We start from the raw sequence: 57,671 nt of genomic DNA on the forward strand, positions 1-57,671 counted from the left end.
GTTGAATGAGCTGATACCTGAATTCTGCTGCAGATAATTGATATTTATTTATGATAGGTTTATTTAAAATAGACTGATGCAAAGAGCTAATCCATTTCGTAGAAATATGACTAGCTATATATGTCTGTATGCGCTCAATATTCTTAATATCATTACTGGATACCTCTAGTATAAATTTGTCTAGACTCGAGACTATTTGCTGAACGTTCATGGCAACCTGGAATATTGCTAGTTCAGTTTGAAATGCTATTTCACATAATTTCAACATAGCTGTATTCATAGAATAACTGTCGGTTAATAGGACGCCTGCGATGTATATATTATTTAATGCGGCCAGGCAGGTTGCTAATAGCATATCCAATCGATGAGAGGGGATTATTAGTAATGCGCCTGGTTGAAATATCTCAAGCATATCCTCTAAAGGATTTATACAAAAAACTACTGATGTGACGCGCCTAATCTTACCTTGATGAATTGGCGAGGCATGTAAATAACGAAAGAGATCAATAGAAGGGGGAGCGATGATTTCCAAGCTCCATGGTATATATCCTAGCAGTGGAAGTAATGTTTCATCGATAAGATTTTGGGTGTCGAGATTAAACAGAAAGGGTTCGTGAACATTATTAATTGTCGTTAATTTTGTAGAAGATGGATCGTTAATACTTATTTGATTATTATCAATACTATTTAAAATAATGCCTATAATATTTTTATTTTTATTACTATTAAAGCTATTTGATATTAGCGTTAGGCGTTCTGTTAGTTGCGAAAAAGAATTATTATTTGCCGTGCCAACAAAGATAATTTCAGCATTTAATATTTGAGCAATTTTAGTGTTTAACATGAAAATATATGGGTTTTTTTGTGATGGCGTTAGACCTTGTACTAAAATAACATCATATTTATTTATATTTTTTTTATAGTTGATAAAGATTTCTTCCATCAAAATATCAACTTGACTTGACAGAATGCGCTTAAGAGCATGGTGTGCAGATATAGCAGAATCTACTAGATCAATGCTGACTAGATTAGTATTGATATCAATCTTAGTAGTAGTTGGATTCTTATGATCACATGTTTGAGCAATGGGTGTAAAAAGACCGCTACGTATTTTGGAATGTTTTACAGCCAACAAAACACCCCTAAGAATATTACTAAAATCCATGCATGTATCTATAGGAATAAACATAATAGTACGTGCCATAATAGTTTCCCCCTTTAGTTCTCTGGATAACGTATCGATATATATAGTAATTTATATTGTTATATTATTTGTGATAGAGAGCATTCTTTTGGTTGATTGCTTTACAAATAGGCTGTAACTAAAAATGACCATTATTTCTGTATTTTGTAAATGAGATATTTAAGTTTGTGGTTCTTTTATCGTGTGATAATAATATATTATACTGGATATAATGAGTGAATATTTCACTATTTGCTTATAATGTTTATTATATAATATAATGTATTATTTATACTATTTTAATAGTATAAATATATTTAACTTTTAATCTTAATAGTAAAATCATGTTGTTAACAATATTGCATCTCTAGCAATCATTAATTCTTCTTTGGTTGGTAAAACAAGAACTAAAAGACTATCATTTTTATTAATAAACCCAGATCGACCGAAACGAGTGACTAAATTACGATCACGGTCTACCCTAACACCTAATAGATGTAATTTATTTAGTGTTAATTCACGAACCAGATAAGAATTTTCTCCGATACCGCCAGTAAAAATAATCGCATCTAATCGTCCATCCATCACTGCGGTATAAGATGCAATATATTTTGCAAGTCTATGACAGTAAACATCCATAGCACGTTTTGCATTGGTTTTAGATGAATAGTTATCCTCTAGATAACGGCAATCATTAGTAACTTCGGTAAGACCTAACAAGCCAGATTGGTGGGTTAGCATGTGATTAATGGCATCTATGCTCATGCCTAGCTTTTTATGTAAAAAAAATATGATAGCAGGATCAATATCACCACTACGACTCCCCATAACTAGACCTTCAAGTGGAGTGAGCCCCATGGAAGTATCTACACATTGACCTTTAAGAATAGCCGCAATGGAGCTACCATTACCTAGATGACACGTAATAATATGCAGTTCTTTCACTGATTTTTTTAAAAATTTAGCCGCTTCTTGCATTACATAATCATGACTAGTGCCATGCGCCCCATAACGACGTATACCATATTTTTCGTATAACTTATAAGGTAATGCATAGAGATAAGATGATTCTGGCATTGTTTGATGGAATGCAGTATCAAATACAGCAACATTTTTATGAGATAAGTTTGGGAAGTTTTTTAGCATTTCAGTAATACCAAGTATGTTTGCTGGGTTATGTAGTGGCGCAAACGATGATAATTGCTGAAGTTCTCGAAGAAATTGTTCATCAATAATTACGGAACGTGTAAATTTTGGGCCACCGTGTACAACACGGTGGCCAATAGTATAAATTCGCTCTACGAGTTGAGACTGTGATTTTAAAATAGTATTTATTAGAAAGTGCAAGACTTCCTTATGTTCTTTTTTGTTTCCTAGATGTTGTGTTTTTGTAACATTATTTAATGTCCAGTGAATGCATGTATCCGACAGGTATAAGCATTCAGCTAAACCATATAAGTGCTTATCGCCATTTTTAGGGTCAATAATAGAAAATTTTAAGGAAGAACTCCCGCAATTAAGAACTAGAACTAATTTGTTAGGCATGCTGAGGCCTTTATAATTATAAGTAACATGATCTAAGAAAATTACTATATTTTGTTGTAAATTGATATATTTATTTATTTTTAATCCAAAGATTATTGACCTTATGGTTTTGGATGGGTGATGTCATGGTAATGTTATTTATTAGTTGATTTTTATATGTTATTAATAGAGACATTATAGATAGATATAAGCAGGAGTAGAAAATTAATGATTTTTACAAAATGTATATAGTAATATATGATATGTGATCAGAAATGTTCTTATTTTTAAGAACAATCGAGATATTTATACTTAATAATCCAAGAAAAGTATATAAACTAGGTGCTTATTTTTCTTTAGTAAAAGTATAGAATAGCTATAGAAAATCTTGATGATTGTCATTGCTTGACTGACCTTTATCACCGCTTGAGTGTTTTCAAAAAAAAGATAAAAACAAGCTTTATAATATATGTTATTTTTATAAATCGTTATAAGTTATTAGTAAGCAATGTATTGTTTGGATAAGTTTTAATAAACTTGACAATGTTGAGTACTGAAGAAAGATATTTTTTATAATAATTGATAACTAACTAATTAGGAGAGAGAATACACGTAAATTTTATGAGGGCGCGATCTTGATATAAGGCTTTTCATGGTTAAGTGATTATCGTGAAAATAAAAATATTAAGAATAAAATTATTGAAAGTTTTATAAAATTATTTTTAATTTTACCTTAAATTCGTTTTTACTGTATGTAAAAATATTAAATATGGTTAAAGTTATGTGCCTATAGTTAAGTCTACTGGAGAGATTATCTAATTAAATAAGATTGAGTGTATGACGTAAAGCATAAGATTTTAATATTTATCATTACTAAGTGTAGATCTTAATTAATCTTGGTACATTCAATAGCGATATATTTATATCTTTATTTAGTGTTGTTGCTTAATATAAAATGCGATAGAGATAGATATAATGATGCAGGCATCGTTTTTTGCACAACGAGTTCTAAATTGGTACTATGACCACGGTCGTCATAACTTGCCATGGCAGATAGATACAACGCCTTATACAGTTTGGTTGTCTGAGGTTATGTTACAGCAGACTTCAGTAACTGCGGTTATACCTTATTTTAAACGCTTTAGAGTTCGCTTTCCTACTATAAACGATTTAGCAAATGGGTCATTAGATGAGGTTTTATACTTTTGGTCTGGTCTTGGCTATTATGCACGTGCGCGTAATTTATATAAAACAGCTACAATAATAGCTGAACAGTACGCTGGTATTTTTCCAACTACTATTGTAGAGATAATGGCTTTACCTGGTATTGGGCGTTCTACTGCTGGCGCTATTCTTTCCCTAGCATTAGGACAGCGCGCTTGCATTTTAGATGGAAACGTTAAGAGAGTTCTCTGTCGTTATTATGGTATATCTCGTGGCTCTTTAAAAGCAAAATTAAATAAATATTTGTGGCGCATAAGTGAAATAGTAACTCCAGTACAAAATTTTGGACAATTTAATCAGGGTATGATGGATCTTGGGGCGGTTATTTGCACTCCATCTAATCCAAAGTGTGCAATGTGTCCCTTACATGCTGATTGCTACGCTAAAAAATATAATGGTTCGGAATCTTTTCCTGGTAAGGAACTTAGGAAGACAATGACTAAACGTACTAATTGGTTATTACTTATACAACACGGGGAGGAGATATGGTTAGATAAGAGGCCAATACATGGTTTATGGGGTGGGTTATTTTCATTTCCTCAGTATAAATCTATAGCTACACTTAATCTAGCCATTAATTATAAGAAGCTAGATATATATCCAATGCACCAGATGGATACGACTCGACATATTTTTAGTCATTTTTATCTTGACGCCATACCTATATGGATTAAATTGCCTTCTTCTTATACGCCAGTAAATTATGGAAAAGGTTGCTGGTATAACTTATATAAGCCTCCTTGTGTGGGTCTTCCCTCATTGGTGATTTGTTTACTAAATAAATTACGTTTGATACAGAATCTATACAATAGCAAGAAGATTATAAGTAAGGATCAATTATGAGTCGCATGATTTTTTGTACATTTTTGCAGCGTAACGCCTTAGGTCAGGATTATCAGTTGTATCCTGGTAATATAGGTTGGCGCATTTTTAATGAGATATCTGTAGAAGCATGGAGGCAATGGATGGATAGACAAACCATAATTATTAATGAAAGAAAATTGAGCATGCTCGACATAAAACACCGACAAGTCATCGAAAAAGAAATGATTGCATTTTTATTCAAAACACGCAAGATTAATATCGCTGCAGAGTATGGTTCTCGAACAGAAGAATCGTAGGCGTTTCATACGAAAAATGTTTTATATATGGATAGATCCTTGTATTTTAAAAAAAATTTTTTTTATATTGGTGTTTTTTCATTATCAATATTATTGATATCTTGCTCACAGAAAACAGATCAGGATTTATATAGGGGGTTAATTAAGGATACTAATGGTTTCGATATTTTAATGGAACAATTTTCCAATAATATTGAAATCCTTTGGGGAAGAAGTGAGGTAGTTATTCCTGGGCCGAAGGATTATATAAAGTATAGTGATCAAAACCACACTCGAAGTTATATTAACTTTGAGGCCGGTAGAATTACTTTATCAACTATTGTACATCGTAACCCTATCTCTTGTTTGCGGAGAGCTATTGTTAATCTTCTCCTCATGAGTAAAGATTCTTGTGATGTCAATCTTTCTTTCATAGGAAAGACATCGAAAGAGCATCAAGAGCCACTTCTTTATGGGCAAGTTTTAGATAATACCGGAAAACCAATCAATAACCAAAAAATAGCAACGATGTATGCTGATTATTTGATACAAACTAAACGAGAGCATCGATATTCTAATTTGCATGTGATTTGGTCGGTGACCATTCCTATGGTATCCAATCATATCGATCAACGAGCACATAAATATTTACCTATGGTGCAAAAAATGGCACAACGTTATGGTGTGTCTAAATCCCTAATTTTAGCTATTATTAATATTGAATCTAGTTTTAATCCATATGCTGTTAGTCATTCGAATGCATTAGGTTTAATGCAAATTGTGCAGAATACAGCAGGGTTAGATGTTTTTCGAATGCACGGAAAAACTGGTCAACCAAGTCGGAGATATCTATTAGATCCAGAAAATAACATCGATACTGGAGCGGCTTATCTATCTTTATTACAGAAAAATTATCTGTCTGCTATTAAAAATCCTATCTCGAGATTGTATGCAGTAATCACTGCATATCACAGTGGTTCTGGGAGTGTTCTTCGAGTTTTTTCTAGCAACAAAAATCGTGCGATTTATATTATAAATGCACTTCCTCCATCTGAAGTGTATCACATACTTATCAACAAACATCCTACAGCTGAATCACGACGATATTTGTATAAGGTATATCATGCACAAAAATCTTATAATCTTTATTAATTCCAGTTGTTTATTCATTATTATGAATATATTATATAAATAATTGATATTATCAACTATGTTAATCAATTGTATTGAATATAAATATTTAATATTTATTTAACTTTAACTTGAATAGACATAAGTTTTAATATTTTAAGTTTGATAATAAATTGCTTTTTATGTAATTTTTAAATTTTATTCGAATGAAATCGAATGATATTATAATAATAATTTATTAAATCTTGTGTTATTATTATTAGTATTGTTATATTAGTAATAATTTTTTAACTTTATCTGCGTAATATAGAGATAAATAAATAATTACTAATATTTTATTAAATAAGATTTATATATCTAGAATTAATATTCTAGATATATAAATCTTATAAAACTATATACTATCATAGTCTAAAAAGACTAAACAGATTTGATATAAATAAAACTAATATTTATTACATACATTTATAGTATGGAGGGTATTCTATTAAAAAATATATTTAATGTTAGCTATATTGGGTTAAATGTAGTTTAAGCTACGAATAAAAATTAATTAGAACACATACTTATGTTACTGTAATTTCTAGACAAGTTTACTAGAATCTACAGGATAAAATTTTTAGTAATCATAGATTATAAAAGTATTTACATTTTATTTTTAATTAATGTATCTTTATTATCAGCTCTAAGTAAAATCTGGCGTATAATATTAAATTATAGGTTTAGTCTTTAATTGAATCTAATAAAAACTAAATGTACTGAAAAACTTTGTTAATATAAATATATGTATAGACTTATTTAGATGTATCATAGGTATCATCAAATAGTATGTCAAGATTTTTGAAGATCGTTTAATCTATTTATTAGGATACGACACATAGAGGCATATGATCTATAATATTGGTATCATAAATCACAGTAAAATAGCACTTGATTTGCTAAGTGTATAATAAGATTATATCTTATATTTAAAAAAATAGTGATTTTTGCTGCTATCTTTAGTTAAAAATATCTTAATGTAAGCTTTAGATTTAATATTATTATTATAATTACAGCGCATCACTTGTTTTTATATTATCACAATAAACTCACAGGGTTTGCGTAATAAACTAAAATTAGATGTTAGATGTAATTTGTATTATTGAATTTATATTAGACAAGGTACTTTGAGCTATATAAAATATAACGATATAAAATAGTAAAGCTTCTATAATTCTCACTGATTTTTTGTAAATGAGATAACCAATGCATGATTTAAATGCGCCACATGCTATGTTAAGTAGTCGTTTCCGTGGTTTTTATCCAGTAGTTATTGATGTAGAGACTGCAGGTTTTGATCCCAGGACTAACGCTTTATTAGAAATCGCCGTGATTACACTCAAAATGGATCATTATGGCTGGCTTGGAAAGGATGATATATTGCATTTTCATGTTAAACCATTTCCAGGGTTAACGATTCATCCTGAAGCGTTAGTATTTAATGGTATTGATCCAGAAAATCCTCTGCGTGGTGCAGTTCCTGAATCAGAGGCATTGCATGCTATTTTTAAACTTGTTCGAAAAGGAATGGCAAAGAGTGGCTGCAATCGAGCCGTGGTTGTAGCTCATAATGCTATATTTGATTTAAATTTTATAAATGCTGCAATCCAACGCGCTAGTTTAAAACGAAATCCTTTTCATCCTTTTGTGACCTTTGATACTGCAGCTTTAAGCGGGTTAGTTCTTGGTCAAACTGTTCTAGCAAAAGCGTGTAATATAGCTGGTATACCATTTGATAATGCACAAGCACATTCAGCGTTATATGATACGATGCAGACTGCAAATTTATTTTGTGAGCTTGTAAATCGCTGGAAGCGTCTTGGCGGTTGGCCGATTACGTCAGTGATAGCATTGTAAATCTTACTTTATAATTTTTTGTCGCTTTTATAGTACTGCTTAGGTTGTTATTGTTATTAATTTTCCTATAAGTAATTATATTTTTTGAAAAACATTCACAAAAATAAAGTATATCTTTTTATAATCTACTATTTTAAAGTATTTAGAGCTTATGCCAGAGATAAGTGAAAAGAATCTTTAAATAAATTATAGAAAATTTTCTGTTAAAAATAATCGAATATCTGGTTAAGATATTTACTACTAGATCATTATATGCATTTTCGAAATGCAGATTTTTATTTTTAATAGTGTGCTCTTATTTATAGAAGCGTTCTCTCATTTGATAAAGATAATTTTTGTTTTATGCTGATCATTAAGAAATTGTTATATTTTTAGATGATTATATATAAGTAAAAAATAGAAAATAATATAAATCTTAGATGTTATCTATGTCAAAAATAGTGTTTAGTGATTAGTTTTTTATTGGTCTTGAAATTATCAAAATGGACTGATAAATACTTATGTAATATCTTTTCTTATATGAAGAATTCTTATTATTCTCGTATAAATATTATCAAAATGTTTCTATGTTAGGTTCGCGCGATGTAATTTAAAATTAATTAGACGTTCTATTTTTTTAATGTTTTGAATGTTTACAATACTTGAATATTATTATAAAGTTTATTTAATATGAAGAAAATAATAACTTATTATGAAAACAGTAAGTGTTATTATGTTAGCCATTTAAGGATTTATTGTGTATTGATACTAATATATTCATGTCGTTTAACTATGTAATTCAGGTTTAAATTATTGTAAGTTTATGCCAAAAAATTATTTTTTAGTTAAATTTTCATAAATTTTCATAAGTTAAATTTATTATATATGCTATAATGATATATTATATATACAACTTTAAATACTATACAGATAGTATATTTTTATCCTAAAGTTAGGAATATAACTATTTATATTAAGCAATCATGAATCTTTTTTAATATAAAATATAAATAGTTGTAATGTTAGTTATTTATAATAATATGGCAATATTAATCACTCTATTTATAATGGTTAATATCAGATTAAGCCTTATTAAAATATTTTTTAACATTTTTTGCAAGAGCGTTCTAAAAATTATTCAGTTAGAAAATTTTTTGTTTTAATAGGTTTGTTTTTTATTTTGCAAAATTCTTATAATTTCTATTGATGTTGAAAAAAATATGGCAAAATAAATATAATTTTTATCAAAATAAATTTCAAAACCTTCTAATATCAACGTAATGCCAATTAGAATGAGAGAAGTAAGTGCTAAAATTTTTATTGAGGGATTATCCTGAATATACTGGCTAATTATCTTTGAAAATAACATCATTATTATAGCAGAAATAACTACAGCTATCATCATTATTATTAGATCATTAGATAAACCAATTGCAGTTATAATTGAGTCTAAGCTAAAAATCATATCTAGAAGGATAATTTGTATTATTGTCCATGTGAGGTGAGATGCATAAGTTTTTTTCGATAATATTAAATTTTTCATGTTTTTGTAAAGTTCAACACTAGAGTTAAAGACTAGAAAACACCCTCCGAATAATAATATAATTGCATGTATCGAAAAATGATGATCCATTACGGTACATGCTTGATTGGTTAGGTGTATTGTCCAAGTCATAGACGCTAGTAGTGCGAGCCTTGTCAGCATAGCTATAGACATGCCTATGCAACGAGCGGTGTGTTGCTGATTTTCAGGTAATTTTTCAACTATTAGCAATAGAAACAGAATATTATCAATCCCAAGAATAATTTCAAGGAGCGTTAACGTAGCAAGAGTTAACCATGTGTTAGGATCAGTAATCCAGTCATACATTGTTTAGGTTTCCTAAAACTAGAGCGTTAAATTTAACATACATGTGATAGAGAGTTGCTCTATAATAATAGGAATAAAAATATACCCTAATATAGTGCACATTAATTATAGAAGCTTAATTAAATAATACGATATAAGATGCAGATCTTATATAACTAATGGTTTAAATTCAGGTAATAAATAAAAGCTTGGATAAAATTTTAATTAAATCGATTTTATCTTACCTATAGAATAAGGTCATGGTATTAATACTAATTAATACAGAATAAATAATTTTAGAATAAAAACTGTCTTGAGGTAAGTCTGGCAATAGTTCTCTTTTTCTAGAGAGACTCTCTTTATAAAAATGTCACTGATAAAATCATTTTTGAAAAATAATTTTTAGGTAGTGCATTCATGACATAAATATGTAAATATATAATATTTCAGTTAATAAGACTGCTTATTTAGTTTTTAAGCAAGATAAAAATATGTTATAGATACAATATATCGTTATCGGTACGTGATATGTAATATATTGTTGATAATATAATGTTTGGTTTTTTAATATTATTATTTTATCAGATTTTCCTGGGTATCTGTAGTGTTATGAGTTTTTAAGATGATATCTAAAATATGTAGTATAAATTTGGATTATAATTTGATGCTATATTATAAGATAGTCGATCATATAAAGGAATTTTCGTGTTATCTAATTGACTTTATAGTTCACGCTTAGAGTAAAAATTATGACAAATCATCTTGTTGCACAAGAGCACTATAAAAAATATTATCCTACGCATCGGGTACTTAGTTTTGTTAGCAGAAACAGGCATTACACTAAGGGTCAAAAACTAGCTTTAGAGCAATTATTGCCACAGATAGGTGTTGAATATCAGTTAAAACCAGTGGAATTTTACGATATATTTGGATGTGATGCGCCAGTAGTATTGGAGATTGGTTTTGGTATGGGTTCTTCTCTGATAGATATGGCTAAAAGTAACTCTAAAAAAAATTTTTTAGGTATTGAGGTTTATAGACCAGGCGTTGGAGCTTGTTTAATAAGAGCTCGCGCAGAGTGTGTTACCAATCTTCGTTTGATATGTCATGATGCCGTAGCGGTTCTCGAGACCATGGTATCCTCAAAGACTTTGGATACGGTGCAGCTCTTTTTTCCAGACCCATGGCAAAAAAGACGCCATAATAAGCGGCGCATTGTTCAGATTTCTTTTGCTAAATTAGTACTCACAAAGTTGAAATTGGGTGGTGTATTTCATATAGCAACTGACTGTAAATCTTACGCTGATCATATGTTGATGGTTATTAATAGTATATATGGTTATAAAAATCGGTCTGATAATGGGGATTGGATACAGCGCCCAGCATTTAGGCCATATACTAAATTTGAGAAAAAAGGGGAACAATTGGGACATAAGGTATGGGACTTAATGTTTGAACGAGTCATTTAATGGCCATATCGTAGATTGCGTTACCTTTAGTTTTGAGACAATCAGCATAGTTTCACAAAGTTGTGGATATGCGCGGAAAATAAAGAGATTAAGATATAACTTGGCAACTGAGTTCTTATAGAAGATCGGCGTTGCGTATCTATAATATTATCTCATGAGACAAATAAAATCGCCAAAATATTATGAGTATGATCATTAAAAATGATTTTGATTGTATCTTAATCAGATGAAGACTAATAAAATCTGTCGCAGTCGCATTATATTTATTGTATTTATTAGTAGAAAAACTATAGTGGGTCACTATAATAATTATCTAACGTTAATATCTAATAGTTGTGATTTGTGATATTGTAATCAATAGTGACATTATGATTTAATTAAGGATGTTTCATGCCTTTTATTACTATTTCTAACGGAAAAAAAAACCTATTTAATACACCTGTTAGATTAATAGATATCGTTGAGGCTATGCAGCCAGAATTAGCCAAAGAATGTATTGCTGGACGTGTCAATAATAATATGATTGATATGTTTGATCATGTTTCATCAGATTCATCAATAATTTTTATTACAGAAAAAGATCCGGATGGTCTTAAAATTATTCGTCATTCTTGCTCGCATTTATTAGGGCATGCACTAAAACAACTTTGGCCAAGCGCTAAAATGGCTATTGGACCAGTTATTGAAAATGGCTTCTATTATGATGTAGATGTTGATCATCGATTGACAGAGGAAGACATGAGGCGTCTTGAAGAACGCATGCATCAGCTAGCTGAAACAAATTATGATGTAATAAAGAAAAGTGTTTGTTGGCAAGAAGCGTATAATATTTTTAGTAAACGCAATGAAAGCTATAAAATATCTATTTTAGATGAGAACATTAGCCAAGAAGCGAATTTGAATTTATATTATCATCAAGAATATATTGATATGTGTCGTGGTCCGCATGTTCCTAATATACGATTTTGTCATCATTTTGCGTTACAGAAAATTTCTGGTGCATATTGGAGAAGTAATAGTGATAATAAAATGCTACAACGTATTTATGGTACTGCATGGGTCAATAAAACACAACTAATAACTTATCTTATTTCTTTAAAAGATGCAGAAAAACGAGATCATCGTAAAATTGGTAAACAACTGAATTTATATCACATTCAAGAAGAGTCGCCAGGTATGGTGTTTTGGCATCATGATGGTTGGGTAATTTTTCGTGAATTAGAAAAATTTGTACGCAGTAGGTTAAAAAAGTATGATTATCAAGAAGTAAAAGGTCCTGTGGTGATGGATCGGGAGTTATGGGAGAAAACGGGTCATTGGGATAATTACAGAGACTTAATGTTTACTACATCTTCTGAGAATCGTGAATACTGCATTAAGCCAATGAATTGTCCTGGGCATGTTCAGATCTTTAAGCAGGGTTTAAAATCTTATCGAGATCTACCTTTGCGCATGGCCGAATTTGGCGGTTGTCATCGTAATGAGCCATCCGGTTCTTTACATGGATTAATGCGAGTGCGTGGTTTTACGCAGGATGATGCTCATATTTTTTGTATGGAAGAGCAGGTTCGTAGTGAGGTTAGTGATTGTATAGAAATGCTATATGATATGTATAGTATTTTTGGTTTTAAAAAAATTTCAGTAAAATTATCAACACGACCAGAAAAATTAATTGGCAGTTACTCTTTATGGGATCGATCTGAGTTTGATTTAGTATCTGTGTTAAAAGAAAAAAAAATTGCATTTGAGTATCAACCAGGAGAAGGTGCTTTTTATGGCCCTAAAATTGAATTTACATTGCATGATTGTCTAGACAGGTCATGGCAATGTGGTACTATTCAATTAGATTTTGCATTGCCAACACGTCTCAATGCATCATATATAGGAAAGAACAATGAACGTCGGGCTCCAGTCATGATTCATCGCGCGATACTAGGGTCTATAGAGCGATTTATAGGAATATTAACTGAAGAATATTCTGGATTTTTTCCTGTATGGTTGGCGCCATTACAAGTTGTAATTATGAGTATCACTCGAGATCAATCTAAATATGTCACAGAACTAACAGGTAGATTGAAAGATATTGATATTCGAGTTAAATCAGATTTAAGAAACGAGAAAATTAGTTTAAAAATTCGTGAACATACTTTGCGTCGCGTCCCTTATCTTTTAATTTGTGGCGATAAAGAGGCAAAAGAAGGAACAATATCTGTTCGTACTCGACGTGGAAAGAATTTAGGTTGTTTGGATTTTCATAGTTGGGCCTTACAACTAAAAGATAATATTCGCAGACAAAATAATCTGCATTAAAATTGGAGGAGCATAGTATTAAAGGTGGAAAACGCGTTCAACCAGTGCGCCCGAATCGTATTAACTGGGATATTCGTGCTACTTCAGTCCGGCTGACAGGTATCGATGGTGAGCAGATTGGTATTATTAGCTTAAGCGAAGCTTTAGAGAAAGCGCAATTAGCTGGTGTAGATCTTGTTGAAATTAGTCCTAATGCTGAACCGCCAGTCTGTCGTATTATGAACTATGGAAAGTTTCTTTATGAAAAGAACAAATCGTATAAGGAACAGAAGAAAAAGCAGAAAGTTATCCAAATTAAGGAAATAAAATTCCGTCCTGGTACTGATGATGGAGACTATCAAGTTAAACTGCGTAGTTTAATTCGATTCTTAGAAGATGGGAATAAAACTAAAATTACCCTTTGTTTTCGTGGTCGTGAAATGGCACATCAGCAACTTGGAATGGCAGTTATCCATCGTGTCAGAAAAGATTTGTGTGAAGACATAAATCTAGCTACTGTTGAATCTTTTCCTGTAAAGATAGAGGGTAGACAAATGATTATGGTTCTTTCTCCCAAGAAAAAATAATAGGATAATAGAAAGATAAGCTGTTATACTAAGTATTTTTATGTATATGATGCTTAGTGCTCTATTTAATTGCCTCGGGAATCAAATGAAATGGAAATTGTGGATGCCTAAGATAAAGACAATACGTAGCGCAGCTAAGCGCTTTAAAAAGACCGCCTCTGGTAGATTTAAGCATAAACATGCTAATTTGCGTCATATTTTGACTAAAAAATCTACTAAGCGTAAGCGTCACTTACGCCCCATAACAATGGTTTCGAAAAATGATCTTAACTTAGTTATTGCTTGCTTGCCGTACTCTTAAATATTAAATAACTTTTAGGTCATTTTTCTTAATTATTTTATGTGCAGGAGAATGGAATAAAATAAAATAGATACTTCACAGGAGAGCTAAATGGCTCGTGTAAAACGTGGTGTAATTTCTCGCGCGCGTCACAAGAAAATCTTAAATCAAGCTAAAGGCTACTATGGTGCGCGTTCACGGGTTTATCGTGTCGCATGTCAAGCTGTTATTAAATCTGGGCAATATGCTTACCGTGATCGTCGTCAACGCAAACGTCAGTTTCGTCGATTATGGATTGCACGTATTAATGCTGCGGCTCGTATTAATGGTATGTCGTATAGTTTTTTTGTTCAGGGCTTAAAAAAAGCTTCCATTGCTATTGATCGAAAGATGTTAGCTGATATAGCTGTATTTGACAAAGTAATATTTTCTCAGTTGGTAGAAAAAGCAAAAGAATCTATAACATCATCTTAAGATTAAAGTAAAAATATATTACACAGCGCTCAAAGTCTTATTTTAAAAGATTTAATCATTAAAAGATAATGTGATATAGGCAGAGTTATTTTAAAAGACGAGTAGCATTTGAGCGCGAATGATCTATATAGGTTTTGTGTAAAGTATATTAGAGGCAGTACATATTTATATTATAGTTCTATCTAATATTTTTTTATTTATATTTTAAAGAGACTTTGCTATGAAATAGATTATTTTTAATATGTCAAAGTTTAGAAAGATATTTATGTCTAGTATATTTGATATTAGAGTTTGGCAATGGTTTTTATGGCGTCATCAGAGAAAATAAATTTCCAAATTAAATTTGAATCATCGCGTTAGTCGCCTCTCACAATATATATAACATTTAATTTTAATAGGTTCTGAATGTTACTATGATTTTATGAAGAACTATTATTGTTTATGACTCTTCTCTCTTATTTTTTATTCTTTTATCAACACCTAATTATTGGTTTGTTACTGTACACTTTCGATTTATAATGCATTATTTATAACATCAGGATAATTTATATTTTTATATTTAATTTACAGGCATTGTGTAATTTATTTAAATCAATAAAGTAGCTTGATGTACTTATATTAATGTGTACTTATATTAATGTGTACTTATATTTCCTTTATGCTAAGTAGAATGGAGAAGATATAGGAAAATTTTTAACCTATATGCGTATTACTTTTAGACAGTCTAGATTATAGGTGTATATCTTAAGCCTTGATATATCAAAATTTTCTCACATGGGTTTACGATGCTTAAAAAAATTAAATAATTTGTTTCTTTTATTTTTTAGAAGATTGAAATGCTTTGATAGAAGATAACAAATAATAATTATTATTATAAACCAGGATGGCTCAGATAGCAATGACATATTATTTAGTATGCTGATATAAAAGTAATGACTATATTATTAGGTTTGAGAATATCATGATGTGTTTTGGTTTAAGGATGTAGCATAGAATACCTGAGAATTAGATATCCTATATTAGATCTGTTCGTTGTTATTTTTCCTATATAACCCAGATATATTTTCATAATATTAAAAGTACATTAGTGATTATGACCATAAGAAATGCATTAAAATAACATATTTTATTATTTTTGCTCTAAAATGAGAAAATTGATCTTTTAGTGTAGAGCATCTATTATGACTAATTTAGAAGGGTGGCATGACATATATTTCAGATCTAGTGATAAAGGCAGAAATAGAAATAAGTAATGCTAAAGATTTTTCTTCACTAGATAATGTACGAGTTAAATATTTAGGCAAGCATGGATATCTTACGCTTAAAGCCGCAACTTTGCGTGAGCTTCTTATAGAAGAGCGATTATCATTGGGCCTAGAAATAAATGATGCTAAACAGTTTGTGCAACATGCATTAAATATTCGGAAAAAAACTCTAGAATCTCAAATGCTTAATGCACGTCTAGCAAAAGAAATTATTGATATTTCATTACCTGGTCGAAGAAGAGAGCAAGGTTGTTTGCATCCTATCATGCGTACTATAAATCGTATGGAAGATTTTTTTTGTAAAATGGGGTTTTCAGTGGTTACAGGGCCAGAAATTGAAGATGAATATCATAATTTTGATGCATTGAATATACCCAAGCATCATCCAGCACGAAATGATCATGATACCTTTTGGTTTGATGCGACGCGATTATTACGCACTCAGACCTCTGTAGTTCAAGTGCGGGCTATGAAAAATCAACAACCACCAATTCGTATTATTGCACCGGGCCGTGTATATCGCAATGATCATGATCAAACACACTCTCCTATGTTTCATCAGATGGAAGGTTTTCTTATTGATCGTGAGATTAGTTTTGCTAATCTGAAAGGAACTCTATTAGATTTTCTCAAAAATTTTTTTCAATATGATATACAAATACGTTTTCGCCCATCTTATTTCCCCTTTACAGAGCCATCTGCTGAAATTGACGTGATGACTCAAGATGGAAAATGGCTAGAAGTTCTAGGATGTGGAATGATCCACCCTAATGTTATGATCACTATGGATGTTGACCCTCTAATTTACTCTGGATTTGCATTTGGTATAGGAATCGAGCGTTTAGCTATGTTGTGTTACAGTATTAGTGATATTCGTGTTTTTTTTGAAAATGACTTGCGTTTTCTTAAACAATTTAAATAAAGAGAGAACAATAAATGAAAATTAGCGAGCTCTGGTTGAGAGAGTGGGTAAATCCTGCCATAAATAGCCTAGAACTTTGCAATAAACTGGCTATGGCTGGCTTAGAGGTAAATAATATAGAGCCAGTTGCTCCTGATTTTCATAGTGTTTTAATCGGTGAGGTGACTAAATGTGTGCAGCATCCACGATCTAATAAATTATATATAACAACGGTAAGCATAGGTGCTAAGAGTTTATTAAGCATTATTTGTAGTGCCAGTAACTGTCGTCAAGGGTTAAAGGTCGCTGTTGCACCAGTAGGTGCAGTTTTACCTGGTAATGATATTGTTCAAAAAATTAAATTACAAGGAGAGACCTCGGAAGGTATATTATGCTCCTTCCCTAATTTAGGTATACCTATCAAAAAAGAGGGTATTATAGAGTTACCTTTAAACGCCACTGTTGGAACAGATCTACGTCAGTACCTTCAATTAGAAGATAATATTCTGGATATTGCTATCACACCGAATCGTGCAGATTGCTTGAGTATCATTGGGATCGCACGTGATATTTCTGTTGCGAGTAGAACGCCGTTATATGAATTGAAGGTTGCGCCAACATTTTCTACCGTTTCAGATGTAATTTCAATTCATGTTAATACACCTGAAGATTGTCCGCGTTATCTTGCTAGGATAATAAAAGAAGTAAATATCCAGACTAATACGCCTTTGTGGATGCAGGAAAAATTACGTCGCTGTGGTCTGAATTCTTTAAATCCAGTTCTTGATATTACTAATTATGTATTACTCGAACTTGGTCAACCGGTTAACGTTTTTGATCTTCACGCAATTAACGGTGGTCTTAATGTGCGTTATGCTAAAGAAGAGGACTGTTCAGTTTTTCTTGAAAAGAAAAAAGTTAGATTAGATAGTAATACTTTGGTTATAGCAGATGAAGACAAGATAATAGCCATGGCAGGTATTACTATTAGTAAAGATGCTAGTGTTACAATAAGAACAAAGAGCATAATTCTTGAATCTGCGTTTTTTAGGCCATTATCTATCGTTGGGCGTGCACGTCGTTATGGATTGCATAGTGATACTGCCTATCGTTTTGAGCGAGGTGTGGATTTTAATCTGCAATATAAAGCTATTGAACGCGCAACAAATTTGTTATTAAAAATATGTGGTGGCTCTGCTGGTCCAGTAATTAATATTACTCATTATTCCGCATTACCTTCATCTAAAATTATTACGCTATATCGTAAAAATTTAGATCGTTTAATTGGTTATTGCATACCTAATGAAACAGTTACCGATATTTTAGAACGATTAGGATTTAAAATACTGACTAGAAAAGATTACAGTCAGTGGAAAGTTGTTGTTCCAAGCTGGCGTTTTGATATTAGTATTGAGGTTGATTTAGTAAGAGAGGTTATACGAATTTATGGATACAGTCAAATCCCTAATATACCAGTTCAAGCAAATTTAATGATTGATACGTATTGCAAAAGAGATTTTCCGTTACAACGAGTCAAAGCGTTACTTATTGATAAGGGGTATCAGGAAGCAATTACTTATAGTTTTGTTGATCCAAAAATTCAATCAATACTTCACCCACATCAAGAAAGTTTAAGATTGCTCCGGCCAGTGTCAAGGGACATGTCGGTAATGCGATTATCGTTATTGAGTGGTTTATTGGGGGCAGTATTGTATAATCAGAATCGTCAACAGTTACGCATCAGACTATTTGAAAGCGGCCTTCGCTTTGTTCCGGACATAAGCTCGCCATATGGTATTCGTCAAGAGTTAATGTTGTCAGCTGTTATTAGTGGCAATCGATATAGCGAACACTGGGATTTAGTGAGATCCGAGGTTGATTTTTATGATTTAAAGGGGGACTTAGAGTCTATTTTTGATATGCTGCATAAGCTACATCAGATAAAGTTTATTAGAGAACCTTATCCTGCATTTCATCCTGGTCAATGCGCGACGATGTATATTAATGTGGATTATATTGGATGCATTGGAGTTTTGCATCCAGAAATAGAGCGCAATCTGGGTATTAAAGGTCGAACAATAGTTTTTGAGTTGATATGGAATAAAATTTCTGATTATACTGTACCGCGTGTTTTGCCTGTATCTCGTTTTCCAGCCAATCGTCGAGATATTTCCGTAATTGTAGCAGAATATATATCAGCAGGAGATGTGCTTGAAGAATGCAAGAAAGTTAGAGATAAATATATCACAGGTGTTCATTTATTTGATGTATATCGTGGAAACAATGTTGCTTCGGGTTGTAAAAGTCTTACAATTAGTATTACTGTGCAGGCATTTACCAGAACTCTTGAAGATCATGAAATTTCTAATGCTATTGAAAAATGCACGGAAGCCCTAAAAAATCGATTTTGTGCAAAATTGAGGATGTAATATTATAGTTGAGTGAAAATTTATAATTTAGTGTTATCATTTCTTATTAATGCAGATAGCAATAAAAAAAGATTGTAGTATATGATGTTTTGAGAAAAATATGTAATTATGTGTCATATGTTAGATAAGTGAATCAATTTATTTTGCGAATTTTATATTAGTTAGCAATGCTAGAAATTTAAAAATGAAAAAATTATCAAGCATGTTTCTGCTGTAGCTTAATGAATTTTTTTTATTTAGCAGGGCAGAAATATAAAGATATATCAAAATTATATAAAATACACATAGGTAACTAATCTTGTGAAAATGAGTATGACGCAATAATTTATTACTTAGGTATAATGTTTATTATTATTTTTAGTGATCTAAATAGCATTTTTTCGCATTTTTAAAGATGAAGTAGCATTTTTTAAGTAAATTTTATTTTTAAAGTGTTTTCATGTATAGATTATATCTAGTGATGGTCATAATAGTGATGTTAAGCTCTAGAATTTAGCGAATAAAAATAACTTAGCACTGGTTTTGTGATTTATCAGAATTAAAGCCTATAAGAAAGATAAAATCTCTTAACATAATTAATCATGAGCGCAACTTATCTCGCATAGATAATATTGAATTTTAAGTTATTCATAAATAAAAATAATATTTTCGTAGAATCGATAAATATTTTTATGCACATACTTTATAAAGATTTATGTTTCTGGATGTATGATAATGCTTCATCAATACGCAATACACAGAGTTTTTGACCAATAGTGTAAAGAGTAATATCTAGCGCAGGAGATTCTGGTGATCCAGTGATTGCAATACGTACTGGCATCCCTATAGTACGTATACCACCAATGAGTTTATTAGACGCTCTATTAATAGCATTTCGTACTTCTATGGGTGTCCAATAGATTATTGAAGCTAATTCAGTACGCATAACTTCTAGTGATTTTTGAGATATGCTCGCTTGATTATGAAAATATTTTTTAGCTGCACCTGCGTGATATTCTTTTAATGTTTCATAGAAATAACGACAAGTAGATGCCATTTCTTTTAATGTATTACAGCGATTACCGAATAATGTTACTATCTCTTCTAGTTTTGGTCCGTGTTTTGTATTAATGTTTTCAGATTGCATCTGCCATTGAAGATGAGTTGTGATATATTTTTTAGGGAGATTATTAATGTAGTGTTGATTAAGCCACTGTAATTTTGTAATATTCATAGTACTAGGAGATTTGCTTAATCCGTCTAATGTAAATAGCTTTTTCATCTCATTTAGGTTTAATATTTCACGGTTCCCGAAAGACCATCCAAGGCGAACTAAATAATTTAGTAATGCTTCAGGTAAATATCCTTCATTGCGATACTGCATTATTTTTAAAGCGCCATTTCTCTTAGATAATTTTTTACCATTAACGTCTAATATCATGGATACATGTGCATAGATAGGAATAGTGGCACCAATGGCTTTAAAGATGTTTATTTGACGTGGTGTATTATTTATGTGCTCTACCCCACGAATAATATGAGTGATATTCATGTCTGAGTCATCAATTACTACACAAAAATTATAGGTTGGAGAGCCATCACTTCGACAAATAATAAGATCATCTAGTTCTTGATTTTTGAATTCGATACGACCATAAATTCTATCATCAAAGATTACAGAGCCTTCTTTTGGGTTCTTAAAACGTACTACATATTTCTTATGATCTATGGGTTTTTTGTTATTATCGCGACAACAACCATCGTACTGTGGTTTTTTTCCAATGGCCATCTGATTCTCACGTAGTGCGTCTAGTCGTTCTCTTGAGCAATAACATTTATATGCGGTACGATCTTTTAACATTTGATTAATAATTTCATGATAACGATTTAAGCGTTTTGTTTGATAATATGGCCCTTCATCCCAATCAAGATTAAGCCAACGCAAATCTTCTATGATAGCAGCGCTACTACTTTTATTAGATCTTTGCAAGTCAGTATCTTCCATACGCAATACGAATTTACCTTTGTGGGAACGAGCAAATAACCATGAATATAGAGCAGTACGAGCACCACCAAGATGCAGGTCCCCTGTTGGGCTAGGAGAAAATCGAGTTTTAATCTTCATGAATTGATACCTGCTATAATTAAAATATATTGTTAATAAAATAGAATTTATAAAGAGATGCTATCACATCTTTGCATTAGTACTTAGGTAGTTTTGGTGTAATATAGTTAATTTTATTTTAAATTATGATATTGAAGATGTATTGCCTATATTTTATTGAGGTTAAAATTTTTTTACAAATGATATGTTCTATACTAATACATCATAAGATTTATTAGTATAACGCTGATTATTCGTCTATACCTAATATGATATACTGCACTATCTTTGTATAAGGAATTAACATAGAAAGGAAAGTTTGTCCATGAATGACTTTGCCCATGAAATTAGATTGGTTAATATCGCAGAAGAATTAAAAAACTCTTATTTAGATTATGCTATGTCAGTTATTATTGGTCGTGCTTTACCAGATGTGCGTGATGGTTTAAAACCAGTTCACCGTCGTGTTTTATATGCTATGCATATTCTTGGTAATGATTGGAATAGAGCTTATAAAAAATCCGCACGTATTGTTGGTGATGTGATTGGTAAATATCACCCACATGGTGATTCTGCTGTATATGATGCAATTGTCCGCATGGCCCAGTCTTTTTCGTTACGATATATTTTGATTGATGGTCAAGGTAATTTTGGTTCCATTGATGGGGATCCAGCTGCAGCGATGCGTTATACAGAAGTCCGAATGTCTAAAATAGCGCATGAAATTTTAGCAGATCTTGAAAAAGAAACTGTAAATTTTATGTCAAATTATGACAACACAGAAGAAATACCAGAAGTAATGCCAACCCGCATTCCAAACTTATTAATTAATGGCTCTTCAGGAATTGCAGTTGGTATGGCAACAAACATTCCACCGCATAATTTAACTGAAGTAATTAACGGTTGTCTTGCATATCTAGACTCTGAGCATATTACTATTGAAAATTTAATGCAGTATATTCCTGGTCCAGATTTCCCTACTTCTGCTATTATTTATGGACAAAATGGGCTCCGTGAAGCTTATCATACAGGACGTGGCAAAATTCATATACGGGCTCGCACTAGAATTGAACTCAATTCTAAAAGCAAACGAGAAACTATTATTATATATGAACTTCCATATCAAGTAAATAAAGCACATCTTATTGAAAAAATTGCTGAATTAGTTAAAGAAAAACGCCTAGAGGGCATAAGTGCTTTACGTGATGAATCTGACCAAGAAGGTATGCGTATCGTAATAGAGGTGAAACGTGATGCATTGAGTGAGGTGGTTTTAAATAACTTGTATGCACTAACACAGATGCAAACGTCTTTCTGTATTAATATGGTTGCGCTACACCAAGGTCAACCCAAGCTTATGTCACTAAAAGATATTGTTGGGGCTTTTATTTCTCATCGCCGAGAGGTAATCACACGTCGAACCATTTTTGATTTACAAAAAGCACGTCATCGTGCTCATGTTCTTGAGGCTTTGGCATTAGCCTTGGCAAATATTGATTCTATGATTCAATTGATTCGTGGCTCAAATACACCAGAAGAAGCCAAAGACAAGCTTATGGCTAATACTTGGAATATTGGACGTGTTTCTCAAATGTTAGCATCTGTAGATGCTAATACAAATCATCCAGAATGGCGAGAAAAAAAGAAATATCTTGCTTCTGGAAGATATTCTTTAACTGCCGATCAAGTTCAAGCAATATTAGATTTACGACTTCAAAAAATAACCAACTTAGAGCATGAAAAATTGTTCGACGAGTACATCAGTCTATCAGATCACATTAATAAATTGATGTGTATTCTAAAGAATCCAAGAAGATTAATAGCCGTCATTCGTGAAGAATTAGAATTAATTCGAGATAAATTTGGAGATCAACGTCATACTGAAATTGCTATGCATAGTGCCAGTATAAATCTTGAAGATCTAATCCATCAGGAAGATGTAGTGGTGACTTTGTCATATCAGGGATATATTAAGTATCAACCACTAGCTTCTTATGAAGCTCAGCGCCGAGGCGGAAAAGGGAAGTCAGCGGCTTGCATTAAAGAAGAAGATTTTATTGATCGTCTTTTAGTGGCAAATACACATGATACTATCTTGTGTTTTTCTAGTCGAGGTCGCCTATATTGGATAAGAGTTTATCAATTGCCAGAAGCTAGCCGTGGTGCGCGTGGTCGTCCAATTGTTAACTTATTACCTTTAGCAGTGAATGAACGAATTACTGCTCTTTTACCTATACATACGTATACCAAAGAATGGAATATCTTCATGGCAACCGCGAGTGGAACTGTAAAAAAATCAGCATTAACTGAGTTTAGTCGGCCTCGTAGTGCAGGTATTTTTGCTGTAAATCTTCGTGATGATGATGAACTTATTGGTGTGTCGCTCACTAATGGTCATGATGAGGTTATGTTATTCTCCTCTGGAGGAAAGGTGGTTCGTTTTTCTGAAACTGAAGTCCGTACTATGGGAAGAGCTGCTGCTGGAGTTCGAGGTATCAAGTTAATCGATAAAGATAGGGTGGTGTCTTTAATTATTCCACGAGATAATGGTGCAATTATGACTGTAACCCAACATGGTTATGGAAAACGTACAAGAAATATTCAGTACCCCACTAAGTCACGTGCTACACAAGGGGTAATATCTATCAAGGTATCTAAAAGAAATGGGTTAGTTATTGGTGCCGTACAAGTTATGGATGGAGATCAGATAATGATGATTACTGATGCAGGCACCCTAGTGCGTACACGAGTATCTGAAGTAAGCATGATCGGTCGCAATACTCAAGGTGTAATTTTGATTCGTACTGCTATAGATGAAAATGTAGTAGCCTTGCAACGGGTAGCTGAAACAATTACAACAGAATCATTATCTATGCATGAGGACAGATCTTTGTTGGGTGATAAGGCTGTGCTTGCCCATAATATAAACTAACACAAAAATTATATTAATTGTGGCGGTTAAAAGGTAACTGGAGATTATAGTATGTGCTAAGCATTATTTATAAAAAGTGTATAATTTCAGAAGAATGATGCTACAGTTTTATATTGTGAATTTAAGAATTTCTCTATATTATGTCTGATCGTTAGTTTTTAAAAAAATGGTAGTGATGTTTAAATTGGTCTAATGAAAAAGTAAAAATATTAATATATTATAAAATAATTTTCATCTAGTCTATAGATTGATCTAAAAATATAAAACATCATGCGTATATAGATTTTATGAATCTTTTTTGCGGTCTATATAAATTTACAATTTACATTATTTTTAAGAACTAATGATATTGGCAGATACTACTAAATATACTACGTAGCTTCTCATAGAATAAAAGGTCTATGAATGTATAAATTAGGTGGTTTATAAATGATTTTTTGCATTATAAGAGGAGAATGTGCTTTCAATGGTGAGATTATATAATCTGCAGAGTGTGCCAAAAAATACGATCGCTATTTTAGCGATTGATTTTTCTGTTTTGGAATATATCTGCGGGTTCTTGAGAAAGATGGCAATAAATTTTAGATATTATATTATATATTGCTACGTGTATTTTGATATAGATAATAGAATTGATTTTTGAGTAGATCCTATCTTGCATCTACGTAGTGCTTGAAAATTAGATAAAAAGGTACATTGTCTCGAATAGTATATATAATGTTCACCTCACTTTAGTATTCTATTTTAAATATAAAACTTATATTATAAGGTGTATGATATTCACGTAAACTTTGTCAGCCTATGAATTAATAAAGATGGCATACATTTAAGCATTTTTGAGTGTTTGATCAATACTCTATAGTGTATAGGTTTATTATTCCCATTCGATTGTTGCAGGTGGTTTGCTAGAGATATCATAAACGACGCGGGAGATACTTTGAATTTCATTTATAATGCGATTAGAGACGGTGCTAAGAAACTCATGTGGTAAATTTATCCACTGCGCAGTCATAAAATCGGTTGTTTCAATAGCTCTAATAGCTATCACCCAATCGTATTTTCGATTATCACCTATAATGCTAACAGAGCGAATTGGAAGAAACACAGTGAATGCTTGGCTTACTGTGTCATACAAATTTGCTTTATGTAACTCCTCAATTAATATAGCGTCAGCAGATCTCAAAAGGTTGCAGTATTCTTTTTTAACCTCGCCTAATATACGGATACTCAAACCAGGACCTGGAAATGGGTGTCGATATAGGATTGAGCTAGATAATCCTAGTTTGAGTCCGATTTTTCGAACTTCATCTTTAAAAAGTGTTTTTAATGGCTCGAGTAGTTTTAGTCTCATTTCTTTTGGAAGTCCTCCAACGTTATGATGTGACTTAATGATGTGTGCTTGAGAAGTTGAAGTTATACCAGATTCAATTACATCAGAGTATATAGTTCCTTGCGCTAACCATTGTATATTGCCAAGCTTAACCGCTTCTTCTTCAAATATCTCAATAAATATACGACCAATAATTTTACGTTTAGTTTCTGGTTCTTGAACACCAACTAAAGCGTCTAGAAAACGTTTCTCTGCTTCTATATGGATAATATCTATGCCAAAGCAATTAGAAAACATATTTATTATTTGAGTAGCTTCACCAAGGCGCAGAAGACCATTATCAATAAAGACGCATTTTAAGCGATCACCAATAGCATGGTGTAACAATAATGAAGTTACTAAAGAATCTACACCCCCAGAAAGTCCTAGCATCACTCTTTCATTTTTTATCTGTTTTCTTATGTATCTAATGCTATCATCTATAATATTTTCTGCAGTCCATAGCGCTTTGCATTGGCAAATAATTTGCACAAATTGTTTTAGTAAGCTCAGTCCTTGTGGTGTATGTGTGACTTCTGGATGGAATTGCACACCATAAAAATGTTTTTTTTCATTTATCATAATGACAACTGGACACTTTTTGGTATTAGCTATAGTAATAAAATTAGATGGGATCTGGCTAACATGATCGGAGTGACTCATCCAGACATCCATCACTCTTGTTTCATCTATTATGGTAGTATGCAAAATCGGAGGAAGTAATTGGCTATTTCCCGTTATTGTTATCTGTGCATAACCGAACTCACGTTGGCTAGCACTTTGCACTGTTCCGCCTAACTGAACAGCCATTACTTGCATACCGTAACATATACCAAGAATCGGAACTCCAGCATGAAATATATAATTTACTGCACGTGGGCTATCATCGCTTATGCTGCTGTCAGGTCCTCCTGAAAGAATTATACCATTTGGATTAAATTCTCTAATCTCTTTTTCTGATGCATGCCATGCTAATAATTTACAATATACTCCAATACTCCTTATGCGCCTAACAAGTAGTTGAGTGTATTGCGAGCCAAAATCAAGTATAAGGATACGACTGGTATAAATTTTTTGTGATAGCATTGAAGAGGGTTCCAGAAAAAATAATATTGTCAATTATAAGTCAGATGATACTATAAGTCACATTATACATTATTGTAGTTCAAGCTCATAGGATAGTTGCATTATATTAATAGATCACTATATATCTATATTAGGAAATCCTTTAGATGCAAAATTAAGAATCTATGTAGTAATTTGGAGGCTCTTTTGTCATGGAGATATTATGTGCGTGACTTTCTGAAATACCCGCTGTGCTAATGCGGACAAAAACTGCTTTAGTGCGTAATTGTTCGATAGTAGCGCAACCAGTAAGACCCATGCAAGATCTCAGGCCGCCCATTTGCTGATAGATGATATCTTTAAGGCGACCTCTGTATGCCACGCGTCCTTCGATACCTTCCGGTACTAATTTATTTCCTGTATTATTTATTTGAAAATAACGATCAGCAGATCCCTTAGTCATGGCTCCGAGTGAACCCATTCCACGGTAAGCTTTAAATGAACGACCCTTGTATAACTCAATTTCACCTGGTGACTCTTCGCTGCCTGCTAGCATGGATCCCAGCATGACCACTGCTGCCCCAGCGGCAATAGCTTTAGCGATATCCCCAGAGAATCGAATGCCTCCATCAGCAATAATTGGAATACCAGAACCTTCTAGGGCAGCTGCAGCATCTGAAATTGCTGTGATTTGAGGTATGCCTACACCGGTAACAATACGGGTGGTACAAATTGAACCAGGACCAAGGCCAACTTTAACTGCATTTACGCCTGCTTCAGCTAGAGCTAGCGCGCCAGAAGCGGTTACTATATTACCGCCAATAATTTGAAGCTCAGGATATTTTTCACGAGTTTTTCTAATGCATTGTAGAACGCTTTCAGAGTGACCGTGTGAAGAGTCAATTAATAGAACATCAACACCAGCAGAGACTAGAGCGTCAATTCGTTCTATGTTGCCTAAGCTAGCACCTACAGCTGCCCCCACACGTAGTCGGCCATGTTCATCTTTACAGGCATAAGGTTTTCTTTCTGCTTTCTGAAAATCTTTAACAGTGATCATTCCTTTTAACTGAAAGTATCTATCTACTACTAATACTTTTTCTACACGTTTTTCATGCATTTTTTGCAGTATAACTATGCGAGACTCGCCTTCTTTAACAGTAACTAGATGTTCTTTAGAAGTCATAACTGCAGAAACAGGTAGATCAAGATTAGTAACAAATCGTACATCGCGGCCTGTAATAATACCATCTAATTGATTTTGACTATTGACTACCGGATAACCTGCAAAACCATTACGTTTAGTTAAGGTCTGTACTGTTCTTAATGATGTATTGGGCAATACAGTTTGCGGATTAATTACTACTCCACTCTCGTATTTTTTAACCTTACGAACTTCTATTGCTTGATCTTCAATGGACATGCTTTTATGAATAAACCCTAAACCACCTTCTTGTGCTATAGCAATTGCTAGGCTAGACTCAGTTACAGTGTCCATGGCAGCAGATATCACGGGAATGTTTAAATGGATATTTTTGGTAAGTGAAGTACTCAAGCTAGCTGTTTCTGGGAGAACGGAAGAGTGAGCTGGAACAATAAGAACATCGTCAAATGTCAGGGTTTCTTTATCGATTCTGAGCATGGCAATATCTCAATCTAAAAGTTAATAAAACGTATATAATCTTACTACAGAATTTTTACAGGTTACCGTCTATCTGTCCCAGTATTTTACGTAAAACGCTAGATTTTTTCAGGGACATCCGCGATGTATATAGTCCTGTCAAGTTTTACTTGTAGCATATATTCAGCTATAAACTATAAAGTTTAGCTATTGAGTTTAGAATAACAGTGTTTAGTTTAATAGTATAGGTGTAGAATACATAGTTTCGCCTTGATATTCTAGGTTTTCTAAAATATTTAATTACATGCGATTATTTTAAATTCATGTGATTATTGTTTAGTGTTGAGGTTTTTCTATAACAACTTTTAATTATAATTTAAAGTTGTTATATTTGAATAATGGCATTGTTATAAAAAAGATCATATTGTTTTATAAGTTCATATTATCAAAATTTGTAGTATAATTTTGTTATTATTTTTTAATTTTTATCATGCAACATTGGTTGGATAAATTTTAGAAAATATATATAAAATATTATTTTAATAGTCAGATATCTTTAATAATATGTCTAAGAAATAAAAGTATGCTGTGCGCATGATAGTTGTAGTTTTTATAGCTGTAGTTTTATATAATAATCATTATTAAGCTAGTTAGTTTAAATTAGTAAAATATATCTTAATTTAGTTAATATAGTTAATAAGTTTTTGTTAAAAAATATATTATTTTATTTTAAAATAAGAGAATATAAATAAATTTTTATTTTTTACAAGATCTAGAATTTTTAGCTAAATATATCTATATATAATGCATTTCCTTAATATTTTTATAATAATTAAATGTTTAACAGTTTAACAATAATTAAAATTGAGGATATAATATCCACTGAAAATATAAAAATATTTTGAATTCTAGTTAAAAGTATATCTTAAATATTCGCTGATAGCGAAAGTTTTCTCTTATAAAATGCATTCACAACAAAGATTTTTATAAGGCCTTAATATAAAATATGTATTGCGTTTGTTATGTGTCATCGAGAATTGTACTAATACGATAGTAATAATTATATGTGTTCTATAACATCACATTGAATTAGAAATGTGAATTTATCTATTTATTGTGTTTATGCCCCATGTGTTTAGAGTGACATTCTGTTTTATATTTTTATTTTTTTAATTTTTTTATTTTCTCTACCAATGAAAATAGAATACTCTTTGGCATATATAACTAATCGTAGTTAGTCAGAATAATTTTTTAATTGGTAATGCATTATAATAAATTTTTTCGTTTGAGTATGCTCTAAAATTTTATTTTTGATTCTCAGATCAAAAGTGTTGCTATTTTTAGATATTTAGATGTTAAAAATAAATCGCATTATGGATTAAGATAGATGAAAATAAATGTGATGACATGTTATAATTATTGATGGAACTAGTTTTATAGAAAAAATTTTTCTATCGTTAGAAAACGATATATTCACAGAATGTAATTATTAATCATTCTATGAAGCCATATTATCTGATGAATCTATGAAAGATATAATATCTTATAATACATATGAAAAGAATTATTATTAATATAATGAACCTTTCTTGTCAATTTATTTAGAAATAGACAGTTCACATTTTATCACATTTTTTGTGACATTAATTTTTCTTTAATGGAATTTTATCTACGATATTGTAGATTTATTTTTATTTTATGAGTTAATACAATTTTCAAACTATAATTAACTTGAACAATTAATAGTTTTATTTTGATTAAAAGAGAAATATCTTACCGTAAGAAGATTGATATGAAATACTATGCATTATAATTTATGTTGATCAAATAGAAAAATAGTGATGTGCATTTTATAGTAATAGCATTTAAAAAATCCGTAAGAAAATATGTCTGAATTAATTTTAAGTATACTCTATGTGCCTAATAGATGATTTTATTAATAATAATTATTTTGATTTTAGAACACTACATAAAATTCATTGTATAATTATGTTATATTTTCTAATTTTATCTGAAATAATTATCAAATGCAGTATTTATCAGCGATAGTTTTAATTTTTTACGTATTAGATTAAGTATGTGTAAATAATAACGTTATAGAATCATTTTTTAAGTATTGAGATGATTAATCACTTTTCTAAACATATAAAGTGTCCTAAAGATTCGATTAACGTTTGTTTTTTAAAATGTGAAATCTTATGATCTAACAATGTATTAGTAACTCACTTCAGTTAAATGTATTGAATTGAATGTATACTGAACAGTATCCACACTCTACCATAAATGATTAAGGTGTTATGAGTTATCAAGTATTAGCACGAAAATGGCGCCCACAAGTATTTACCGATGTCGTTGGTCAAGAGCATGTACTAACTACATTACAAAATTCACTAGCTTTAGAGCGCATTCATCATGCTTATTTATTTTCAGGTGCTAGTGGTATTGGTAAGACTACGATTGCTCGGTTATTAGCCAAGGGTTTAAATTGTGAAGCTGGTATTACTTCTAATCCTTGCAGGGCGTGTGATCAGTGTCGTGATATTGCTGCGGGTTTTTGTTTAGATCTTATTGAGATTGATGCGGCTTCACGTACAAAGGTGGAGGATATTAGAGATGTTCTAGAGAATGTTCAGTACACTCCATCTAGGAGTCGCTTTAAGATTTATTTAATTGATGAAGTGCATATGTTATCTCGTCATAGTTTTAACGCTTTACTAAAAACTCTAGAAGAACCACCATCACATGTAAAGTTCATCTTAGCTACAACAGATCCGCAAAAAATACCAATGACTATCTTATCACGTTGTTTGCACTTGCATTTAGCAGTATTAAAGTTAGATCAAATTTTTATGCAATTAAAACATGTATTAAAAACTGAAAATATTTATGCAGAGCTTGGAGCAATAAAGTTAATAGCACAAGCAGCAAATGGCAGTATGCGTAACTCACTAAGTTTAGCTGACCAGGCTATTGTCATGGGCAGGGGATCGATTACTACTAATTCTGTCAGTAATATGCTTAGTATATTAGATGATCAATATGCAATGTCTCTTATTGAGTATATGGTCCGTGCTGATGGTGTAAAAGTGATGGAGTTATTAGAGAATGTAGCGATACGTGGTGGTGATTGGGATGGTTTATTAATAGTAATGCTCGGATTTTTGCATCGTATGGCAATTATACAGCTTTTGCCTTCCTCAATCGGTAAAGAGCACACAACTATTGATGATCGATTACAAGCACTAGCAAGAACACTGCCTCCAACTGACCTGCAATTATATTATCAGATTCTTCTAGTAGGACGTAAAGAGTTACAGTTTGCACCTAATCAACGTATGGGCGTCGAAATGACCCTATTGCGCGCGTTGGCGTTCAAACCAGAAGACTTTAAAGAAGAAGAAAGAACGAATAATTCGACGGAGCAGGATCAGTTATCTTGTGAACAGCCTATAAGCAAACTTGTTCAAGTATCGGTCGATTTAGAAAAAAAAAATCTAAAAAAATCAGTCTCTAAAAACTTTAAGGATAGTGATAATGCAAATCTATATAATAACAAGGATGTTAGCAATTATCAGCAAGATACGAAGGTTTCTGGGAACAATAATCTATTGATAAAAATAGATGAGTTAGTAAATGCGGAGCAAAATTTAAAGATGGAGGATTTTAAACATATCACGAAGCTTAATGAAGAGATGACACCTATAGTGAATTTGAAAAAAAAAACACTGTCACTTCAATTGAATGATTTAACGAGCGATATCGATAGGCATGTAAGAAATCAAGATATTGAAGCAAAAATAGTCAAAGAGTCATGGAGTTTAGATTCTTGGTCATCTGATTTGGATAAATTACATATACCAGAGGTAGGTTATCAACTAGCTTTGCATTCTTGGAGGGAGGTTATTAAGCAAGGATTTTGTTTACATATTCGTTCTAGTCATAGTCATTTAAATACACCTAAAGCATACCAAGAATTATATGATAGTCTCATAAAGGTGAATTCAGAATCTTTGAAGTTAATCATTTTGGAAGATGATAATCATTCTGTGTTAACTCCTTTAGAGTGGCGATATAAAATATATCAAGAAAAAATAGTAGCAGCACGGAAGTCTATTATAAACGATAGTAATATTCAATCTTTTTGCTATATCTTTCATGCTGTAGTACAAGAAAATAGTATTCAGCTTATTTAATTTTAGATTAGATAAGCGCTTGTAATACTTTTTATAATTACTAATTGATATGACTTTCTTATCAAGTATTAGTATTTTTCTTCTATTGGAGCAAAGCAAGAAAATATAGTTAAAAAACTAAACTTTTACAAAAAATATAAACAGAACAGTTATTATAGATAGAGATGGTAAGGTTAAGGAGTTGATTTCGTTAAATCGTAAACCTAGATTAAGTGCAATGCAAGGTTAGTTTTACCTAATAATTTTCAATTATATCTATCTGTAAATTCAGTCATTAAGGTTGAGATTGTTTTAATTATTACCTAATCAATATTTTCTCCTGAAGATTAATGTAGTAATATTTAAAGGATTTTTCTTCAAAAGAATATAAATCAACCATAAATAGATAGTTGAAGTTTTTTATGTTCCATAACAGGAACTTATGCTAAAAGGTTTGCTCATTTAGTCAAATATTTTGTATGATTATTACCGTTAAATTACAAAAAATTCTTGCTTTAATGACAGGAATCAAGATAGGAAATGTATTTATTTTTATTAGGTGTAATATAAAAGGATTGAATAATATTCAAATGGATTTTGGATTTACAGCATTTTAATCAAAAACTTTCTAAAAGAAAGTTTTTGATTAAAATGCAACAGAAGTTCTTTGAACAAAGTATTATAATTAGTATGTTACTATATCAGTATTACAGTATGTAGTAGAAAGACTACTATAATCCATTCTGCGATTATACAGATCTTATGTTAATATATATAAAATAGTTAATAATTTTTAGATTTTTTTAGTGGTAATCTTTTATATTTTAAAGCATTTGAAAGTTTTTTTTTATTTATTTTTATAATAAGCACGCACTTCACATATAGTGCGTGCTTATGTTGTAAAATGCTTTTATATACAAGTAATTATTTCTATTTGGTATCTATTTATTCACAATAATTACATTTTCTGTTGATTGACTGGATTTTAAAAGCATACGATTAATTCTTTGGATAAACTGATTTGGATCTTCGAGTGTGCCGGTAGCAGCAAACAAGGCCTGAGCTAAAAATAATTCAATCCACTCTACAAAATGTGCTTCATTTTGTGTTTTAGCTGCTCGTTTTACTAATGCATGTTCAGGGTTCATCTCGAATAGATATTTTACTGGTGGAGCATCTTGACCTGTAGAGGAAAGTAATTTTGCCATCTGAGTAGATATATCATTTGCGTCTGTTGTTACGATTGCCGGCGTATCAAATAAGCGGTGTGTCAGACTAACACCTTTAACTCGATCACCCAGTAAGCTTTTTACCCGATTAATAAATGGTTCTAATGATTGTTCGGTTTGTTTTTGGGCTTCACTTGTTATATCAGCTAATTTGTTTAATTCAGAGTCAGCCGTGCTAACTGATTGGAATTTTTTCCCTTCAAATTCAGTAAGATGACTCATCATCCACTCATCAATTCGGTCAGAAAGTAGAAGAACTTCAATGGATTTTTTATGGAACATTTCAAGATAAGGGCTATTTTTTGCTGCAAGATGGCTATCGGCGGCGATAAAATAAATTTTTTCCTGTTCTTTTTTCATTCGATTGATATAATCATCTAGTGATACAGTTTGCGCTGAACTTGGATAGCAAGTGGAAGAAAAACGTAGTAGTTTAGAAATATTTGTTACATTACTTCTATCTTCTGCCGGTCCTTCTTTAAGAACTCGTCCAAATTGTTGCCAAAATGTTTGATATTTTTCTTTGTGATTTTTTGCCATGGCGCTGAGCATTTGGAGAGAGCGTTTAATTAAGGCTAGACGTAGGGTTTGTGTAATATGATTACTTTGTAAGATTTCGCGCGAAATATTTAATGGTAGATCATTAGAATCAATTATCCCTTTTATAAAGCGCAAATAATTTGGCATAAACTGTTCCGCATCATCCATAATAAATACACGCTGCACATATAGCTTGAGACCATGTTTATGATCACGATTCCACATATCCCATGGAGCCTGAGTTGGTATATATAAAAGGCTGGTGTATTCTTGTTTTCCTTCTACTCTATTATGGCTCCAGATCAAAGGTTCACTATTGTCATGAGATAAATGTTTATAAAATTCTTTATATTCCTCATCTGTTATATCAGACTTATTGCGCGTCCATAGCGCTTGAGCTTTATTAATTTGCTCCCAGATGACAGCATCGTCATCTTTAGGGCTGGTTTGAATTTCTACCGGTAGAGAAATATGTTCGGAATATTTACTAACAATGCTCCGAATATGCCATACATCTAGGAACATATCTTCTTCTTTACGGAGATGAAGAATAATTTCAGTGCCTTGATCAATTTTTTCAATATCAGAAATAGTATAATCACCCTCTCCGGAAGATTCCCATAATGCCCCTGTATTTTCGGAGGACTCGGCAGAACGAGTACGAACTGATACTTTATCTGCTACAATAAATGCAGAGTAAAAACCAACACCAAACTGACCAATTAACTGACTGTTTTTGGCATTATCTGATCCAAGTGATGCTATAAATGATTTAGTACCTGATTTTGCAATAGTACCTAAATTTTCAATAACCTCCTCTCGTCTCATTCCGATGCCGTTATCACTAATAATAAGAATTCGTTTATCCTTGTTAACTTCTATCCTTACACGAAGGTTACTACAATTCAGATCCGAGTTCGATAACGCTTTAAAGCGCAATTTTTCAGCAGCATCGGAAGCGTTAGATATTAACTCACGTAAAAAAATTTCTTTATTGGAGTACATGGAATGTATCATTAATTTTAATAATTGCTTGACTTCTGACTGGAAGTGGAGTGTTTCTTGTTTGTTCATAATTTTTTTTACCTTATAACAGTTATAGTTTTTAAGAATTATTTTTAAAACATAACATTTATTATGATGTTCTAAAATTATATTTTAAAATACTAAAAAGTTAATAGTATTTTTATTTGCAAAGGCCCTGGATTCTAAATTTTTTTCGAAAGCGTGATAGCAACACATTGCTAAGTAATGGAATTTTAAATGTTTTTCTTCAAGCTTTATGATTTAAGCTTTATGATTTATTTTTCATTTATGAATTAATATAATTCCTCATGTTATATTAATTCATAGTAGCATGGAAAGATAATAACTTTATTTTAACGCATTAGATATAGTATATTTCTGTTTTTAAATAACCTAAAGCGTACATAAGTCAGTTGCTATCATAAATATAGTGATTTATTATATAATTTAGATATAATTAGATACATAAAAATATTTAATGATTATTAATTATAAAGTTATTAAGCATTATAGAATGATATTACAAATATTTTTCATGTTAATAATGTCTTAATACTACCCTAAGAGAAAGAATAATAAATTTATTTTTTAGAGATAATATATTTGAAATTCATATAACGTTATTTAGCTCATCGATTTTTTTAGTGATTAATGTTATAGAAATTATTAATAATCTTGATTAATCATAATAATATTTTGTGGATAGATATAAATAATAAAATTGAAATACTTGTAATATTGCAAGGAGAATCAAACTATTTCTTAATAGATATTTCTAGTAAATTTTAGATCTTGAACTCTCTCTAACTATTATATCATGGTTCTTTTTTACAATCATCAACATAACATTTCGCCATTTATTTACTGAATGTAATAAATATATTACATTTTTATAAAATTTTGATCTGTTTTATTGCTTTTTCTTTTACTTTTCTTATGTTTTTGATCAATCTTACTTTGAAGCGATGTTTAATGCTTCAAAGTAATGTTTTCGGCATACAGATATATATTTTTCATTACCTCCTATTTGTATTTGGTTTCCTGCAGTAACAGGTTTTCCAATAGAATCAATACGTAAGACCATCCCTGCTTTTCTTCCGCAGTGACAAACTGTTTTCAATTCAATCAACTTATCTGACCATGCCAATAGATATTGACTACCAGAAAATAACTCACCACGGAAATCGGTACGCAGGCCATAACAGAGTACCGGAATTTTTAATTTATCTACAACTTCAGACAAGTCTTTAACCTGTCTTCGTATCAAAAATTGACTTTCATCAACCAAAACACAGTGCACTGTTTTATAATCTTTTTCTATTTCAATTTCTTGAAAAAATTTCGTTTTAACATCAAATAACATAGCAGAAGATGAGATTCCGATGCGTGAGCTTACCTTGGCTTCATGAAAACGATTATCGATTTTTGCAGTATAAACTAAAGTTCTCATGCCCCTTTCATTATAATTATAAGAGGATTGTAATAATGCTGTTGATTTTCCGGCATTCATTGCTGAATAATAAAAATAGAGTTGTGCCATTCGCTTTTCTCCTGGGTATAATAAAAATTATGAAGTGGAATAGCATCATTATGGTTTTTATATATATATTTTATATTAAGATTACAGTTTATACTGTATAAGAATTTATTAAAATGAGATAAAGATTTCATAAACTTGCCTTGATAGTTTATAATATTAAGCTACTAATATAGTAAATTGTATTTGATTTATATAACAAATTTAATTTTATATTTATTATAATCTTATTATTTGTAAATACATTATATGCAAAAGATTTTTAGAAATTTATAATTAATGAAGAGTATGTTGTGTAAATAATTCTAATATAGAATGTATTTAATTAACTATATAGATAAAATTATAGGCTCTGTAAACTTTAAATAATGAGAATATATTTAAGAATAATTATTCAGACAGGAAATCTAGTCACAATATTACCAAAACCAAATATTATCTTGATTCAAGCAGTTTATCGTATCCAGTAAATATATAAATAAAATTTATATGTAGTTATCCAATGCATTTTGTTAGATTTTTTAAAAATTTTAATCGAGAAGTAAAGATATGATCGTTGATTTATATCTATAGTTTGAGCTAGTATATATGTATATTTCTTTGACTTTAAATTGTACTTAAGTTTATATTAGTTTTTTAATTTTTATTAAAGATTCAGATAACTTTTAAAATAAAATTTTAAAATATATATTAACATTTTTAGTATTTTTACAAAAAAATCTTTAGATGCTAAAATTATTATCTCAATTTTATTAGGAAAGCGATATCAACACTGCATGAGTTAATAAGTTTTATAGTATCAATATATATACAGTTTTTATACTAAACATTATGCATTTATTATCTTCAATAAATTGAAGATAATAAAAATTGTAGGAATGTATTTTGGTGCATATTTATTATTTTTTTGCATATTTTTATATGGCATTGATTTTATTTTAGTTAAACTAACTATAAATTTTATTGATTTTAGTATAATTAGTCTAATGATAATAATGATTATTATTATCATGTCCTAGTTTATAGAGGTGATATTAGTATAATGATATGAATACTATCCAATATAAAGTAATGATTAATCGTATATCAGGCTTGAATTATTGCCTGTAGATTTTTTTTATTTTTTATTTTTGAAGAACTTAACATAGAAATTATTTATCATTTAATATATCGGTGAGTATTTATACAGAAAAAAACTTATGTTATATTCTGATGAATATTTTATATATTACTTTATAAATAGTTTAAAATAAGTTGAGTAATATACTCAACTTATAAGCTGCGTAGAGAATCTCAAAATATATTTTGAAATAGTTTTGTTTCTATAGTGCTTCTATTTATATGAAATAAATAACATAAGATAAAAATTTTAGGCACTATTTTAAATAGAGAATCTCTGTACAGAGTACAAGGAAGAATTTTTCTTTTAATTTTTTTATTTTTATTTTAATCAACTATAATAATTTTAATTATTAATAAAATTATTTCAAGATTGTATTAAGATACAGGTATTATTTATAATAAAGTAATATTTTACTGCTTTATACTTAGTATAAAGTATTTATTACAGCGCCGATATATGATGGTATAGTTCAAATCATTATGTAGATTATGATATGTTAGATTGTGACTTATCAATAAAAATCATATTAATGATTTTTATTTTTACAACTAGATTTTACATACTAGGTTAAAGTATTTGAGCTATTGTAAATAGAATACATTCATTTTTTATCTATTTAGAATATTTGACCTTTCGTTAACTTTTTAGATTTAAATATATTTAAGAAATTAACTATTGCAGTTCTTGATAAGCATAACTATTATTATATTATAGTACTAGCCCAATAAATATAATGTAGAGAATTAAAACTATGAGCGCGGCCCTTAAAATTCTGAATAATATTCGCACATTACGTGCACAAACAAGAGAATGTACTTTAGACATTCTCGAAGAGATGCTAATTAAATTTGAGACTGTAGTAACTGAACGGCGTACAGAAGAAAGAAAAGCGCAGGCAGAAGTAGAGGCGCGTTACCATAAACTTCAGAAGTACCGTGATATGCTCATAACTGATGGTATCGATCCTAATGAATTATTGATAAAATCGGTTAAAATAAAATCGACAGCTCAGTCTAAACGTTTAGCGCGTCCTGCAAAATATTTTTATACTGATAAAAATGGAGAACATAAAACATGGACTGGACAAGGTAGAACTCCAGCAGTTATTAGAATAGCTATACACGAAAAAAATAAAAAACTGGAAGATTTTTTACTTTAAGTGCATTGGTTTAGAGCATCATAAGTGATAGTTTGTGAATTTTTAGAAAATTTTAGATATTACATATAATTTATAGCGCTGTAATTTATGTTAAGACGAGCTTTTTAATTGTAAAATTTCTATAAAAGAATAAGATAACAATCTTATTTCTTTATATTTTAGAAGCAAGAAAGAGTGTATGTGTTCCTGTTGAGTGAATAATTTTATGAGCTGTTTCTTATAGTTTATTTATTATTCGTAGCTAGCTTAGCATTTAACTATATTCTTGCTCCAAGGATATTTAAATAAGAGATTATATATCTGGTAAAATAGAAAAATTTTGATTAATGAATTTAAAATTATTTTTAATTTTGCATTATGTAGATATAAGAATTGCATGATTAAAAAATTATTATCAATAGTATTATTAATAGATTATAATAATAAATTTAGTAGTGGGTTTGTTTTTATTGTTATTTTTGAATGATTTCTATTTTGATGAGAGAATTTGTAGTAAATATGCCACTGTACTGTATAGTATTAATTGGATATGATCTAATTAGAAGTTATAGAATTATAAAGTATTATCATTAACATCGTGATTGTCTTTATAAACATAGATGTTATGTTTTTATATTAAATTACGTTTATGACTATAGAAGGTCTCATAAATATAATGCAAGAAATACATTATAAGTATTAGATATGCTAATAATATCTTATATATAATATATATTTTGTTTGAAATAGAAGTCATTATTATTCTCAGTATCTTAGATTGCTTAAGAAATTTATTAGATATTAAGAGATGATATACTGATCTGAGTAAGATGCCGCTTTATTTTAATATTAAAATCTTCTTGTATTCGTGTTTAGATTTTAACCCCTTGATTTGCTCGATCCTCGATCTGTAATGACACTGTACAGAATACATGCCCCCATCCATATTTAATATAAGTCTCGAATAGTATTGATCGATCAATATCGGCTTGCATTAGAAATACAATTTTATATAAAGATATTGATTTTAATACTATAAATTTGATTTAAAGGATTGATATAAGTATTGAGTGAATCTGAGGTTTTAGGCGCTTCTCCTCATGAAGAATGAATTAGATGTTGGTAATACATAAAAGATTATATCTACATACAAAATCACACAGAAATTATATAAATTATATGAAAATTAGATATAATAAAACCTAATGAATGTATATACCATCTAAGGTAGACATAGTATTTTTTCTTATGATTATTAGTTTTTTATCTATGGATTTATTCAGATATTAAAAGGTTGCTTGAGCTATATTGTTCTAGGCATAATTTCTTGCTCATCAGAAGATGCAGTATACTGACAAAATAGACTGCGATTTATTGTATAACAGTTATAGATTGGGTTAATAAGTTTATTAATTAATAAATACTGTGTTTAGATAAATTAAGATTGTTTTTATCGGTTATTTAGAAATATTATATCATGGATATATAAGTGACTGAGATACTATAGTATGAATGTACATGTTATGTAGAAAAGTACTTTTTTTAATAAACTACAAGATATATAGATTCATATCACATAGAATCAATATCAAATACGAACGATTCATATTTGTTGGAAAACTTAAGGGATGTTTTATATTAAGAACAGTATTACAAGACATAATGGTCCTTAAGAAAATATGAGTTTATTGATGAATTCAGAGATTACAGGTAGATTATATAAAAATTACAGATAGATGATGTATTTAAGATTGGTTAAGCTATTCGAGCGTTTGTGTCTAAGGCTCACTTCTCTATGTATCATGTAATAGGTTACTGAATATTATTAACCCCTCCTCTGGCGACATCCATCAGATTAATAGTTAAATAAAACTGGGTTATCTGTATCCTGCTTTAAAGTAAGATACTATCTGTTGTTTTATTAATCATGTAATAATAATGAGTAAGTTATAATGAAAAGAATGCTGATAAACGCCACGCAGCAAGAAGAGTTGCGTGTTGCACTTGTCGATGGACAGTGCCTATATGATCTAGATATTGAGACCCCTGGATATGAACAAAAAAAGGCTAATATCTATAAAGGTAAGATTACTCGCGTTGAACCTAGTCTGGAAGCTGCATTTGTTGATTATGGGGCAGAGAAACACGGTTTTTTATCTATTAAAGAGATTTCTTGTGAATATTTTTTAGAAAATGATAATACTCGCGGTCGTCCTAATATTAAAGATGTTTTACGTGAAGGACAAGAAGTCATTGTACAAATTGATAAAGAAGAACGTGGTAATAAAGGAGCAGCCCTTACTACATTTATTAGTTTAGCCGGAACATATTTAGTATTAATGCCTAATAACCCTCGTGCTGGTGGTATTTCTCGACGGATTGAAGGTGATGATAGAATTGAGTTAAAGGCTACTTTATCTTTACTAAAGCTTCCAGATGGTATGGGTTTAATTGCGCGTACTGCTGGGGTTGGTAAATCTGTTGAAGCATTACAATGGGATCTGGGTTTTCGGATTAAACATTGGGAGGCAATTAAGAAGATAGCAGGTAGTCGGCCGGCACCATTTCTAATTCATCAGGAGAGCAATGTCATTGTACGCGCTTTCCGTGATTATTTACGTCAAGATATTGGTGAAATCTTAATAGATAACCCGCAGGTATTAGATTTAGCTCGTCAGCATATCGCAGCGCTTGGTCGCCCAGATTTCACTAGTAAGATTAAATTATATACAGGTGAAATTCCATTATTTAGTCATTACCAAATTGAGTCACAGATTGAATCAGCATTTCAACGTGAAGTTCGTCTACCATCTGGCGGTTCGATTGTTATTGACAGTACCGAAGCTCTGACTGCTATAGATATCAACTCTGCTCGGGCTACTCGTGGTGTGGATATTGAGGAAACAGCATTCAATACAAACTTAGAAGCAGCAAATGAGATTGCTCGTCAGCTACGGTTACGTGATCTTGGGGGGTTAATTGTAATTGATTTTATTGATATGGGACCAGTACGTCATCAAAGGGCCGTAGAGCATCGACTGCGTGAAGAGGTTCGGCAGGATCGCGCTCGTATTCAAATGAGTCATATTTCACGTTTTGGGTTATTGGAAATGTCACGTCAGCGTCTGAGTTCATCACTTGGTGAATCTAGCCATCACGTATGTCCTCGCTGCAGCGGTACAGGGACTATTCGTGATAATGAGTCATTGTCATTATCCATCTTACGATTAATAGAAGAGGAAGTATTAAAAGAAAACACAAAAGAAGTGCATGCTATTGTTCCAGTACAAGTTGCTTCATATTTACTAAATGAAAAACGTGATGCTGTAAGCGCCATTGAAAAGCGTCCCGGTGGTGTACGTGCAATTATCGTCCCAAATGATAATATGCAGACTCCTCATTATTCTGTGTTGCGTGTACGTAGCGGAGAAGAAACACAAACTTTAAGTTATCATCTTTCAAAACTACATGAAGATGAGATGGGGGTTCTTATAGATTCTACGCAGATTGAGCGTAAACGTCCAGAGACGCCAGCCATCACTACTGTTGTAATTCCAGGTTCTTCGCTGACATCGCATAGATTGAATAATTCAATAAGAGAGTCTAACGTTGCTATTGAAACATCTGGATATACTTTTATCAGACAACCTAGCTTAGTGAGTCGTCTTATAACAGAATGCAAAAAAATATTTTGCTCAACAGAGAGACTGAATAAACAATCAGAGCATGTTTTAGCCTCTGAAAAGATTGTCAAACCATCTTCACTTTCCACCAGTCATCCGCAGGATCCTGTTCAAAATTATGATTTTGTTGACCATTCTAATAAAAATATTAATTCTAATAATAATCGATGCAATGATCGTAATCATAGTGTAAATCGAAATGAACGTGATATTCGGGGTATGCGCAGCGATTATCGAAATCGTCGATATACGAATCAGATGTCTCATCATAATAAGCCGGTTTCTTCAGAAGAGTCTGAAAATAGTGCACAGACTCAATCAAGACAGTCTCGTTATCGTCGTCGTTTAGATCCTAAACAGTTAGATCATTCTGTAATAGAACGACATGAGCAACGCGCTGAGCCGATTATCTCGGTGACTGATAAGATAGAAAAACAAACTGATAGCTCCTCAGTAGTATCAACTCATCATGCCTTACATGAACTAAAAAAAACAAAAAAAGATTTTAAAAGTCCTGATAGAATTATTAATTCTATTGCTCCGTCAAAAGAACCTGACTTATCTGCAACAGTTCCTATTGTGGAGCTTAATAAAACCGTATTGGATTTATCTGAAAATGATAATAGAAGTAATTTTGCTGTCGTTCGTCGATCACGCAGGTCAACGCGAAATTCGCGTTTTAGTAGTTATCGTCGTCGTCGTTACTTTGATGAATATGATGGAAGACATTCACCCATGCCGTTAATGCATGCCATGGCATCACCTGAGCTTGCATTGGGTAAGATTTGGATTTTACATCCAATTATACCACTTAAAACTTCTAAATCAGATCATCGTAATATGCCTTCTGGTGACATGGCAGCAATCAATGCACAAAGTAAGCTAATATTCGAAGGTGAATTGGATTCTACTTCGATAAACGAATATGCCGCGGATGTCTTAAAAAACGCTAAAAATGGTTTTACTGAAGCATCTCAACCAGGCATAAGCGTTGATGCTAGAATAATGTTAGAAATAGAGCCAAGAAATACGATAAAGAACGATTTACATGATCAATCTGTTAGTAGTAATGCTGTTAGCACTGCAGCCCAGAAAAAAAATACCTCTAATGATTGCGCTCTAAGCCAAAATAAGAATAAGGTTATTAATCCATCTAATATTTTGCTAGCACCTGGTCGTTATATAAATCACTCTTATGCACCAGTAACAAAAATTGCCATTACAACAAGTCTTAATATTAAATGATGAAACACTATTACTCTTGAATCATAATAGAGCAGATGCAGATTTTAAGCTTATAAGTTAGAATATCCAATGGATTCAGAGCTCAGTCCAATTATCGATAAATGGCATGAGAAAATGGTTTGTAGAACTTGAATTATTTTCATTTTATCATTTAATGTTATGAAAATTTTTTGTTAACATTATGTAAATTTTAATTAGAGATAAAAAATTTTACTTATAAAGTAATTTTTTATGAATAGTATTCTAGATTTTTTCTTTGTATGATAACACATGTATTATTACATATATGTTATCATACATGCTTATTTTATCTCATAATCAAATTAGCCACCAATATTATTGGGTTAGTAATGATGATATCTATTATAATAGATCATAAAGAAAAGTACCTATTATTGAAGAGAACTCTACAAAAATAAAGCTACTATATGCTATAAAATTGTAATGTATCTTTTTTTTGTTATATATTGTGCGCTTCTGATTGCGGCTAGAAGCTGAAATAAGTTTTTGTAATATTATAATCAGTTCATATTATACAACTATAGAGTAGATAATATACCTGTATACCTTGTTTTATAGAAGTTTTTATTGTAAGCAAAGTGAGTAAGATAAATTTGTAAATAATAAAACTATTATATTTAATTTTATATAAATTTAACATTATCCATAGATTTTAACAATAAGTTAGTAACGGTGATATATAACAAATGTTGAGAATTTTAGACTATTATTATAATAATAACATAAAAATATTATTAGTGTTCTATATATAATGTAGTATACATGGATATTAATTTCATAAACTAAAGAAGTGTATGTATGATTTGATACATACTGTATGATAAGGTATGATTTTAAAGGAAAGCAAGAAAAATCATAATAGAAAGGTTTTTTAATTCCTGCATTGGACTATTCAAAGGGTTATTATTTATATCATCTAAGCTTGGTTATTGTTTTTATATTTTTTTTATTTTAATTCATATTTTTATTACTTCCTTTAAATATAAGAAGTTTTTATTGGATTAGGATATAAAATAATAAGATTTAGTAGAAATGGAATATAAGCAACCCAAGATTTTAGGCATTATTTTTACTTCAGAGTACAATCTTTTTGATTTTTTTTTAAAATTGACCATCGTGTATGCTATGGATGAATACGTGCTATTTATTAATTAATAATAGAACCTTTTAGTAGGATTATATTTTAGATATATTTCTAAAAGATTTTGATAGTATATTTTAGTAAACGTAAGCGGTAAAAATTATTTTAATATCTTAATTAATATATTAATTATGAAATATATAATTATCAAATATATCAAACTGTTAGTGGTCATGTAAAATATAAGACAGTAGTGACTATTTGAGTAAAAATTGAATTATGGAGAAAATAAAACTTATTATTTTTTAAAATAGATTAATATTTTTAATGCGATCAGAGATAATAATGATTATTATTGATTTATTGAATGTAAACTTTTATAAGTTTAAATTACTAACATGTAACAAGGTTAATACATGAGCATATAATTTTATAAGAATAATAATAATTAACTAGAAACATAATAATGATTAGTGTTCTAGTTAATATCTTAATATAAAAAAATAATACGTTTGGTGATATATATGACTATCAAAGTTGGTATTAATGGTTTTGGGCGCATTGGTCGAGTAATTTTTCGTGCTGCTGCAAATCGATCTGATGTAGAAATTGTAGCTATTAATGATTTATTAAATGCAGAGTATATGGCTTATATGCTTCAGTATGATTCAACTCATGGAAGATTTGATGGGAAAATTAAAGTCAACGCTGATGGTAATCTTGTTGTTAACGATAAAATTATTTTTGTTAGTTCAGAGAAAAATCCTATTAATTTACCATGGGCAGCAGTAAATGCTTCGGTTGTGGTTGAATCTACTGGTCATTTTTTAACAGATAAAACTGCGCGTCCACATATTACTGCTGGGGCAAAAAAAGTTGTGTTAACTGGACCATCCAAAGATTCCACTCCGATGTTTGTAATGGGAGTCAATCATCAGTCTTATAAAGGACAGGATATTATTTCTAATTCGTCTTGTACAACCAATTGTTTAGCTCCATTAGCTAAAGTTATTCATGATCAGTTTGGTATTGTAGAGGCTCTGATGACAACTATTCACGCTACTACAGCAACTCAAAAAACTGTTGATGGCGTATCTTCTAAGGATTGGCGAAGTGGTCGCGGTGCCATACAGAATATTATACCTGCTGCAACTGGTGCCGCAAAAGCAGTGGGTCGGGTTATTCCTGAGCTTTGTGGTAAGATTACAGGCATGTCATTTCGTGTTGCAACTCCTAATGTTTCCGTAGTGGACTTAACTGCTCGTTTAGAAAAACCTGCCTCTTATGAGGATATATGCAAAACAATAAAATTAGCATCTATAGGTGAGATGAAAGGAATTATTGGTTTTACTTCAGACCAGGTAGTATCTACTGATTTTAATGGTGAAACAATGACTTCTATTTTTGATTCTCGCGCGAGTATGTCACTCAATGATAATTTCGTCAAGCTAATATCTTGGTATGATAATGAAACAGGATATTCTAGTAAAGTGCTTGATTTAATTAGTCATATAATGAAATAAGGTAGATTAGTGACTACTGGATGTTAATGGGTAATTATTTAATGCTAAATCCTACAAATAATCAATAAAAAAACCCCAAGATAGAATCCATATTCTATCTTGGGGTAAGCTCTATATGTTCTTAATATATGTTTTATATAAAGTATAAACAGAAGTTTTCTATAAGAAATATTTAAGAAGTATATAATTTCTTCAAAATATAATTATTTTATGCTAAAAAAAGAACACGGAGTGGATTCAACTAGCAACATTTTCTTAGCATAAAAAAATTTAGGCAGATTATATTATTCCAGATCGTTCAATAAAGTCTGATTTATCTTTGATAATATTGAATATCTTAGGAGATTTTAGATTTTCTGGTTAACATATATATACATATATATACATATAAAGATATATAATTTATTGCACTCTCAGTTATTTGAAATTATAAATAATAATCGGGCTTTTTCTCGTTACTAGATTTCTAATTATTATTATATTACTGTGATTATAGGTTTTAAAGGTGTAGATATGCAGTAATATAGAACGTGAATATTTTAAACAGTACTTAATTAATAATTATATTTTTATTTCATCACGTTTTATTTCATCACGCGATTTCTGGTATTACATACCTATGACAGATAAAAAAACTACTAATAAGTCTTATATAAACTATGAACGATATGATCATCAGACAGAAGGATTAAAGTTACCTCCACGTTCTATAGAAGCAGAACAATCAGTACTAGGTGGCTTAATGCTAGATAATAATCGCTGGGAACATATTGTAGAACGCGTGGTTGCTAAAGATTTTTTTAGCAGACCTCATCGAATGATTTTTTTAGCAATGCAAGATCTATTAAATCAAGGAAAGCCAATTGATTTAATCACTCTGTCTGAATTTATGGAGACACAGGGAAAATTAAATATAGTAGGTGGCTTTTCCTATTTGGCAGAATTATCAAAAAATACACCCAGTACGGCTAATATTAGTGCGTACGCAGATATAGTTCATGAACGTGCAGTAGTACGAGAGATGATTGCTGCGGCGCAAGAGATTGCTGATTCTGGATATAATCCACAGGGTCGTAGTAGTGATGATCTTCTTGATCTTGCTGAATCGCGTATATTTCAAATTGCAGAACATCGAGCAAAACAGGATTCAGGACCTAGGGGTATTGATCAAATTCTTGAAGGTACGATGGCGCGTATTGAATCTTTATATCAGAATCCAAATGATGGTATTACTGGCATAGATACTGGATACCAGGATCTTAATAAAAAAACTGCAGGTCTTCAGAAATCTGATTTGATAATTGTAGCTGCCCGCCCCTCAATGGGAAAAACTACTTTTGCAATGAACCTATGCGAAAATGTAGCTATGTTGCAAGATAAGCCAGTATTAATTTTTAGCCTTGAGATGCCAGGTGAGCAAATTATGATCAGAATGCTGGCATCTTTATCACGTGTTGATCAGGCTCGTATTCGTACTGGACAGCTTGATGATGATGACTGGGCAAGAATTTCCAGTACAATGGGCATTCTTTTAAAGAAAAAAAATATGTTTATTGATGATTCTTCTGGTTTAACTCCGACAGAAGTGCGTTCACGTGCGCGTCGTGTCTTTCGAGAGCATGGAGGGCTCAACTTAATAATGATTGACTATTTACAGTTAATGCGCGTTCCTGCTTTATCTGATAACCGTACTTTAGAGATTGCCGAGATTTCTCGTTCACTGAAAGCTTTAGCGAAAGAGCTTAAAGTACCTGTCATAGCGCTTTCTCAACTTAATCGTTCTTTAGAACAGCGAGCTGATAAAAGACCAATTAACTCTGATTTACGTGAATCTGGTGCTATCGAGCAAGATGCTGACTTGATTATGTTCATCTATCGAGATGAAGTTTATCATGAGAATAGCGCTCTTAAAGGTGTTGCAGAAATTATTTTTGGTAAGCAGCGTAATGGCCCAATGGGTACTATAAGATTAACCTTTAATGGTCAGTGGTCGCGTTTTGATAATTACGCTTGGCCGCAAACGTATAATGATACATAAAGTTTATTATAGATATAATATATAGTAATTATGTCATTCATTGCACAACATAATATCAGTAGATTATATAAACTATTTTGTTTTATCTGCTATGATTTGATAAAAGATTGTATAATCAAAATAAAAATACATGTATGCATGGTTCGTTGAAATATTTAATCTATAATATTATATCATAACAATAATTGTATTGCTAATATAATTCTATATTATTTTTATGGTGTAATATTCAAGTATACACTTAAAGTTAAGGTATATAATACACGGTTTATATTCTGATTTTGATAGCATGTCAATTATGCTATTCAAGTTATATTAAAGTAATTAACTTTAGGTAAGATGTTAGGATCATATAGCGACACCCTGTGTTTTATATTATGTACATATATCATTATGTATCATATATATCATTGTTATATATTATACATAATCTTCAATATAATGATTATTATCACGTAGACTGTATATTTTTATTGAGTATATGTCTGGATCTGTTTATGTAGGTATATCTCTAAATTGATGATTATAATTTTTTATATTATTCTCCGATAAGAGATTCCTATACAAGAAAATAGTTACTTTTATTAGCAGGATTCAATCAAATTTTTTACGGTCTTAGAGATATTTTCTTCGTCACGGAATGACTAAGAATAATTGTTCTCGTAGATGTTTTATATATGCTAATATACCTTATTGATTTTTACTGTCAGATTTCTGAGATTTTCTAAGTGCATAAGTATAATATTTAACATGAGCGGAAATAAAACAATTATAAAAATTAGAGCTTTAGTTAGAATGTGTTTGTATAATCAATACAATGTTAACAAACAGATGTTTGGTAATAGATTTAGTTTTTATATCCAGTAATTTTTTATATAGATGCAAGTATTTTATAAAAATACATGATTATATTTTTATATCTGCATTAGCTAAATTAAATAGATCATGAGGCATTTTGTTTATATTAATTATTTTAAAAAAAATATAATTATTTATTAAGCATAGTAGGATATTACGGTTTTGTAATATTTATTACATCTACAACTCTTTTTTTAGTTTAGATCTTAATTTTATGTATGATATAGTAAAATATATTTTAACTAGATAATGTCATTACTGACATAGTAGTTTATATTTATAATACGTATGCACTCAATGTGCACACTTTAGTCAGAGTTTAGTATATTATTATTTTGGTAAATAAAGTAATGGATTAACAGATTCTCCTTTGTAGCGAATTTCAAAATGTAATCTAACGGAGATTGTACCGCTATTTCCCATTGTAGAAATTTTTTGACCTAATTTTACTTCTTGGTTTTCGTTTACAAGGATGTTTGCATTGTGCGCATAAGCGCTGAGATAATTATTTTTATGTTTAATAATAATTAAATTACCATAGCCACGTAATGAATTTCCAATATATACTACTCGTCCATTTGCTGCAGCCACTATAGCATGACCATAATTACCTTCAATATCAATTCCTTTATTTCCTCTTTCGGAATTAGAAAAATAATTAATAATTTTCCCATGACTAGGCCAACACCAGATTTGTATAGGATTACTTTTATTGAAAATATGATTGATTCTATCTTTACTTGTAAGTGTTTTTATCTTGATTTTTTTAAAATCTTCTTGAAATTGGTTATTATGATGTATTGAGTAAAATATTTTAGAATGTGTTTTACTTGTTTTTTGGATAGATTGTGCAGTGTGTGTTTTATGATTTGAAATAAGAAGGTCAGAATAGTTTTTGTTTATTTTATCATGAATATTTGCCATATTTTGCATTGAAAGCAATGAAAGAGTTGAATGAGGAATATTTAGTTTTTGGCCTATTGTAAGAAAATATGGTTTAGCAATGTGATTGAATTTTGCTAGATTATCAATCTTATTTGCAGAAATCCATGCAATATAAAAGAGTGTGTCTCCTTTTTGAACTATATATGTTTTGCGTTTATAGCTATTTTTAGATAGGTTATCATAAGAATGTAAGTGAAATATAGAGTTATTTTTAGTAATTAAATGTTTTACTTTATACTGAGTTTGAATATTTTTTTCTTGAGAGCACTTATCAACAGATTTAAGATTGATTATGTAATCAATACGTGTATTGCTTATCTTTCTAATATAATGTGAATTTGATATTATTTTTTTTGAAATATGGTTATTTATTATGCTCACAGGTGCTTTTATGTAGTTATTACTAGAGCAAGATATAAGAGAAAAAACTCCTAGTATAAGAGTCGCGATACGATGTAGCTTCAAAACCAATATTCCTCTTTAATCCATTCCTAATGATAGTTTTCTAGATAGGTTCATCAAGTGATGATTTAGATAGTATCAATTTTATAGGTTTTTTTCTTTAATCTTGTTATATTTTTGTATATATCTTTTATGTAATTTGATTAGAATCATGTATTGATTAGAATGACGCAAACTTATATATTATAGCAATAATAGAGGATTTAATAGGTGGTGATGTTATTGGATATATCTAATAATACAAATTATCTACATGAAATATTTTTATAACCCTTATGTATAAACTCTATTCTATAATGTTTTTTTAATATTTATTATTATGCTATATCGCATAGATTTTTTTATCTTGCATCTACATATAACATTATAAAGGATTAAGCCGCTTGTTTGATATTTTTTTTGTAGTTTTGTTACTTAAGTGTGTATGTGGTTTTTAAAAAATATTTAAAAATTAATAGAGAGCAGCATTACTGTTAAAGTATATCTCTATAACATAAATAATTATTAGTAGTATATATTTTAGTATTGCATTAAATAATTTTATAATTGTTGTTTAGGTAATGTTTTATATAGTAAAGTAGAATGTATTTTATTAGTGCATCAGGTTCAGTTTTTTATTGTTTTTCATAGATTTTTCTAGGTAATTTTTATTAAAACATGATTGAATGATCTCATTAATTATGCTAATAAATATGTTATTTTTTATCGTAGAGTTATGATGTATTGTTATGAGATGTATGTAAAAATTTTTAAAAATGTGATTAATAGATTAGGTATTGAAAATTATACTACTAACAGTAGTGTTGTTAAAGATCTTACTGGAATCTATATGTTTTATATTGACTATGCTTAATAATTTATATTAGTGAATATCATTCAGTCTTAGGATAGGTATTGTAATTGAATTATATCAATAACTACTATTATAAATAGATTTTGTTTAAAATTTAGAATAGTAATATTTTATGTATTATGTCATATTACTTATAACATATATAGAATGGCATTATTAATAATTTGTAGTATATACTATAAAGATAGCGGCAACATCATTCATAATTTATAATGTATATAGAGTATTATTAGGTAATGTTTTTTTAATGTCAATTATTACTCAATGAGTTTTTATGTTTTTATTCAAAAGGATCACCTTTACTTACATATAACAATAAGTTTGATATGTATTGATGAAAATATATAGTTTATATATAATATATAATTGATCATGATATTAACAATTAGGTATTTATTATGATTAAGTAGTGACAAATATATGAAAATATTAAAAATTTAATGAATATATTATCATCTATGCTTAATTTTCATAACAGATAAATTAGTATGTATTTTTTATTTAGTGAGTATAATCTATATTAAGAATATAAAAATAAATAATATTTGATATGGTCTTCAAATAATCTTTAAGATTAACGTTGTTTTTATATATAAATTATCATTTATAGTAGATTTTTTATAAATTTTAAATGTAGTTGAAAAATTCTTAAGGTTATATGCGTAAATATCCAATTATATTGCATATTGACTGAGTTTTATATATTACAAAATTATCAAAAATTACATAAGGATTAGATTATATAAAATTATTAAATGAGATGGAATAATTTTTGAGGTAAGCCACGAGGTGGTGCTCTAAAAATTTCTCTATTCTTTGAGAATGTTCTATACTTTATTGTCAATATGTTGTTTTGTATTTGATTAGTGACTTGTAGAATAAAGAGAAGAGTAATTAAGTATTGTTTTTAGTTTTTATATCGTAAGAAGAAATATATTATGCTAAATTGCACTTAATTTTTCTAAAATCATTTCGAAATATTATTTTTTTGAGATATTTATAAGATGTAAATATAAAATTATAGCAGCAAATTGTAAGAGATGCTTTAAAAGATCTAAAAAAATACTATTATTCGCGTAGTTAGTTATTTAACGTCTTATATAAAATTAAGTAATTATTTTGATTATAAAATCTAAAAATATTTTTATTGATCCAGGCGATAATATAAACGAGAAGCTACTTGACCAGATATAATTTCACGATTTAGATACCAATTTTTTGGAACTATGGGTCGCCTATGTTCCACTTCATTCTCTACATAAATCAAAGATTTATCTTTTAACCAAGCATTTTTTTCTAATAATATAAGAGTTTTTTCCACGAGCCCTGTGCGAAAAGGTGGGTCAACAAAGACAAGATTATAACTATCACCTTTTTGGGAGAGAAATTTTAATGTATTTGTATGAATGATATTTCCATTTTTTGCTTTTAGCGTAAATAGAGTACGTTTTAAATGTTCTTTAACAGATCTTTGTATTTCCAGAAAAGTTGAGCTAGCAGCGTAACGTGATAACGCTTCGAGTCCTAGCGCCCCAGTACCAGAAAAACAATCAAGACATTTAGATTTTATAACAGTATTTGCAATCCAATTAAATAATGTTTCTCTAGTTCGATTAGTTGTAGGGCGTAACTGTACATTATCTGGAACCGATATATAATGTCCACGCCATTGACCAGAAATAATGCGTATTCGTCTAATTTTAGAAGATTTTTTTTTGTACATGTTTTACTACTATGTAGAATATGTTTTATTTGGTTTACTATATCTAATAAATTATCAATATAAGTGAAGTATATATATAAATAAAATAATTAAAATTTATACGCAAGTAAATAAAATTTTTAAAAATTATGAAGATAACTTAATATTTTAAATAGAAGATAGTATGTGCAGTGAGCTGAATGTTTAAGTGTTATTTGCAGGCTCATAATATTATACATTTATTAATAAGTAAGCTTTTAAAAAAACGGCTTGTTTTATACAGTTTTTCTAATTTATATATCATGATTGTTATCATGATAAAATGGAATGATACAAAAAAACTAAATTAAAAAGATTATACAATTTATTAAAAAAATAGCAAGCAATCTAAAAAAGAATGTTTATTTTAGAAAAATAAACAAAAAGAACATTTGGAATTATAATAGTTACCAGATTCATGTTTTAAGTAGAATTTCGGTTATTATATTATGTGCTGATGTTAAATCATTAGAGTCTATCTAGACTATTTCTAAGTGATATTGTATATAAATACTAGTGTTATATCTATAAAAGATATAAAGAGGTTTGTTATTATATAAAATAATTAGAGTGTTAGCAGAGTAATTGGAGTGTTGTTATTGAATTTTGTCTTTTTTTTTGAAAGAAGATAGGTGTAGTATTTTAAAATAATATCAGTAAAGTATTAAATACGATTTATCCAGATAGAGATCAGTGTAGAGTCTATAGTAAAAGAGTTAGTATTTTTTTAAAAATATTAACTTTATTTAGAAAAACATTATTGAATGATTTAAGGCTTGATTATATCAGGGTATTATATATGAATAGAAATGTTAAGTTTAGACTAATAAATTTTTTTATAAAAAACAATATCCATAGTTAATTATAAGTTAGGTTAGTTCTTCGATTATTTGTAATAGTAGATATAAATAAGTATTTTATAATTTTGATGATATTGATAATATCATAATATTTTATAAATTATATTAATATATCACACTAACAGTTAATTTTATATTTGATTTATAATAAAAATTATTATACTCTATTTTGCTATATTGATTGCTGAACTTTATAATATCAAAAAAAATATTTTTGTTATATAAACATGATAAATCTGGAATTGATTATTTTATATATAAAATTAGAAATTTTTTAAAAATAATTTTGAATAGAATTCTTTCTTACAATTTACTATTATCTTCTTTATATTTATTATAGATTAGAAGTAGTGTTTGCTAGATGCAATTAATTTTTTAAAAATTAATTGTATGGTATTTTAATAATTTTTTAAAAATTGAGTCGATGTATTCTCTTAAAAATAAAATTAAAGCTTTTAAATCAAGAAAATTATTGATATTTGTTCAAAACAACACTTAGGTTTATGATAAGTGAATGGTTTATATATCTAATAATAACTAGTATTATTTTTTTTGTCTTTATGATTTTATAGCTCTTAATAAGAGAATTTTGTCAATTAAGATTAGTCTCTTTTTTGATTTACTTTTATATTTTATATATAGTTTTATATTTATATTTATATTTATTATTTTTATGTGTTATTTATTGATCAATACCAACGATTAGAAGTTTTAAGAATATATATTTTTAATAGGGCATATTAAGAATATATACTATAATAAAAAATTATAGGAAAGATATATGAGAATTAATATATATTATATAAAAAAAGAAAACGATATATGCATTGGTGATGTGTTATCCTAAAATATAAAATAAATTTTTTAATATAATTATTTATATAATTACACTTGCATTCAATTATATAAAAGATATTTTTAGATATAAGTAGTTATAGTAGATATTAATTAAAAACTAATTTTTTATGAATAGTATTAATCAGTATTTAATAGAGGTTATTAAAAAATTTTTTATATAGCAAAACTCGGATTATAAATTTGTATTTTTGATAAAATATCAAACATTATTTAATTTTTAAAATTTAGGATTTTAATAATATTTGGTGAGGTAAGTATGATTTTGACAATTGTATTATATGACAGAAATACAAGTTGTAATAATACAGAAACAATCTAAAAAAAGTTTTATATTGTAGATAAGATATAAGAAAAGAATTTAGTAAATTTTTATAAAAGAACTATGTATTTTATATTAGTTTACCGAATTAATTTTAATTTTAATTACTCCAATAACATAAGCATGTGTATATCCAATTATTTGTTATGCTTTGATAGAGTTCTTTAAAATAAACCGTTAATTTTCTATGATAAATAATAAACAAAAGTCATAAATATTGCATTTTGCAATATACAATTGGTATAAGAAAAGCTTTGGCGTTCTATTGCAAGTTTTTTAGTTATAACTATTTCAGGCAAGTAAGATCAAATTTTTGTATTTTGTCAAGAAGTTTATTAAGACGATCCTGCCAAATTTGTTGATCAGTTGTTAGTTGTTGATTTTTACACTCTAACGTTTCGTTATTTTTCGAGAGTGCTTGTATTTTATGACAAAGGATATCATTTTTTTCTTTTAACTCTTCAATTTCCATTTGCAATAACGCGATCGTATCGATCGCCTGATGTACTTTAGTTTCTAATTCTTCAACAATTTGAACTAACATTTGACTAACCTTTTTTCATTGTAGGAAAATGAATTTGGTAAATTTTACTACATAACTGCTATTAATGAAGATGAAGTTAATTATTATATAATAATATATCTTATCATAAGATCGATTTTTCGATCACGTTAAATATTAACATATACGTAATTTTTGATTTAAAATGATATTAAAGCGTAATTTTAAAAGATCATTTATATCATTTTATAACAAAAACAATTTATTCAGTATATCTTATATGTCTATCAGTGTGATTGATTTTAATTTTTTATAAATGATAAATTTAATATAATGATGATTTCCCATATCCTCACTAGTAATATTTACTATTAATAATACATTAGTATTAAAAATACTAACATATAAATAATTAATATTATACTGTTGCTTCTCTCTGATGTCTATAAAATAATGTAAATAGAAAATCTCGAGAATAATTTCTAAAATATTCTTATGTTATATCAATATGCTAGAATACATATGTTTAATAAAAATATTAATAAGAAGCTCTATTACTGTTCATCAATGTCTTGATAAGTATTTTATACAATATAAGTATCCTTGTATATGCGCGTATAATATACAGTATCATAACCATAGTCATGATACTGTATAGAAAAATATAGGGCATCCTTTACTTATTACTTGTTATTATGGTGGTTTTTTATATAATATTTGATATTTATAGTTTATAGAGCATGATAATGTATTGATGACACACTACATTATAGAATATTTTCAGATTTTAAAGAATATAATGGTATGTTAAAATATTTATTATTAATGATTAACTTATAATATTTATATTAGTTTGTGTAAAGATAGCATATTAAGTAGTTTTCTGGATGAGAGCATTACACTAGAAGATATCAAATGATTTATTAAGGTATAATGAAGATTATATAAGAAGCTAGTGCAAGATTTATATATTTATTATGTGTTATTTCAGTAAAAAAGATTGCATACTATGAAATAGTACAGATATATTAATAATTTTTAGACATATTGCATACAACCGTTGTGGTGTAACACGCTGATTGTTATTAATAATTTATTATTTCAAGGGTTTTAACTAAAGTATGCGCTAACATCGTATAAAATATTACATTAAATATTCTGAGATAGATAATTTTTCTTTTTTATGTATGTCTTGGTTATTAAGAGGTATTTGCTGTTAGAAGAGATTCAATATAACTGTTAGGGTGTTTTTATAGGAACAGTATTA

Annotated in this window: 29 protein-coding genes (1 of these 29 cut by a window edge); 17 read left to right on the plus strand and 12 right to left on the minus strand. The window is 29.7% G+C overall.

The features are described 5' to 3' along the window. Both pta and ERCISPPA3004_RS00555 read right to left on the minus strand, forming a co-directional pair. Positions 1-1,204, minus strand: the 5' portion of a protein-coding gene (gene pta / locus ERCISPPA3004_RS00550; RefSeq protein ID WP_157990199.1) for a phosphate acetyltransferase. The gene continues 950 nt to the left of window position 1, outside the view; the window shows 1,204 of its 2,154 coding nt (coding positions 1-1,204); it begins with the start codon at positions 1,202-1,204; the stop codon falls past the left edge of the window. A 321-nt stretch (positions 1,205-1,525) separates the two neighbouring features. Continuing rightward, positions 1,526-2,728: an acetate kinase gene (locus ERCISPPA3004_RS00555; protein WP_157990200.1), complete on the minus strand. Its 1,203-nt coding sequence runs from the start codon at positions 2,726-2,728 to the stop codon at positions 1,526-1,528. Positions 2,729-3,685: 957 nt separating this feature from the next. Between ERCISPPA3004_RS00555 and mutY the strand changes: the two genes are divergently transcribed. From mutY to rnt, 4 genes are all read left to right on the plus strand, one after another. Further along, positions 3,686-4,774 (plus strand): A/G-specific adenine glycosylase, encoded by a 1,089-nt coding sequence (mutY, locus tag ERCISPPA3004_RS00560; RefSeq protein WP_157990664.1) that lies wholly within the window; start codon positions 3,686-3,688, stop codon positions 4,772-4,774. Next, positions 4,771-5,052 carry an oxidative damage protection protein gene (locus tag ERCISPPA3004_RS00565; protein WP_157990201.1) on the plus strand — a complete coding sequence of 94 codons (282 nt, stop codon included), beginning with the start codon at positions 4,771-4,773 and terminating at the stop codon, positions 5,050-5,052. The genes mutY and ERCISPPA3004_RS00565 overlap by 4 nt, the downstream gene beginning before the upstream one ends. 39 nt (positions 5,053-5,091) lie before the next feature. Further along, complete coding sequence (gene mltC, locus ERCISPPA3004_RS00570; protein ID WP_232037590.1) at positions 5,092-6,183, plus strand: membrane-bound lytic murein transglycosylase MltC; 1,092 nt, start codon at positions 5,092-5,094, stop codon at positions 6,181-6,183. A 1,224-nt stretch (positions 6,184-7,407) separates the two neighbouring features. Further along, positions 7,408-8,058, plus strand: a complete 651-nt coding sequence (gene rnt, locus ERCISPPA3004_RS00575; RefSeq protein WP_157990203.1) for a ribonuclease T — start codon at positions 7,408-7,410, stop codon at positions 8,056-8,058. 1,138 nt (positions 8,059-9,196) lie between these two features. Here the strand turns inward: rnt and ERCISPPA3004_RS00580 are convergent. Then, positions 9,197-9,907, minus strand: a complete 711-nt coding sequence (locus ERCISPPA3004_RS00580; protein ID WP_157990204.1) for a TerC family protein — start codon at positions 9,905-9,907, stop codon at positions 9,197-9,199. Between the two features lie 728 nt (positions 9,908-10,635). Here ERCISPPA3004_RS00580 and trmB point away from each other — a divergent pair. From trmB to pheT, 7 genes are all read left to right on the plus strand, one after another. Next, entirely contained in the window at positions 10,636-11,355 is a 720-nt protein-coding gene (trmB, locus tag ERCISPPA3004_RS00585) for a tRNA (guanosine(46)-N7)-methyltransferase TrmB (protein WP_157990205.1), read from the plus strand. 390 nt (positions 11,356-11,745) lie between these two features. Next, positions 11,746-13,665 (plus strand): threonine--tRNA ligase, encoded by a 1,920-nt coding sequence (gene thrS / locus ERCISPPA3004_RS00590; protein ID WP_157990206.1) that lies wholly within the window; start codon positions 11,746-11,748, stop codon positions 13,663-13,665. A 17-nt stretch (positions 13,666-13,682) separates the two neighbouring features. Next, positions 13,683-14,231, plus strand: coding sequence for a translation initiation factor IF-3 (gene infC, locus ERCISPPA3004_RS00595; protein ID WP_157990665.1), 549 nt, complete (start codon positions 13,683-13,685; stop codon positions 14,229-14,231). A gap of 103 nt (positions 14,232-14,334) precedes the next feature. Beyond that, complete coding sequence (gene rpmI / locus ERCISPPA3004_RS00600) at positions 14,335-14,532, plus strand: 50S ribosomal protein L35 (protein WP_157990666.1); 198 nt, start codon at positions 14,335-14,337, stop codon at positions 14,530-14,532. Between the two features lie 90 nt (positions 14,533-14,622). Next, positions 14,623-14,985 carry a 50S ribosomal protein L20 gene (gene rplT / locus ERCISPPA3004_RS00605; protein WP_157990207.1) on the plus strand — a complete coding sequence of 121 codons (363 nt, stop codon included), beginning with the start codon at positions 14,623-14,625 and terminating at the stop codon, positions 14,983-14,985. A gap of 1,203 nt (positions 14,986-16,188) precedes the next feature. Continuing rightward, complete coding sequence (pheS, locus tag ERCISPPA3004_RS00610; RefSeq protein WP_157990208.1) at positions 16,189-17,172, plus strand: phenylalanine--tRNA ligase subunit alpha; 984 nt, start codon at positions 16,189-16,191, stop codon at positions 17,170-17,172. Positions 17,173-17,186: 14 nt separating this feature from the next. Next, positions 17,187-19,580: a phenylalanine--tRNA ligase subunit beta gene (gene pheT / locus ERCISPPA3004_RS00615; RefSeq protein WP_157990209.1), complete on the plus strand. Its 2,394-nt coding sequence runs from the start codon at positions 17,187-17,189 to the stop codon at positions 19,578-19,580. Between the two features lie 682 nt (positions 19,581-20,262). Here the strand turns inward: pheT and gltX are convergent. After that, positions 20,263-21,684 carry a glutamate--tRNA ligase gene (gltX, locus tag ERCISPPA3004_RS00620; RefSeq protein ID WP_157990210.1) on the minus strand — a complete coding sequence of 474 codons (1,422 nt, stop codon included), beginning with the start codon at positions 21,682-21,684 and terminating at the stop codon, positions 20,263-20,265. A gap of 304 nt (positions 21,685-21,988) precedes the next feature. Between gltX and gyrA the strand changes: the two genes are divergently transcribed. After that, the gene (gene gyrA / locus ERCISPPA3004_RS00625) at positions 21,989-24,595 is read left to right on the plus strand and encodes a DNA topoisomerase (ATP-hydrolyzing) subunit A (protein ID WP_157990211.1); all 2,607 of its coding nucleotides are present in this window, start codon (positions 21,989-21,991) and stop codon (positions 24,593-24,595) included. Between the two features lie 874 nt (positions 24,596-25,469). Here the strand turns inward: gyrA and guaA are convergent. Further along, positions 25,470-27,050 (minus strand): glutamine-hydrolyzing GMP synthase, encoded by a 1,581-nt coding sequence (gene guaA, locus ERCISPPA3004_RS00630; protein WP_157990212.1) that lies wholly within the window; start codon positions 27,048-27,050, stop codon positions 25,470-25,472. A gap of 154 nt (positions 27,051-27,204) precedes the next feature. Further along, entirely contained in the window at positions 27,205-28,671 is a 1,467-nt protein-coding gene (gene guaB, locus ERCISPPA3004_RS00635) for an IMP dehydrogenase (protein ID WP_157990213.1), read from the minus strand. 2,276 nt (positions 28,672-30,947) lie between these two features. On the opposite strand from guaB, the gene dnaX reads away from it, so the two are divergent. Then, complete coding sequence (dnaX, locus tag ERCISPPA3004_RS00640; RefSeq protein ID WP_157990214.1) at positions 30,948-32,843, plus strand: DNA polymerase III subunit gamma/tau; 1,896 nt, start codon at positions 30,948-30,950, stop codon at positions 32,841-32,843. Between the two features lie 920 nt (positions 32,844-33,763). On the opposite strand, the gene htpG is transcribed toward dnaX, so the two are convergent. Continuing rightward, a complete protein-coding gene (htpG, locus tag ERCISPPA3004_RS00645) occupies positions 33,764-35,665 on the minus strand; it encodes a molecular chaperone HtpG (protein WP_157990215.1) in 1,902 nt (633 codons plus the stop codon). Between the two features lie 904 nt (positions 35,666-36,569). Further along, positions 36,570-37,157 (minus strand): thymidine kinase, encoded by a 588-nt coding sequence (locus tag ERCISPPA3004_RS00650; RefSeq protein WP_157990216.1) that lies wholly within the window; start codon positions 37,155-37,157, stop codon positions 36,570-36,572. Between the two features lie 1,871 nt (positions 37,158-39,028). Between ERCISPPA3004_RS00650 and hns the strand changes: the two genes are divergently transcribed. Next, positions 39,029-39,436, plus strand: a complete 408-nt coding sequence (gene hns / locus ERCISPPA3004_RS00655; RefSeq protein WP_157990217.1) for a histone-like nucleoid-structuring protein H-NS — start codon at positions 39,029-39,031, stop codon at positions 39,434-39,436. A gap of 851 nt (positions 39,437-40,287) precedes the next feature. Here hns and ERCISPPA3004_RS03395 read toward each other — a convergent pair. After that, positions 40,288-40,410 (minus strand): hypothetical protein, encoded by a 123-nt coding sequence (locus ERCISPPA3004_RS03395; protein ID WP_269472392.1) that lies wholly within the window; start codon positions 40,408-40,410, stop codon positions 40,288-40,290. 957 nt (positions 40,411-41,367) lie between these two features. Here ERCISPPA3004_RS03395 and rne point away from each other — a divergent pair. The 3 genes from rne to dnaB all read left to right on the plus strand — a co-directional run bounded on the left by rne (position 41,368) and on the right by dnaB (position 49,006). Further along, positions 41,368-44,343, plus strand: coding sequence for a ribonuclease E (gene rne, locus ERCISPPA3004_RS00660; RefSeq protein WP_157990218.1), 2,976 nt, complete (start codon positions 41,368-41,370; stop codon positions 44,341-44,343). Between the two features lie 1,626 nt (positions 44,344-45,969). Then, the gene (gene gap, locus ERCISPPA3004_RS00665) at positions 45,970-46,968 is read left to right on the plus strand and encodes a type I glyceraldehyde-3-phosphate dehydrogenase (protein ID WP_157990219.1); all 999 of its coding nucleotides are present in this window, start codon (positions 45,970-45,972) and stop codon (positions 46,966-46,968) included. Between the two features lie 619 nt (positions 46,969-47,587). Continuing rightward, positions 47,588-49,006 (plus strand): replicative DNA helicase, encoded by a 1,419-nt coding sequence (gene dnaB / locus ERCISPPA3004_RS00670; RefSeq protein ID WP_157990220.1) that lies wholly within the window; start codon positions 47,588-47,590, stop codon positions 49,004-49,006. A gap of 1,188 nt (positions 49,007-50,194) precedes the next feature. Here the strand turns inward: dnaB and nlpD are convergent. The 3 genes from nlpD to zapB all read right to left on the minus strand — a co-directional run bounded on the left by nlpD (position 50,195) and on the right by zapB (position 56,446). Then, the gene (gene nlpD, locus ERCISPPA3004_RS00675; RefSeq protein ID WP_157990221.1) at positions 50,195-51,280 is read right to left on the minus strand and encodes a murein hydrolase activator NlpD; all 1,086 of its coding nucleotides are present in this window, start codon (positions 51,278-51,280) and stop codon (positions 50,195-50,197) included. A gap of 1,988 nt (positions 51,281-53,268) precedes the next feature. Beyond that, positions 53,269-53,847, minus strand: coding sequence for a 16S rRNA (guanine(966)-N(2))-methyltransferase RsmD (rsmD, locus tag ERCISPPA3004_RS00680; RefSeq protein ID WP_157990222.1), 579 nt, complete (start codon positions 53,845-53,847; stop codon positions 53,269-53,271). A 2,341-nt stretch (positions 53,848-56,188) separates the two neighbouring features. Then, positions 56,189-56,446 (minus strand): cell division protein ZapB, encoded by a 258-nt coding sequence (gene zapB / locus ERCISPPA3004_RS00685; RefSeq protein ID WP_157990223.1) that lies wholly within the window; start codon positions 56,444-56,446, stop codon positions 56,189-56,191. Between the last annotated feature and the right edge of the window lie 1,225 nt (positions 56,447-57,671).

Source organism: Candidatus Erwinia haradaeae (assembly GCF_900698995.1).
Taxonomy (GTDB): Bacteria; Pseudomonadota; Gammaproteobacteria; order Enterobacterales; family Enterobacteriaceae; genus Erwinia_E; species Erwinia_E haradaeae_C.

Excerpts from the sequence above, each read along its gene's own strand:
- ERCISPPA3004_RS00555 (WP_157990200.1), bottom strand. The coding sequence starts at position 2,728 with ATGCCTAACAAATTAGTTCTAGTTCTTAATTGCGGGAGTTCTTCCTTA.
- mutY (WP_157990664.1), top strand. The coding sequence starts at position 3,686 with ATGCAGGCATCGTTTTTTGCACAACGAGTTCTAAATTGGTACTATGAC.
- ERCISPPA3004_RS00565 (WP_157990201.1), top strand. The coding sequence starts at position 4,771 with ATGAGTCGCATGATTTTTTGTACATTTTTGCAGCGTAACGCCTTAGGT.
- rnt (WP_157990203.1), top strand. The coding sequence starts at position 7,408 with ATGCATGATTTAAATGCGCCACATGCTATGTTAAGTAGTCGTTTCCGT.
- ERCISPPA3004_RS00580 (WP_157990204.1), bottom strand. The coding sequence starts at position 9,907 with ATGTATGACTGGATTACTGATCCTAACACATGGTTAACTCTTGCTACG.
- trmB (WP_157990205.1), top strand. The coding sequence starts at position 10,636 with ATGACAAATCATCTTGTTGCACAAGAGCACTATAAAAAATATTATCCT.
- thrS (WP_157990206.1), top strand. The coding sequence starts at position 11,746 with ATGCCTTTTATTACTATTTCTAACGGAAAAAAAAACCTATTTAATACA.
- rpmI (WP_157990666.1), top strand. The coding sequence starts at position 14,335 with ATGCCTAAGATAAAGACAATACGTAGCGCAGCTAAGCGCTTTAAAAAG.
- rplT (WP_157990207.1), top strand. The coding sequence starts at position 14,623 with ATGGCTCGTGTAAAACGTGGTGTAATTTCTCGCGCGCGTCACAAGAAA.
- pheS (WP_157990208.1), top strand. The coding sequence starts at position 16,189 with ATGACATATATTTCAGATCTAGTGATAAAGGCAGAAATAGAAATAAGT.
- pheT (WP_157990209.1), top strand. The coding sequence starts at position 17,187 with ATGAAAATTAGCGAGCTCTGGTTGAGAGAGTGGGTAAATCCTGCCATA.
- gltX (WP_157990210.1), bottom strand. The coding sequence starts at position 21,684 with ATGAAGATTAAAACTCGATTTTCTCCTAGCCCAACAGGGGACCTGCAT.
- gyrA (WP_157990211.1), top strand. The coding sequence starts at position 21,989 with ATGAATGACTTTGCCCATGAAATTAGATTGGTTAATATCGCAGAAGAA.
- guaA (WP_157990212.1), bottom strand. The coding sequence starts at position 27,050 with ATGCTATCACAAAAAATTTATACCAGTCGTATCCTTATACTTGATTTT.
- guaB (WP_157990213.1), bottom strand. The coding sequence starts at position 28,671 with ATGCTCAGAATCGATAAAGAAACCCTGACATTTGACGATGTTCTTATT.
- dnaX (WP_157990214.1), top strand. The coding sequence starts at position 30,948 with ATGAGTTATCAAGTATTAGCACGAAAATGGCGCCCACAAGTATTTACC.
- htpG (WP_157990215.1), bottom strand. The coding sequence starts at position 35,665 with ATGAACAAACAAGAAACACTCCACTTCCAGTCAGAAGTCAAGCAATTA.
- ERCISPPA3004_RS00650 (WP_157990216.1), bottom strand. The coding sequence starts at position 37,157 with ATGGCACAACTCTATTTTTATTATTCAGCAATGAATGCCGGAAAATCA.
- hns (WP_157990217.1), top strand. The coding sequence starts at position 39,029 with ATGAGCGCGGCCCTTAAAATTCTGAATAATATTCGCACATTACGTGCA.
- ERCISPPA3004_RS03395 (WP_269472392.1), bottom strand. The coding sequence starts at position 40,410 with ATGCAAGCCGATATTGATCGATCAATACTATTCGAGACTTATATTAAA.
- rne (WP_157990218.1), top strand. The coding sequence starts at position 41,368 with ATGAAAAGAATGCTGATAAACGCCACGCAGCAAGAAGAGTTGCGTGTT.
- gap (WP_157990219.1), top strand. The coding sequence starts at position 45,970 with ATGACTATCAAAGTTGGTATTAATGGTTTTGGGCGCATTGGTCGAGTA.
- dnaB (WP_157990220.1), top strand. The coding sequence starts at position 47,588 with ATGACAGATAAAAAAACTACTAATAAGTCTTATATAAACTATGAACGA.
- rsmD (WP_157990222.1), bottom strand. The coding sequence starts at position 53,847 with ATGTACAAAAAAAAATCTTCTAAAATTAGACGAATACGCATTATTTCT.
- zapB (WP_157990223.1), bottom strand. The coding sequence starts at position 56,446 with ATGTTAGTTCAAATTGTTGAAGAATTAGAAACTAAAGTACATCAGGCG.